General features: G+C 63.5%; 54 protein-coding genes, 1 tRNA gene and 1 riboswitch (1 of these 56 only partly in view). Of the genes, 34 read left to right on the top strand and 21 right to left on the bottom strand.

Annotation, left to right across the window (positions count from 1 at the left end; translation table 11 throughout):
• Positions 1-184: 184 nt before the first annotated feature.
• From thrB to argS, 5 genes are read right to left on the bottom strand one after another with little or no spacing between them, the layout of a single operon-like run.
• On the bottom strand, positions 185-1,159 hold the full coding sequence (gene thrB, locus OOZ51_RS02045; protein WP_265977218.1) for a homoserine kinase: 975 nt from the start codon (positions 1,157-1,159) through the stop codon (positions 185-187).
• Positions 1,160-1,161: 2 nt separating this feature from the next.
• On the bottom strand, positions 1,162-2,268 hold the full coding sequence (gene thrC, locus OOZ51_RS02040; protein ID WP_265977217.1) for a threonine synthase: 1,107 nt from the start codon (positions 2,266-2,268) through the stop codon (positions 1,162-1,164).
• Positions 2,269-3,591, bottom strand: coding sequence for a homoserine dehydrogenase (locus OOZ51_RS02035; RefSeq protein WP_265977216.1), 1,323 nt, complete (start codon positions 3,589-3,591; stop codon positions 2,269-2,271). It abuts the gene before it with no gap.
• On the bottom strand, positions 3,584-5,053 hold the full coding sequence (lysA, locus tag OOZ51_RS02030) for a diaminopimelate decarboxylase (protein ID WP_265977215.1): 1,470 nt from the start codon (positions 5,051-5,053) through the stop codon (positions 3,584-3,586). Before lysA ends, OOZ51_RS02035 begins: the two co-directional genes overlap by 8 nt.
• A 6-nt stretch (positions 5,054-5,059) precedes the next feature.
• Complete coding sequence (gene argS / locus OOZ51_RS02025) at positions 5,060-6,709, bottom strand: arginine--tRNA ligase (RefSeq protein ID WP_265977214.1); 1,650 nt, start codon at positions 6,707-6,709, stop codon at positions 5,060-5,062.
• Between the two features lie 228 nt (positions 6,710-6,937).
• On the opposite strand from argS, the gene OOZ51_RS02020 reads away from it, so the two are divergent.
• The 8 genes from OOZ51_RS02020 to OOZ51_RS01985 all read left to right on the top strand — a co-directional run bounded on the left by OOZ51_RS02020 (position 6,938) and on the right by OOZ51_RS01985 (position 11,886).
• Positions 6,938-7,411 (top strand): FMN-binding protein, encoded by a 474-nt coding sequence (locus OOZ51_RS02020; protein ID WP_265977213.1) that lies wholly within the window; start codon positions 6,938-6,940, stop codon positions 7,409-7,411.
• Between the two features lie 5 nt (positions 7,412-7,416).
• Positions 7,417-8,289, top strand: coding sequence for an FAD:protein FMN transferase (locus tag OOZ51_RS02015; protein WP_265977212.1), 873 nt, complete (start codon positions 7,417-7,419; stop codon positions 8,287-8,289).
• Entirely contained in the window at positions 8,286-9,806 is a 1,521-nt protein-coding gene (locus OOZ51_RS02010) for an FAD-dependent oxidoreductase (protein ID WP_265977211.1), read from the top strand. The genes OOZ51_RS02015 and OOZ51_RS02010 overlap by 4 nt, the downstream gene beginning before the upstream one ends.
• 90 nt (positions 9,807-9,896) lie before the next feature.
• Positions 9,897-9,969 (top strand) — tRNA-Arg (locus tag OOZ51_RS02005).
• A 144-nt stretch (positions 9,970-10,113) separates the two neighbouring features.
• Positions 10,114-10,242 carry a hypothetical protein gene (locus OOZ51_RS02000; RefSeq protein ID WP_265977210.1) on the top strand — a complete coding sequence of 43 codons (129 nt, stop codon included), beginning with the start codon at positions 10,114-10,116 and terminating at the stop codon, positions 10,240-10,242.
• Entirely contained in the window at positions 10,235-10,408 is a 174-nt protein-coding gene (locus OOZ51_RS01995; protein ID WP_265977209.1) for a hypothetical protein, read from the top strand. The genes OOZ51_RS02000 and OOZ51_RS01995 overlap by 8 nt, the downstream gene beginning before the upstream one ends.
• A 119-nt stretch (positions 10,409-10,527) precedes the next feature.
• The gene (locus tag OOZ51_RS01990) at positions 10,528-11,544 is read left to right on the top strand and encodes a M4 family metallopeptidase (protein ID WP_265977308.1); all 1,017 of its coding nucleotides are present in this window, start codon (positions 10,528-10,530) and stop codon (positions 11,542-11,544) included.
• Between the two features lie 33 nt (positions 11,545-11,577).
• Positions 11,578-11,886: a protealysin inhibitor emfourin gene (locus OOZ51_RS01985; RefSeq protein WP_265977208.1), complete on the top strand. Its 309-nt coding sequence runs from the start codon at positions 11,578-11,580 to the stop codon at positions 11,884-11,886.
• On the opposite strand, the gene OOZ51_RS01980 is transcribed toward OOZ51_RS01985, so the two are convergent.
• Positions 11,883-12,851 (bottom strand): GlxA family transcriptional regulator, encoded by a 969-nt coding sequence (locus tag OOZ51_RS01980; RefSeq protein WP_265977207.1) that lies wholly within the window; start codon positions 12,849-12,851, stop codon positions 11,883-11,885. The genes OOZ51_RS01985 and OOZ51_RS01980 overlap by 4 nt on opposite strands.
• A gap of 81 nt (positions 12,852-12,932) precedes the next feature.
• On the opposite strand from OOZ51_RS01980, the gene OOZ51_RS01975 reads away from it, so the two are divergent.
• The 3 genes from OOZ51_RS01975 to hrpA all read left to right on the top strand — a co-directional run bounded on the left by OOZ51_RS01975 (position 12,933) and on the right by hrpA (position 18,230).
• Positions 12,933-13,103 (top strand): hypothetical protein, encoded by a 171-nt coding sequence (locus tag OOZ51_RS01975; protein ID WP_265977206.1) that lies wholly within the window; start codon positions 12,933-12,935, stop codon positions 13,101-13,103.
• Between the two features lie 113 nt (positions 13,104-13,216).
• A complete protein-coding gene (locus OOZ51_RS01970; protein WP_265977205.1) occupies positions 13,217-14,203 on the top strand; it encodes a helix-turn-helix transcriptional regulator in 987 nt (328 codons plus the stop codon).
• Positions 14,204-14,216: 13 nt separating this feature from the next.
• Positions 14,217-18,230 (top strand): ATP-dependent RNA helicase HrpA, encoded by a 4,014-nt coding sequence (hrpA, locus tag OOZ51_RS01965; RefSeq protein WP_265977204.1) that lies wholly within the window; start codon positions 14,217-14,219, stop codon positions 18,228-18,230.
• Positions 18,231-18,532: 302 nt separating this feature from the next.
• Here the strand turns inward: hrpA and OOZ51_RS01960 are convergent, their stop codons facing one another.
• The 3 genes from OOZ51_RS01960 to OOZ51_RS01950 all read right to left on the bottom strand — a co-directional run bounded on the left by OOZ51_RS01960 (position 18,533) and on the right by OOZ51_RS01950 (position 21,086).
• Positions 18,533-18,961, bottom strand: a complete 429-nt coding sequence (locus OOZ51_RS01960) for an HIT family protein (protein ID WP_265977203.1) — start codon at positions 18,959-18,961, stop codon at positions 18,533-18,535.
• Positions 18,958-20,151, bottom strand: coding sequence for an NAD(P)-dependent alcohol dehydrogenase (locus OOZ51_RS01955; protein ID WP_265977202.1), 1,194 nt, complete (start codon positions 20,149-20,151; stop codon positions 18,958-18,960). Before OOZ51_RS01955 ends, OOZ51_RS01960 begins: the two co-directional genes overlap by 4 nt.
• A gap of 80 nt (positions 20,152-20,231) precedes the next feature.
• Positions 20,232-21,086, bottom strand: coding sequence for a sulfurtransferase (locus OOZ51_RS01950; protein ID WP_265977201.1), 855 nt, complete (start codon positions 21,084-21,086; stop codon positions 20,232-20,234).
• Between the two features lie 93 nt (positions 21,087-21,179).
• Between OOZ51_RS01950 and OOZ51_RS01945 the strand changes: the two genes are divergently transcribed.
• On the top strand, positions 21,180-22,268 hold the full coding sequence (locus OOZ51_RS01945; protein ID WP_265977200.1) for a PLP-dependent cysteine synthase family protein: 1,089 nt from the start codon (positions 21,180-21,182) through the stop codon (positions 22,266-22,268).
• A 22-nt stretch (positions 22,269-22,290) separates the two neighbouring features.
• On the opposite strand, the gene OOZ51_RS01940 is transcribed toward OOZ51_RS01945, so the two are convergent.
• Positions 22,291-22,947, bottom strand: a complete 657-nt coding sequence (locus OOZ51_RS01940) for an MBL fold metallo-hydrolase (RefSeq protein WP_265977199.1) — start codon at positions 22,945-22,947, stop codon at positions 22,291-22,293.
• 123 nt (positions 22,948-23,070) lie between these two features.
• Between OOZ51_RS01940 and OOZ51_RS01935 the strand changes: the two genes are divergently transcribed.
• Positions 23,071-23,553, top strand: coding sequence for a Fur family transcriptional regulator (locus tag OOZ51_RS01935; protein ID WP_265977198.1), 483 nt, complete (start codon positions 23,071-23,073; stop codon positions 23,551-23,553).
• 13 nt (positions 23,554-23,566) lie between these two features.
• Here the strand turns inward: OOZ51_RS01935 and OOZ51_RS01930 are convergent, their stop codons facing one another.
• The 5 genes from OOZ51_RS01930 to OOZ51_RS01910 all read right to left on the bottom strand — a co-directional run bounded on the left by OOZ51_RS01930 (position 23,567) and on the right by OOZ51_RS01910 (position 29,078).
• A complete protein-coding gene (locus OOZ51_RS01930; protein WP_265977197.1) occupies positions 23,567-24,484 on the bottom strand; it encodes a metal ABC transporter permease in 918 nt (305 codons plus the stop codon).
• Complete coding sequence (locus tag OOZ51_RS01925) at positions 24,485-25,300, bottom strand: metal ABC transporter ATP-binding protein (protein WP_265977196.1); 816 nt, start codon at positions 25,298-25,300, stop codon at positions 24,485-24,487.
• 170 nt (positions 25,301-25,470) lie between these two features.
• Entirely contained in the window at positions 25,471-26,412 is a 942-nt protein-coding gene (locus OOZ51_RS01920; RefSeq protein ID WP_265977195.1) for a metal ABC transporter solute-binding protein, Zn/Mn family, read from the bottom strand.
• A 132-nt stretch (positions 26,413-26,544) separates the two neighbouring features.
• Positions 26,545-27,615 (bottom strand): hemolysin family protein, encoded by a 1,071-nt coding sequence (locus tag OOZ51_RS01915; protein WP_265977194.1) that lies wholly within the window; start codon positions 27,613-27,615, stop codon positions 26,545-26,547.
• Positions 27,612-29,078 (bottom strand): hemolysin family protein, encoded by a 1,467-nt coding sequence (locus OOZ51_RS01910; RefSeq protein ID WP_265977193.1) that lies wholly within the window; start codon positions 29,076-29,078, stop codon positions 27,612-27,614. The genes OOZ51_RS01915 and OOZ51_RS01910 overlap by 4 nt, the downstream gene beginning before the upstream one ends.
• Positions 29,079-29,620: 542 nt before the next feature.
• Here OOZ51_RS01910 and OOZ51_RS01905 point away from each other — a divergent pair.
• The 5 genes from OOZ51_RS01905 (at position 29,621) to OOZ51_RS22465 (ending at position 35,951) form a co-directional block, all read left to right on the top strand.
• A complete protein-coding gene (locus OOZ51_RS01905; protein ID WP_265977192.1) occupies positions 29,621-33,439 on the top strand; it encodes a multifunctional oxoglutarate decarboxylase/oxoglutarate dehydrogenase thiamine pyrophosphate-binding subunit/dihydrolipoyllysine-residue succinyltransferase subunit in 3,819 nt (1,272 codons plus the stop codon).
• Positions 33,440-33,583: 144 nt separating this feature from the next.
• Complete coding sequence (locus OOZ51_RS01900; protein WP_265977191.1) at positions 33,584-34,183, top strand: GDSL-type esterase/lipase family protein; 600 nt, start codon at positions 33,584-33,586, stop codon at positions 34,181-34,183.
• A gap of 102 nt (positions 34,184-34,285) precedes the next feature.
• Positions 34,286-35,134 (top strand): DUF4097 family beta strand repeat-containing protein, encoded by an 849-nt coding sequence (locus OOZ51_RS01895; RefSeq protein WP_265977190.1) that lies wholly within the window; start codon positions 34,286-34,288, stop codon positions 35,132-35,134.
• Positions 35,134-35,748: a PadR family transcriptional regulator gene (locus OOZ51_RS01890; RefSeq protein WP_265977189.1), complete on the top strand. Its 615-nt coding sequence runs from the start codon at positions 35,134-35,136 to the stop codon at positions 35,746-35,748. The genes OOZ51_RS01895 and OOZ51_RS01890 overlap by 1 nt, the downstream gene beginning before the upstream one ends.
• A gap of 128 nt (positions 35,749-35,876) precedes the next feature.
• Positions 35,877-35,951 (top strand): 50S ribosomal protein bL37, encoded by a 75-nt coding sequence (locus tag OOZ51_RS22465; RefSeq protein ID WP_369299106.1) that lies wholly within the window; start codon positions 35,877-35,879, stop codon positions 35,949-35,951.
• Between the two features lie 79 nt (positions 35,952-36,030).
• On the opposite strand, the gene rsrA is transcribed toward OOZ51_RS22465, so the two are convergent.
• Entirely contained in the window at positions 36,031-36,288 is a 258-nt protein-coding gene (gene rsrA / locus OOZ51_RS01885; RefSeq protein ID WP_265977188.1) for a mycothiol system anti-sigma-R factor, read from the bottom strand.
• Positions 36,285-37,124, bottom strand: coding sequence for a sigma-70 family RNA polymerase sigma factor (locus tag OOZ51_RS01880; RefSeq protein WP_416346332.1), 840 nt, complete (start codon positions 37,122-37,124; stop codon positions 36,285-36,287). Before OOZ51_RS01880 ends, rsrA begins: the two co-directional genes overlap by 4 nt.
• A gap of 219 nt (positions 37,125-37,343) precedes the next feature.
• Here OOZ51_RS01880 and OOZ51_RS01875 point away from each other — a divergent pair, with 219 nt between their 5' ends.
• The 7 genes from OOZ51_RS01875 to OOZ51_RS01845 all read left to right on the top strand — a co-directional run bounded on the left by OOZ51_RS01875 (position 37,344) and on the right by OOZ51_RS01845 (position 44,573).
• Entirely contained in the window at positions 37,344-37,859 is a 516-nt protein-coding gene (locus tag OOZ51_RS01875; protein ID WP_265977186.1) for a DoxX family protein, read from the top strand.
• Between the two features lie 6 nt (positions 37,860-37,865).
• The gene (gene aroA, locus OOZ51_RS01870; RefSeq protein ID WP_265977185.1) at positions 37,866-39,260 is read left to right on the top strand and encodes a 3-phosphoshikimate 1-carboxyvinyltransferase; all 1,395 of its coding nucleotides are present in this window, start codon (positions 37,866-37,868) and stop codon (positions 39,258-39,260) included.
• Between the two features lie 2 nt (positions 39,261-39,262).
• Positions 39,263-40,378, top strand: a complete 1,116-nt coding sequence (rsgA, locus tag OOZ51_RS01865; RefSeq protein WP_265977184.1) for a ribosome small subunit-dependent GTPase A — start codon at positions 39,263-39,265, stop codon at positions 40,376-40,378.
• Between the two features lie 78 nt (positions 40,379-40,456).
• A complete protein-coding gene (hisN, locus tag OOZ51_RS01860) occupies positions 40,457-41,269 on the top strand; it encodes a histidinol-phosphatase (RefSeq protein ID WP_265977183.1) in 813 nt (270 codons plus the stop codon).
• A gap of 161 nt (positions 41,270-41,430) precedes the next feature.
• Positions 41,431-41,543, top strand: a riboswitch (SAM riboswitch).
• Between the two features lie 35 nt (positions 41,544-41,578).
• A complete protein-coding gene (locus OOZ51_RS01855) occupies positions 41,579-43,003 on the top strand; it encodes an aminotransferase class V-fold PLP-dependent enzyme (protein WP_265977182.1) in 1,425 nt (474 codons plus the stop codon).
• A 50-nt stretch (positions 43,004-43,053) separates the two neighbouring features.
• Positions 43,054-43,830: a class I SAM-dependent methyltransferase gene (locus OOZ51_RS01850; RefSeq protein WP_265977181.1), complete on the top strand. Its 777-nt coding sequence runs from the start codon at positions 43,054-43,056 to the stop codon at positions 43,828-43,830.
• A 29-nt stretch (positions 43,831-43,859) separates the two neighbouring features.
• Positions 43,860-44,573 (top strand): metal-dependent transcriptional regulator, encoded by a 714-nt coding sequence (locus OOZ51_RS01845; protein WP_265977180.1) that lies wholly within the window; start codon positions 43,860-43,862, stop codon positions 44,571-44,573.
• A gap of 47 nt (positions 44,574-44,620) precedes the next feature.
• Here OOZ51_RS01845 and OOZ51_RS01840 read toward each other — a convergent pair whose 3' ends face one another.
• A complete protein-coding gene (locus tag OOZ51_RS01840) occupies positions 44,621-46,072 on the bottom strand; it encodes an MFS transporter (RefSeq protein ID WP_416346331.1) in 1,452 nt (483 codons plus the stop codon).
• A 63-nt stretch (positions 46,073-46,135) separates the two neighbouring features.
• Here OOZ51_RS01840 and OOZ51_RS01835 point away from each other — a divergent pair, with 63 nt between their 5' ends.
• Both OOZ51_RS01835 and OOZ51_RS01830 read left to right on the top strand, forming a co-directional pair.
• Positions 46,136-46,510 carry a hypothetical protein gene (locus tag OOZ51_RS01835; protein WP_265977178.1) on the top strand — a complete coding sequence of 125 codons (375 nt, stop codon included), beginning with the start codon at positions 46,136-46,138 and terminating at the stop codon, positions 46,508-46,510.
• 121 nt (positions 46,511-46,631) lie between these two features.
• Positions 46,632-46,772 carry a hypothetical protein gene (locus OOZ51_RS01830; protein ID WP_265977177.1) on the top strand — a complete coding sequence of 47 codons (141 nt, stop codon included), beginning with the start codon at positions 46,632-46,634 and terminating at the stop codon, positions 46,770-46,772.
• A gap of 80 nt (positions 46,773-46,852) precedes the next feature.
• Here OOZ51_RS01830 and OOZ51_RS01825 read toward each other — a convergent pair whose 3' ends face one another.
• Positions 46,853-47,851 carry a S1C family serine protease gene (locus tag OOZ51_RS01825; RefSeq protein ID WP_265977176.1) on the bottom strand — a complete coding sequence of 333 codons (999 nt, stop codon included), beginning with the start codon at positions 47,849-47,851 and terminating at the stop codon, positions 46,853-46,855.
• Positions 47,852-47,975: 124 nt separating this feature from the next.
• A complete protein-coding gene (locus OOZ51_RS01820; protein WP_265977175.1) occupies positions 47,976-48,446 on the bottom strand; it encodes a MarR family winged helix-turn-helix transcriptional regulator in 471 nt (156 codons plus the stop codon).
• Positions 48,447-48,569: 123 nt separating this feature from the next.
• Between OOZ51_RS01820 and OOZ51_RS01815 the strand changes: the two genes are divergently transcribed.
• From OOZ51_RS01815 to menE, 6 genes are read left to right on the top strand one after another with little or no spacing between them, the layout of a single operon-like run.
• Entirely contained in the window at positions 48,570-49,511 is a 942-nt protein-coding gene (locus OOZ51_RS01815; RefSeq protein ID WP_265977174.1) for an SDR family NAD(P)-dependent oxidoreductase, read from the top strand.
• A 1-nt stretch (position 49,512) separates the two neighbouring features.
• Positions 49,513-50,409 carry an amidohydrolase family protein gene (locus tag OOZ51_RS01810; protein ID WP_265977173.1) on the top strand — a complete coding sequence of 299 codons (897 nt, stop codon included), beginning with the start codon at positions 49,513-49,515 and terminating at the stop codon, positions 50,407-50,409.
• A gap of 1 nt (position 50,410) precedes the next feature.
• Positions 50,411-51,640: an acyl-CoA dehydrogenase family protein gene (locus OOZ51_RS01805; protein WP_265977172.1), complete on the top strand. Its 1,230-nt coding sequence runs from the start codon at positions 50,411-50,413 to the stop codon at positions 51,638-51,640.
• 41 nt (positions 51,641-51,681) lie between these two features.
• Positions 51,682-52,137 (top strand): MaoC family dehydratase, encoded by a 456-nt coding sequence (locus OOZ51_RS01800; protein WP_265977171.1) that lies wholly within the window; start codon positions 51,682-51,684, stop codon positions 52,135-52,137.
• 43 nt (positions 52,138-52,180) lie between these two features.
• Positions 52,181-53,548, top strand: coding sequence for an MFS transporter (locus tag OOZ51_RS01795; RefSeq protein WP_265977170.1), 1,368 nt, complete (start codon positions 52,181-52,183; stop codon positions 53,546-53,548).
• A 40-nt stretch (positions 53,549-53,588) separates the two neighbouring features.
• Positions 53,589-55,151: an o-succinylbenzoate--CoA ligase gene (gene menE, locus OOZ51_RS01790; RefSeq protein WP_265977168.1), complete on the top strand. Its 1,563-nt coding sequence runs from the start codon at positions 53,589-53,591 to the stop codon at positions 55,149-55,151.
• A 28-nt stretch (positions 55,152-55,179) separates the two neighbouring features.
• Here menE and OOZ51_RS01785 read toward each other — a convergent pair whose 3' ends face one another.
• Positions 55,180-56,106, bottom strand: coding sequence for a PaaX family transcriptional regulator (locus OOZ51_RS01785; protein ID WP_265977307.1), 927 nt, complete (start codon positions 56,104-56,106; stop codon positions 55,180-55,182).
• A 177-nt stretch (positions 56,107-56,283) separates the two neighbouring features.
• Here OOZ51_RS01785 and OOZ51_RS01780 point away from each other — a divergent pair, with 177 nt between their 5' ends.
• Positions 56,284-56,463, top strand: partial view of an MFS transporter gene (locus tag OOZ51_RS01780; protein ID WP_265977167.1) — the beginning only. It continues 1,191 nt past the right edge of the window; 180 of the gene's 1,371 nt are visible here — the first part of the coding sequence; its start codon is at positions 56,284-56,286; its stop codon lies off the right edge, out of view.

The raw sequence follows: 56,463 nt of genomic DNA, 5'->3' as shown, positions 1-56,463 counted from the left end.
GCCGGATACTGATACGTCTTCGATGCTCCGGCGGGCGGGGCGCGGGCTGACGGTCCGGGTAACAGAAAGGGTTCTGTGGCACCTGCGACAGGCCGATAAGGAGACGGCACCGGCAGACTTCGACACAGTAGGAGACGGGAACGGCGTTATGCCGGGATCCAATGTCAGGGAACTGCCCGCGGTTCTACCGCCGGTGCAAGTCCACTCTAGCACCTTCAACGTCCACTGCCAGTGTCATCACGCGCCAAGAAACGTCCGGTGTGTTGTCCGCAGTGAAAGAGGCAATGAAATCCGTAATCGCTTCTGCCTCGTCCGAGCCGTTTGCCAATGCCAGAACCGTAGGGCCTGCGCCGGAAACAACCGCCGCATGGCCCGAAGACCGCAGAGCCGCAATCAGCGCCGCGCTGGGCCGCATGGCCTCGGCGCGGTAGCTCTGGTGCAGGTAGTCCTCGGTGCCGGGAAGCAGGAAACGGGGCTGCGCAGTCAAGGCGTGGATCAAGAGCGCGGCGCGTCCTGAGTTCATGGCTGCGGCGTGATGGCCGATGGAAGCCGGAAGCAGGCCGCGGGCTGTCTCGGTGGACAGTTCGTAGTCGGGCACGGCGACGATGGGGATGACGGTCGGAACCACTTCCGCACGCGTGCTGCTGTACTGCTCGCTGTCCTGCCATGACAAGGCCAGTCCGCCGAAAATCGCCGGTGCGACGTTGTCCGGGTGGCCTTCCATCTCGCTCGTGAGTTGCAGGATCCACTCACGGTCACGTTGGGCGGATTCGGGTACCAGGGCATTGGCTGCCGTAACGGCCGCAACCACTGCCGACGCCGAGGAACCGAGTCCACGGCCATGCGGGTTGACGTTGTCCGCGGTGATCTTCAGGCCGTTGTGCCGGAAGCCGAGGCGTTCCAGGGCCGTGTTGATGGCGCGAACCACAAGGTGGGTGGCATCACGGGGAAGACTGTCTGCCCCCTCACCGGAGAGCTCGAACTCGAGCTCTCCGGTGGTGAGCGTTTCGACGGTCAGGGTGTCGTAGATCGACAATGCCAGGCCGAGGCTGTCGTAGCCGGGGCCCAGGTTGGCGCTGGTGCCCGGGACCTTGACGGTCAGCTGCTGGCCTGCCGCGACAAGCTCAAGTCCGGTCGCGGTGGGCTGCGTGGTTTCCACTCTTAGCTTTCTTCCAGTCCCAGTTCAGCTGCAACAGTCACGACGTCGTTCGGTACCTTGACGGGCTGGACTTCACTGCCGTCTTCGGTACGGAGGGCCCACTGCGGGTCCTTGAGTCCGTGTCCGGTGACCGTGATGACGATCGTCTTTCCGGAGGGAACTTCGCCTGCGGCGTGCTTTTTGATGAGGCCGGCGACGCCCGCCGCGGAGCCGGGTTCGACGAAGACCCCTTCCTTGGCGGAAAGCCAGCGGTGTGCGTCGAGGATCTCTTCGTCAGTCACGGCGTCGATGAAGCCACCGGATTCATCGCGTGCCGCGATCGCAGTGTCCCAGGACGCCGGGTTTCCGATGCGGATTGCCGTGGCGATGGTGTCCGGTTCGGTGATCGGGTGGCCCGCCACGAACGGTGCAGCACCTGCGGCCTGGAAGCCCCACATGGCCGGTGTTTTGGTGGAGACGGCGGGAAGGGTACCGGCGGTTGCGGACTCGAAGGGCGCGGAGTACTCCTTGTAGCCCTTCCAGTACGCGCTGATGTTGCCTGCGTTGCCTACCGGCAGGACGTGGATGTCCGGAGCGTCGCCGAGGGCGTCGACAATTTCGAAGGCACCGGTCTTTTGCCCCTGGATACGGGCGGGGTTGACCGAGTTCACGAGGAACACCGGATACGACTCACCGAGCTTGCGGGCGATGTCCAAGCAGTTGTCGAAGTTGCCATCCACCTGGAGGAGCGTGGCGCCATGTGCGATCGCTTGGCTGAGCTTGCCCATGGAGATCTTGCCTTCGGGAACCAGCACGGCGCACTTCAACCCGGCGGCAGTGGCGTACGCAGCGGCCGAAGCCGAGGTGTTGCCCGTGGATGCGCAGACAACTGCCTTGGCGCCTGCTTCGACAGCTGCCGTCATGGCCATGGTCATTCCGCGGTCCTTGAAGGACCCGGTGGGGTTCATGCCCTCCACCTTCAAGTACACGGTGGATCCAGTGAGCTCGGAGAGCTTCTGCGCGTGGACGAGCGGTGTTCCGCCCTCACCGAGGGTGATGACCTTCGTGGCTTCCGTTACAGGCAAACGATCAGCGTATTCGCGGATTACTCCGCGCCATTGGTGAGCCACTTAGACCCCTTCTACCCGCAGGACGGATGTCACAGAATTGATGACGTCCAGGCCCTTGATGGCCTCGACGGTTGCCGCGAGTGCGGCTTCGGATGCGCGGTGCGTGACGATCTTCAGCTCGGCCGACTCAACGTTCGAGGCTGCGTCACGGTGGATCGTCTGGCGCATGATTTCGATGGATACGCCGTGCTCCGCAAAGATATGGGTGATCCGGGCCAGCACACCGGCCTGGTCGGCAACGTCGAGGCCGATGTAGTAGCTGGTGTTCGAGGCATCAATCGACAACGCGGGCACGTGTCCGGTGGTGGTCTCGGTTCGACCGGGACCTCCGAGCACAACCCGCCGGGCAGCCGAGACGAGGTCGCCCAACACGGCAGACGCCGTCGGGGTTCCGCCGGCGCCTTGGCCGTAGAACATCAGCTCGCCGGCATTTTCGGCTTCGATGAAGACTGCGTTGAACGCACCGCGAACGGCCGCAAGCGGGTGTTCACGCGGCAGGAGGGTGGGGTGCACACGGACCGAGATGCCGCCGCCGTTACCGGGCTCCAAACTCTCGATCTTCTCGGCGATGGCGAGCAGCTTGATGACAAAGCCGGCTTCTTTCGCTGCCGCAATGTCGGCTGCGCTGACCTTGGTGATGCCTTCGCAGTAGACGTCTTCGAGCGCGAAACGCGTATGGAAGGACAAGGACGCGAGGATGGCAGCCTTGGCTGCGGCGTCGTGACCTTCGACGTCGGCGGTGGGGTCGGCTTCCGCGTAACCGAGGCGTTGGGCCTCAGCCAGGGCGTCGGCGAACTGTGCACCGGTGCTGTCCATTTGGTCGAGGATGAAGTTGGTGGTGCCGTTGACGATGCCCAGTACCCGGGTAATGCGGTCGCCGGAGAGGCTGTCGCGGATGGGGCGCAGGATCGGAATGGCTCCGGCGACGGCTGCTTCGTAGGAGAGCTGGACGCCGGCCTTGTCAGCCTCTTCGTAGAGCGTGGGACCGTCCTGTGCCAGCAGGGCCTTGTTGCCGGTGACGACGCAGGCGCCGTTCTGCATGGCAGCCAGGATGAGCGAACGGGCCGGCTCAATGCCGCCCATGAGCTCGATCACCAGATCCGCGTCCTTGACCAGGGTGTCGGCGTCGGTGGTGAAGAGTTCGCGCGGCAGCTCAACATCGCGCGGCGCGTCGACATTGCGCACGGCGATGCCGGACAACTCCAAGCGCGCACCACTGCGGGCCGCAAGGGCGTCGGCGTCGTCAAGGAGAATCCGCGCTACCTGGGCCCCAACATTGCCACAGCCCAGCAGGGCCACCTTCAGAGTTCGCACTTCAGACATTCGCCACTCCCATGTCGCGGTTCAAGAGATCTTCTTCGGTTTCCCCGCGGACGATCAGCCGGGCGGATCCATCGCGCACAGCGACAACGCCAGGCCTGGCCAGATAGTTGTAGTTGCTTGAGAGGGCCCAGCAGTAAGCGCCGGTCCCCGGTACAGCGAGAAGATCACCGGCTGCCACGTCTTCGGGCAGATATACATCTCTAACAACTATGTCGCCGCTCTCGCAATGTTTGCCCACCACTCGGGACAGTTGCGGGACGGCATCCGAGGCGCGCGAGGCGATAATGGCCGAATAATCCGCGTCGTACAGCACCGGACGGGCGTTGTCGCTCATGCCACCGTCCACCGACACATAGCGACGCGGGAACGTAACGTTTTCCTTGCCATCGGCATCTACAGGCGCATCCACGCGCACGGTCTTAAGCGTCCCGACCTCGTACAAGGTGAAGGTGCTGGTGCCCACGATCGCACGGCCGGGCTCAATCGAAATACGCGGCGACGTGATGCCCAGCTCAGCGCACTTTGAGCGTACGACGGCGGCCATCGCCTGCGCGATTTCGGCTGGCGGGCGCGGGGTGTCGGCCGGCGTATAGGCGATCCCGTAGCCACCGCCCAGGTCCAGTTCCGGCAAGACGATGGAGTACTTCTCCTGCATTGCGGCAAGGAATCCCAGGAGCTTTTCGGCCGCAACGGCGAACCCGTCCGGCTCGAAGATCTGCGAACCGATATGGCAGTGCAGGCCCAGGAGTTCCACGTTGGGGTAGGACGTAGCGGCCGCCACGGCTTCCTCCGCTGCCGAGAGGCCAACTGCCTCCGTGGAGTCTTCGGCCATGGAGAGCCCGAATTTTTGGTCCTCATGGGCCGTGGCAATGAATTCGTGGGTGTGGGCGTGGACACCTGGAGTCAGCCGCAGCATCACCTTCGCCGTTTCGCCGCGGCCGGAGGCTATCTTGGCCACCCGTTCGAGCTCGTCGAGGCTGTCCACCACAATGCGTCCGAGCTTCATGTCCAGTGCCCGGTTGATCTCGGCGTCGGACTTGTTGTTGCCATGCAGGCCCAAATTGGCGCCGCTGATGCCGGCGCGGGCCGCGACGGCGAGTTCTCCGCCGGAGCAGGTGTCCAGGCGCAGGCCTTCCTGGGCCACCCAGTTCGCCACGGCAGTGCACAGAAAGGACTTTCCGGCGTAGTAAACGTCCACTCCCCCGCAGATGTCGTCGAATGCTGCGTCGAAGGCATCCTTGAAGGAGCGGGCGCGGGCACGGAAATCGCCTTCGCTCATCACGAACAGCGGGGTGCCGAACTGCGCCTTGAGCTCGCTGACTGGAACGCCATCAATGGCGAGTTCGCCGTCGTCGGTCCTCTGGACGTCTTCGGCCCACATCGGCGCGTGAAGCGCGTTCACGTCCTCCGGTACTGCGAGCCACTCGGGGGCAAGGGGTGAGGCTGCGTCGCTATTCTGCACGCCAGATCACATCCGTTCCGGAGCTGAAACGCCGAGGAGCCCAAGTCCGTTGGCCAGCACTTGGCTCGTGGCGTCGTTGAGCCACAACCGGGTGCGGTTGACGTCCTGCACCGGCTCGTCCCCTAGCGGCGAAACGCGGCAGGCGTCGTACCAACGGTGGTATGCCCCGGCGATGACCTCAAGGTGGCGGGCCACCCGGTGCGGTTCGCGGAGCTCGGCGGCCTTGGCCACGATGGACGGGTAGCTGCCGAGGTAGGACAGCAGCTCGTTCTCGGTGGCGTGGTCCAGGAGGGAGGCGTCGAAAGCGCCGTGGTCCACGCCGGCCTCGATCGCGTTGCGGGCGGTTCCGCGGGAACGGGCATGCGCGTACTGCACATAGAACACCGGGTTTTCGTTGCTGTTCTTCTTCAGCAGTTCCGGATCCAGCGTGAGCGGCGAGTCTGCGGGGAAGCGCGCCAACGAGTAACGCACCGCGTCCTTCCCGAGCCATTCGATAAGGTCCTTGAGCTCGATGATGTTTCCGGCACGCTTGGACAGCTTGGCGCCGTTGACGGAGACCAGTTGCCCGATCAGGACCTCAATGTTGACCTCGGGGTCATCGCCGGCGCAGGCAGCAATGGCCTTGAGCCGGTTGATGTAGCCATGGTGGTCCGCGCCGAGCAGGTAGATCTTCTCCGTGAAGCCGCGGTCCTTCTTCGACAGGTAATAGGCTGCGTCGGCGGCGAAATACGTCGGTTCGCCGTTGGCGCGGATCATCACCCGGTCCTTGTCGTCCCCAAAGTCCGTGGTGCGCAACCAGACGGCGCCGCCGTCGTCGAACACATGACCCTGCTCCCGGAGGCGCGCAACAGCGGATTCGATCGCACCGACGTCGTGCAGTTCCTGTTCGGAGAAGAAGACATCGAAAGCTACGCCGAATTCGGCAAGGGTGTCCTTGATGTCTTTCATCTGGGCCTGGTAGGCGGCGGCGCGGATCACCGGTAGCGCTGCCACATCGGTGAGTTCACGGATTGCCGGATGGGCCTTGAGGACCTCGTCGCCGAGTTCCCGAATGTACTCTCCGGGGTAGCCGCCTTCCGGAACGCCGCGCCCGTGCAGGCGAGACAGCACCGAGTTCGCAAATACGTTCATCTGCGTGCCGGCGTCGTTGATGTAGTACTCGGCGGTGACCTCCGCGCCGGAGGCGCGGAGCACGCGGGCGATGGAATCGCCCAGGGCGGCCCAGCGGGTGTGTCCAATGTGCAGCGGTCCCGTGGGGTTGGCGGAGACGAACTCCATGTTGACCACATGGCCTGCGAGCGCCTGGTTGGTTCCGTAGGAGCTTCCCGCCTCGACGATGGCCTTGGCCAGTGCGCCGGCGGCGGCCGCGTCCACGGTGATGTTGAGGAAGCCCGGGCCGGCGATTTCCACGGCGGAGACGCCGTCGATCGCTTCCAGTCGCTTGCTGAGAATCGTGGCGAATTCGCGCGGGTTGGTCCCTGCTTGTTTGGCCAGCTGCAAAGCAATGTTGGTAGCCCAGTCGCCGTGCTCCCGGTTCTTGGGTCGCTCCACGCGTACGTCCTCGGGGAGGGCAGATTCGGAAAGCGCAAGCTCGCCAGCGGCGACAGCGTCTTTCAGGCAGGCGGATATGGCGGCGGAGAGTTCTTCGGGAGTCACCCGTCTAGCCTACCGGTGGGGCTTGCAAGTGGTGGAATTCTTTGCTTCGTGATCACGTGCACGTGGGCACCAGTTGGCGCACAGGCTACGCACAGTTTCACCACCTACAGCTCCCAGACTGAACCGCTAGGCTGATTTCAACGTTGAACATCGGAACGGCCTCGTGCCCGAACCGTGCGTCCGGTCCATGTGCCAGACCCTTTCTTGTCCAGTTGAAACGAGCAGAACATGACTACGCCACTCCACAAGAGCATTCTCGTCGGCGCCGCCGGCCTCACCCTCGCCGGCTCGGTGGCAGCTTGCGCGCCCTCCACCCAAGCCAGCGCAGCCCAGAGCAGCACACCGCAGGGTACGAGCACGCAGGCGGGCGCCGGCAAGCTGGCCACGACAGGCTCCTCATCATCGGGCTCGTACAAGGACGGCACCTACAGTGCCGACGGCTCCTACACTTCCCCCAACGGCCAGGAAACCGTAGGCGTCCAGTTGACCTTGTCCGGTGGCAGCATTTCCGGCGTCGACATCACCGTCCACCCCTCGAACCCGAACACCAAGAAGTTCCAGGGCGAGTTCAAGGACGGAATCGCTGCGCAGATCGTCGGCAAGAAGCTGGACGACATCAACGTGTCCAAGGTCGCAGGCTCTTCCCTGACCAGCGGCGGGTTCAACCAAGCCGTGGAAACCATCAAGTCCGAGGCCAAATAGCCGCCATGCCGCACGCGGGCTGGAGCGACTTCGCCTTCGACGGAATCGGAACCAGGTGGGAGATTTCGACGCCGAAGCCCCTTCCGAGTCCGGTCCGCCGCAGCTTGCTGGGTGTTGTGGAGGATTACGACCGAAGCTATTCACGGTTCCGCACCGATTCCCTCATTGCGCGGCTCGCGCGGGAACCCGGAACTGTGGTTCTCCCGGCAGGGGCGTCCGAGTTGGAAGTGTTGTTCAGGAAGTTGTACCGCCTCAGCAGGGGTGCCATGACGCCACTTATCGGCAGCAGCCTTGAGCAGCTGGGCTACGGGGCGGACTATGCCCTGCGGCCCCGCGGCCACCCGGTGCCGGCACCGCGCTGGGAAGATGTCCTGGAGTGGAACGGCTCAAAGATCTCCGCTTCCGCTCCCTTGGTACTGGACATTGGCGCTGCCGGAAAAGGCCAACTGGTGGACCTAGTGGCCGCGGTCCTGCGCTCAGCGCGGATCACAGAGTTCCTTGTGGACGCGAGCGGCGACATGCTCCACTCCGGCGCGGAACCACTGGGAGTGGCCCTCGAACACCCTTACGACCCCACGCAGGCGATCGGCGTCGTCGAACTCCACGACGGTGCCCTGTGCGCTTCTGCGGCCAACCGGCGCGCGTGGGGCGACGGCCTTCACCATGTCCTGGACGGCGCCACCGGGCGCCCGGTGGAGACGGTGGTGGCCACCTGGACCATGGCCCCCTCGGCGCTGGAAGCCGATGCGCTTGCCACGGCACTCTTCTTGGTGGATCCGAAGGTGCTCGACGAAGAATTCGATTTCTCCTGGCTCAAGGTCTATTCGGACGGACACGCCGCCTATTCGGCAGGTTTTGAAGGGACACTGTTCACATGATTGCCATCAAAGCGCGTGCGGACGCCTGGCTCGGCCGATTCACCATGTACCGGCTGATTCTGTGGATCCTCGCCATCCTTGCGGTGTACAGCATGGTGTTGAACGTCCTCGGCTGGCTGACGTTCGGCCTGCCGGAAATGCTCGTCCACCTCGTGCTTTGCCTGGGACTGACGTATGCGTCCAACCGGCTCGTGGCCGTGCTGTTCAAGGTCCGGCCCCATTCGGAGTCTTCGCTCATCACGGGCCTTCTCCTCTACTTCCTGTTCTGGCCCACCGAACTCCTGCCCACTGTTCAGGTTCCTGACATTGCCGGGGTGGTTGTGGCTTGTGTCCTGGCGTCTGCGTCCAAGTATGTGTTGGCTTTCCGTGGCCACCACATTTTCAACCCTGCTGCCGCCGGCGCCTTCATCGCCAGCCTCACGGGTTTGAACATTGCGACATGGTGGGCGGCGACACCGGCCATGTTGTGGCTCCTGGTGCCGGGCGTCCTGCTGGTGCTGTACAGGACGCGGAAGATGCTGATGGCCGGCACGTTCCTGGTGGTCACGGTATCCATCGTGTCCGCCGAACTCCTGCAAGCGGGCATGACATGGGGGTCGGCCCTCTGGCAGCCGCTTGCGCAACGGCCACTCCTGTTCTTCGTGGGCTTCATGCTCACGGAGCCGCTCACCTTGCCGCCTCGGCGCTTGCAGCAATTGGCGCTGGCGGTGGTCGTCGGCGTGTTGTTCGCAGTGCCGTACAACCTGGGTATCGTGGCCAATTCGCCGGAACTTGCGCTGCTCGTAGGCAACTTCCTCGCATTCCTCGCGGGACAACGCCGCGGGGTCATGCTGACCTTCAAGGGGTCGCGTCCCCTGACTCCGTCCACTACCGAATTCCGTTTTGAGCCGCGCCGTCCCGTTCGTTACCTTCCCGGGCAGTTCATGGAGCTCAACCTTCCGCACCCGCGCTCCGACGGGAAGGGACGGAGACGGGTCTTCAGCATCACCAGCGCGCCAGACTCGCCGGAGTTGACTTTCGGCGTCGGCACGGCGGAGCCGATCTCGGCCGCCAAGCGCGCGTTGCTCGCCCTTGAGGCCGGAGAATGCGTTCGTGGCACCGCAGTAGGCGGTGACTTTGTCCTACCGTCCGACGTCGGCAGGCCCGTGCTGCTCATCGCTGCGGGGATCGGGATCACGCCTTTCTTGTCCCAACTGGCGTCGCTCGACTCCGAGCGAAGGGACATCGTGGTGTTGTATCTCGCCCCCAGCGCGGCCGAACTTGCCGGGCGGGATGTCCTGGAGGCCTCCGGTGCGCGCGTCATTGCGCGCATGGCAGACGGTTCCCCACCGCCGTCGTTCATGCACGACGCCGGACAGGGCCGGATCGATGGCAACTCGCTGCGGGAACTCGTTCCCGATGTTGCCGGACGGGACGTGTACGTGTCCGGGTCCCCGACAAACGTGGACTCCCTCCGCGCCGCCGCACGCCGGGCAGGAGCCCGAAGAATCCATACCGACTCGTTCTCGGGCTACTGACGCGGCGCACAGCCTCACCGTTTTCCATTGCGGCGCGGTGACCTGCTAAGCTCGTGGACGTCCCTCCGGCAACGGACGGGAGCCCTGGATGCCCTCGTAGCTCAGGGGATAGAGCGTCTGCCTCCGGAGCAGAAGGCCGTAGGTTCGAATCCTATCGAGGGCACAACAGAAAATCCCGCCAGTCCAAGGACTGGCGGGGTTTTTCTTTGCCCCGGCGGGTTGCGGGGATGGCAATTCAAAAATAAGTGGAAAAACCGCGTCACGTTTTGCTCCCTCCCTACACATGGTTCTTGTGCAGATACCAAAAATGGAGCCGGGAACTGCGTTCCCGGAGCTGGAAGCCAAAGCGCCGGTCCTTGCCGGGAAACTCTCGCGGCTGCCAGCGGCACAACTCGCAACCGTCCTTCGCCCGGAACCAGAGGACACTGATGCCTGACTGTGAAGCCGCCCGCCGCAACAAACAAGCCCTCTACGAAATCGACTTGGCGTGGGGCAATGGCATCGTGGACCTCGGCAAGCTGCAACGGATCCTCAAGGGTTCCGAAAACGATGTGGACCCCTTGCCTCCATGCCCGATGGAGGCCTCCCACTTGACGCGATAACGGACATGCCGCACCGAGCCGGCCAAAATGTCGGTGGCCGCTTCTAAGCTGTTCGTACCCGGTCAAGTCCACCAGGTACGAAAGGGTTCGCTGTGATCTGTTCCATCATTCCGCCCTACATGCTGCGCAGGCTGGCAACCCAGAATGAGCCCCGCCTGCGGATCATTGCACGGGCGGCCAAGGAATCCCTGCTCCACATCAAGTCCCTTCAGGCGGTCCGCTCGCTTCCGGTGCCGGCCCCGGTACCCACAGCGCGCCAGGCCAGGCCCGGTCCGCCGAAACGGACCATCTACGACACCGGATCCACCGAGGTCCTGCCGGGAAAGCTCTTCCGCAAGGAGGGCGGTGCGGCTACCGGAGACGCGGCCGCCGATGAAGCCTACGACGGACTAGGCGAAACCCACAGGCTCTACGCAGAGGTGTTCAGCAGGAATTCGATCGACGGCGCCGGGCTGAAACTCGATGCCACCGTCCACTACGGCCAGCTATACGACAATGCGTTCTGGAATGGCAGCCAGATGGTCTTCGGTGACGGCGACGGTGAGATCTTCCAAAGGTTCACCAAGTCGCTCAGCGTGATCGGGCACGAACTTGCACACGGCGTCACCCAGTACACTGCAGCCCTCGCCTATCGGAACCAGGCGGGAGCCCTCAACGAGTCCATGTCCGACGTTTTCGGAGCGCTGGTGGAGCAGCATGCCAGAAAGCAATCCGCTGCCGAGGCCAGCTGGCTGATCGGCGAGGGCTTGTTCACCGATGCCGTTCAAGGCGCCGCGCTCCGCTCAATGAAGGCACCGGGTACCGCCTACGACGACGACGTGCTCGGGAAGGATCCGCAACCGGACTCCATGGATACGTATGTTCGCACCACCGCAGACAACGGCGGTGTCCACATCAACTCAGGCATTCCCAACAAGGCTTTCTCCATCGTTGCGCTGGAGTTGGGCGGCAACGCGTGGGAGGCGCCCGGCCAGATCTGGTACAACACCCTGACAGGCGGCTCCCTACCCGCCACGTGCACGTTCCGGCGGTTCGCCAAGGCAACCGCGACGTCTGCGGAGGAACTGTTTGGGGCTGGTTCTTCCGAGCATGACGCCGTCCTGAAGGCGTGGGAAACTGTGAAGGTAAAGCTCTAGCAACACTCACCAGAGCAGTGGAAGCCGTCGAACATGAAAATCACCGTCCAGCGCAGCGGCGGCGTCGCCGCGATCACGCGCGTCTGGACCGTGGATGCCGCCAGCTCCGAAGATAAGCAACGCTGGATGCCGATCGTGGAGGCCTGCCCTTGGGATCAGGTGCCGTCGCGCGGTCAGGTAGCCGGGCAAGTAGCCGGTCAGGTAGCCGGGCAAGCCGACCGGTTCATGTATTCGATCCGCGCGGGACAACACCGGGCGACGCTCCCGGAAACCGCTGTCACCGGGCCATGGCACACCCTCGTGGAGCACGCCAAGGTGGAAGGCCGGGAAACCCTCCGCTAGCCGACTTCGGCCAACTGGCCGCGGAAAGCCCTCCGGTAGGACTGCGGGCTCGTGTCCAGGACCTTGGCAAAGTGGTGCCTCAGGAGCACGGAATGCCCGAACCCGGCTTCGCGCGCAACTTCGTCAATATTCAGTTCGGTGGTTTCCAGGAGTTCCTGGGCTCGGAGCACTCGCTGCGAGTTGAGCCAGGCTGCAGGTGTGGCGCCCGTCTCGGCCCGGAAACGGCGTGCGAAGGTCCGGGCGGACATGTGAAGCCGGGACGCCAGTTCGTTGACACTGTGGTCGCGATCAAGGTTCTCCACCATCCAGCGCAGCAAGGCCTCCATGGGCGCGGAGCCGCACGTGGGCATGGGCCGATCGATGAACTGGGCCTGGCCGCCGTCCCGGTGCGGTGGAACCACCATGTCGCGCGCAATGGCTGCTGCGACATTGGCACCCAACTCCACACGGACCAGATGCAGGCAAGCGTCAATCCCTGCCGCCGTACCTGCGCTCGTAATAAGTGTTCCGTCCTGGACGTAGAGCACGTTCTCGTCCACATGGATCTTCGGATACCTGCTGGCCAGGTCCTGGGAGTAGTGCCAGTGCGTTGTGCAGCGGCGCCCGTCCAAGAGCCCAGCGCGCGCAAGTGCGTATGCTCCGGAACAAATGGACATGACCCATGCCCCGCGCGCGTGGGCTGCCCTCAGGGCATCCAGCACGGATTCCGGAACGTCCTCGTCCCTGCCGTAGGGGGCCATGATGACGAGGTCGGCATCATCCGCGGCCTCCAGCCCCAGGCCGACGTGCATCGACAGGCCGGACTTCATCTTCACATCGCCCGGGACAGGGGTGCAGACCCTGAAATCAAAGCTCGGAACGCCGCTCCCCCGGTCCCTGCGATCAATGCCAAAGACCTCGTAGGCGGTCCCGAACTCGAAGATCGAGAAGTTGGGAACCACAATGATTGCCACCGTTTTCAACATAACTCCAGTGTGGCAGAAAATTGCCTAAATGGGTCATTTCTGCCACTGTTTCTTGAACTGGATCAGGAACACGATGGAGACATGGAAATCGTCGGAATCTTGGTGTTCATCATCCTCGTCATCACTGCCGCTGCTACCGTCTCAGCAGTTCTTCGGGACGGCCGCGGCCACCTTCCCCCCGTCCGTTCCGAAGAGCCTTGGACCGCCCGGGAACTGCCCAGCACTCCTTACTGGACGCTTCGCGTCTTCTAACCACGCCCTATCCGAGCCTTCCTGCGCGGCCCGTCCGCTGCCGGAAGGCCCGGACACAGCCTAGAACTCAATGAGGACGGCTATTGTCCGCATTTTGGGCTAGATTCAATGCCATGATCCAGACGTCCGCCAGGCTGCTGCAATTGCTTTCCTTGCTGCAGGTCCGGCGCGAATGGACCGGTCCGGCATTGGCCAACCGGATGGGAGTCACCGAGCGGACCGTCCGCCGCGACATCGACAAGCTCCGCAACCTGGGCTATCCCATCCATGCTTCGCCCGGCATAGCCGGTGGCTACCAATTGGGCGCCGGAGCCCAACTCCCCCCACTACTGCTCGACGACAACGAGGCCTTGGCGGTCGCTTTGGGACTGAACTCCGTGGCGGCGGGCCCTGTGGCCGGTATCGGGGAGGCGTCCGTACGCGCACTCGCCAAACTCGAACAGGTGCTGCCCTCCCGTCTGCGCCCCAAGTTCGCCATGCTCAAGGCCGCGGTCACCACGCTGCCGAGCAACGCGGCGTCGGTGGACCCCCAGCAGCTCACTGTGGTCTCTGCCGCGATCGCAGACAAACGGCAACTCAGTTTCGACTACGTCAAGGCCGACGGCGACGCCGGCCGCCGCCTCGTGGAACCGTACCGCTTGGTGGACACCGGGCGCCGCTGGTATCTCGTGGCGTGGGACGTTGACCGGGAAGACTGGCGCACGTTCCGTGCGGACCGCATCGCTTCCTTGCCGGTTGAACGGAAGAGGTATGTGCCGCGCCCCTTGCCGGCCAAGGACCTCGCGGACTACGTCCAGCGATCCGTGACCCGCTCGCCGTACCGCTACGACGTCGTCGTCCGCCTCCATGCCCCCATTGGCGAGGTGGCCGCCGTCGTCGGCCCGCAGCTCGCCAGCTTGAGCGACGACGGCGGGAACGCCACCCTCCTCCGCGCGGGCTGGGACAGCCTGGCACAACCGGCCGCCCACCTCGCTGCCCTGGACATGGACTTTGAGATCATCTCCCCCGATGAGTTCAAGGACTACGCGCGCACCATGGCCGGGCGATTGGAAAAAGCCGCCGGGAACCACGCACTGCAAGGCGACGCGCCGCCACAGTAGACTGTCAGCAGCCATGACACTTCATATTTCCTACCCCGCAGAGCTGCCCGTCTCCGAGCGCCGCGAGGACTTGATGGCGGCCATCGCCGCAAACCAGGTGACTATCATCGCCGGCGAAACCGGCTCCGGAAAGACTACCCAGATCCCCAAGATGTGCCTGGAACTGGGCCTCGGGGACAAGGGGTTGATCGGCCACACCCAGCCCCGCCGCCTTGCCGCACGAACGGTTGCCGAACGTATCGCCTTCGAGATGGGCGTGGAGATCGGGCAGGAAGTGGGCTTTCAGGTCCGATTCACAGGGGAGGTCAGCAAGGCCACCAAGGTCAAGTTGATGACCGACGGAATCCTGCTCGCGGAAATCCAGCGCGACAAGCTGCTGCGGAAATACAGTGCCATCATCATTGACGAGGCACACGAGCGCAGCCTCAACATCGACTTCATCCTGGGCTACCTCAAGCGGATCCTGCCGCAGCGGCCGGACCTGAAGGTCATCATCACTTCGGCCACGATCGATCCCCAGCGTTTCGCCAAGCATTTCGGCAGCGAGGAAGAGCCCGCGCCAATCATTGAGGTCTCGGGCCGGACGTACCCCGTGGAAATCCGCTACCGGCCGCTGTCCCAGCCAGCCGGAGGTGGCGATGAAGACGCGTCCGACGACGAACTCGAGGAAGACCGCGATCCCCTCGATGCAGTGTGCGACGCCGTCGACGAACTTGCACTGGAAGCTCCCGGCGACATTCTGGTGTTCTTCTCCGGCGAGCGCGAGATCCGCGACGCAGCAGAGGCCCTGAACGGCCGGATCGCGTCCAACCGAAGGCTTGCGGGAACCGAAGTCCTGCCACTGTTTGCCCGCTTGAGCCTGCAGGAGCAGCACAGGGTCTTCAACCCCGGCGGTAAGAGGCGGATCATCCTGGCCACGAATGTCGCGGAAACGTCCCTGACGGTTCCCGGCATCAAGTACGTCATCGACACCGGTACGGCCCGTATCTCGCGTTACTCGCACCGGACCAAGGTGCAGCGGCTGCCGATTGAACGCGTATCGCAGGCCTCGGCAAGCCAGCGCTCCGGTCGTTGCGGCCGTGTCTCTGAAGGCATTGCGATCCGGCTCTATTCGGAGGAAGACTTTGAGTCCCGTCCCCAGTTCACCGATCCGGAGATCCTAAGGACCAACCTCGCGGCCGTCATCCTGCAGATGACTGCCATGGGAGTAGCCCGCGGCCCCAAAGACGTAGAGAACTTTCCGTTTGTTGAGCCGCCGGACTCCCGTGCCATCAACGACGGCGTCACGCTGTTGCGCGAACTCGGCGCCCTGAGCCCTGCCCGCACGGGCGACGGCAGCACTCCCCCCACGAGCGACGGCAGCACTCCCCACACGGGCGACGGCGGCAACGGGCGTGCGGGCAGCGGCCTGACCGCCGTCGGGCAGAAATTGGCGCAGCTGCCGGTCGACCCCCGGCTCGGCAGGATGATTGTGGAGGCCGGAAGACGCGGGTGCGTCAAGGAAGTCATGATCCTGGCGGCTGCTTTGACGATCCAGGATCCGCGCGAGCGCCCGACGGACAAGCAACAGCTTGCAGCGGAGAAGCACGCACGCTTCCGGGACGAGAACTCGGACTTCACCGGATTCCTGAATCTCTGGAACTACATCCAGGAAAAGCAGCAGGAGCTCTCCTCCACGCAATTCCGCCGGCTCTGCAGGACTGAGTTCATCAACTACCTGCGCGTCCGCGAATGGCAGGACCTCTTCCAGCAATTGCGCCAGCTCGCCAAGCCACTGGGCATCACTATCGACAACAAGCGCGAGGCAGACCCCGTAGGCAACAACGAGGCCATCCACATCAGCTTGCTCTCGGGGCTGCTGAGCCACATCGGCCTGCTGGATGAACGCAAGCGCGAATACGCCGGAGCACGCGGCAGCCGGTTCGCCATCTTCCCGGGCTCGGCCTTGTTCAAGAAGTCTCCGGCCTTTGTCATGGCCGCGGAATTGGTTGAAACAAGCCGGCTCTGGGCGCGGGTCGCGGCAAAGTTCGATCCGTTGTGGGCCGAGCAAGTTGCGCCGGACCTGGTGAAGCGCTCCTACAGCGAGCCCCACTGGTCCGCCCGGACAGGTTCGGTCATGGCGCACGAGAAGGTGATGCTCTACGGAGTTCCCATCATCCCGAACCGCCGCATCAATTACGGCCGGATCGACCCGGAGCTTTCCCGCGAACTCTTCATCCGGCACGCCCTCGTCGAAGGCGATTGGAAGACCCACCACAAGTTCTTCCACCGCAACCGCGCCCTACTCCACGAGATCGAGGAACTCGAGACCAGGATGCGCCGCCGGGACATCCTGGTGGATGACCACACGCTGTTCGAGTTCTACGACGCCAGGATCGGCAAGGACGTGGTCTCCGAACGGCACTTCGACAAATGGTGGAAGGAAGCCCGCCAGCAAGACCCCACCCTGCTGGACTTCGACCAATCGCTCCTCATCAGCGAGGATGCGGAGGCCTTGGATGATTCTGCTTATCCGAAAACGTGGCTGCACAAAGGCTTTGAGCTGCCGCTGAGCTACGAGTTCCACCCCGTGGCTCCCGGCTCGCCGCCTAATCCCTCGGACGGTGTCACAGCGGAAGTCCCCGTGCTGTTCCTTAACCAGCTCGACGACGCCGCCTTCCGATGGCAGATCCCCGGCCAACGGGTGGAGCTCGTCACGGCGTTGATCAAGTCGCTGCCTAAGCACATCCGGAAGAACTTCGTCCCGGCCCCGGATGTTGCCAGGCAAGCAGCTGCTGCCTTGGAGAATGACTTCGATCCTGCCTCGGACGACCTTGAGGCCTCGCTCGAACTCGTACTGCGCCGTATCCGCGGACACATCATCCCTCCGGGCTCCTGGAATTGGGACTTCGTGCCGGCGCACCTGCGTGTCAGTTTCAAGGTGGTGGACAGCCGCGGCAAGGTGCTGGACGAAGGTAAGGACCTCGCCGCCCTTCAGGAACAACTGGCCCCGGCGACCCGCCGGGCCATCGCCGAGTCCCTCGGGGCAACACCCGCGACGACGGCCCGCGCCAACGGGCCGAGGGGCACCGGAGCGCCCACCGCCGGGGTTACGGCTGCCGGAGTTCCCGCCTCGTCCGACGGTAACGGCCCGATCTCTCAGACCGCCGGTTTCCTGTCCGAGCAATCTGGGCTCACCGGGTGGACCTTCGGCGCAATTGAACGCCAAGTGACCCGCACGGTGAAGGGGCACGACGTCACGGGTTTCCCGGCCCTGCTAGATGAGGGCAAGTCCGTCGCGCTGCGGGTATTCCAGACCCGGGCAGAGCAAGAGTCCGCCATGCGTGGCGGTGTCATCCGTTTGCTCTCGTTGCGGGTTCCCGCCCCGGACCGCTACGTCCTGGAACACTTGAACAACACCGAGAAACTGACGTTCAGCCAGAACCCGCACGGCTCAGTGAGCGCTTTGATCGCGGACTGTGCCCTCGCGGCTATCGACAAGCTGACTCCGGCCGAACTCCCCTGGGACAAGGCAGCGTTCGATGCCCTTTACGAAGTGGTCCGAGCAGAACTGATCGACACCGTCTTCACGGTGACAGCCGTCGTCGAACGCGTTTTGGCCAGCACCCGGCGGATCGAGAAGCAACTCAAGGGCAGCACGAGCCTCGCCTTGATCAGTGCGCTCAATGACATGAAGAGCCAACTGGAGCAACTCGTGTTCGCTGGTTTTGTGGCACGGACGGGCTACGCACAGCTCAGCCAGCTGCCGCGGTATCTGGCCGGAATTGAGAAGCGCCTCGAAAAGCTTCCGAACAATGTCCAGCGGGACGGGTTGAACATGTCCGTCGTGCAGGCCTTGGAAGACGACTACGACGACGCCGTGTCTGCGCTGCTCCCAGGCCGACGCGCGGGTGCCGAGTTAACACGGGTGCGCTGGATGATCGAGGAACTCCGTGTGAGCCTCTTCGCCGTGGAGCTCGGCACAGCCTACTCAGTCTCGGAAAAACGTATCCGGACGGTGCTCAACCAGGCGCTGGCACCCGCGTAGCCGAGGCGCCGGGAGGATACCGATCCTCGCTCACATATCACGGCCATTCTTTCATCCCTCTTGCACTTATAAGGGTCAAAACCGAAACCCTCCTGCAGTTCATAGAACTGATCCCCGGAAAATCGGAACTGAATTTCTCAGTCCAACCTCCGGGGAGCAGTTCACATCTTGTGCAGGAGGGTTTCGGGTTTCTCCAACAAAGGTGAGCGAGCGTCGCCCGAAAGCAGCCTATATCCGCAGGAGGATCGGGAAAAGGCGCCAAAGGTGAGCGAGCGTCTGGGAGAGTTCCGCGGCGCCCAACCTCAGTCCGCCGGAACGAACTCTCCGTGCCCGGCTGCGCGGAGGCCGGCACGAAGCTTGACCCCGCTCGTGTCCATGGTTGTGGGATCCGGGTGACGGTCAACGTTGTGGACCTCGAAATCGGCCATGGAGTAGGCCGGCCACACGTGGACGTGCAGGTGCTCGATCTCAAAACCCTCCACGAGAACTCCGATGCGTTTGGCCGCGAACACATCCTCCTGCACTTTGCCGATCTTCTGGGCCACATCCATGACCTTGCCCAACAATTCCGGCGAAGCGTCGGTCCAGGAATCAACCTCGTCTCGAGGGACCACCAAAGTGTGGCCCTGGGTGATGGGGGCGATGGTCAGGAAAGCCACGACGTGGTCGTCCTTCCAGACAAAACGTCCGGGAATCTCGCCGTTGATGATCTTTGTAAACAGGGTGCTCATACGTCTGCCTCTTCCGAAGGGGGCTGAAGGGTCTTGGTGTCCAGGACGAAACGGTATTTTACGTCGCCGGCAACCATGCGATCGAAGGCCTCATTGAGTTGCCGAGCGGTGACGACTTCGACATCGCTGACCAGGCCGTGCTCGGCACAGAAATCCAGCATTTCCTGGGTCTCGGCAATCCCGCCGATCAGCGAGCCCGCGTAGGAGAGCCGGCGTCGGATCAGCGCGCCGGGACTGAGCGGAGGCATGTCTGTGGAAGGCAGTCCCAATTGGAAGAGTGCGCCGTTCAGCCGCAGGGTGCGGAAGTACGGGTTCAGGTCATGGGGCGCCGCAACGGTGTCGATAATCACGTCAATAGTGCGGTTGGCGCCCGCCATGGCTTCGGGGTCCTTTGAGAGGATCACGTCGTCCGCACCAAGCTCGATTGCCGCCTCAACCTTGGCATCCGAGGAGGTGAAGACCACCACCTGCGCGCCCATCGCCTTGGCGATCTTGACGGCCATGTGGCCCAATCCGCCGAGTCCGACGACGCCCACCACGTCCCCTTCCTCGACGTCGAAGTAACGCAGCGGCGAGTAGGTAGTGATGCCCGCACACAGCAATGGCGCCACCGCGGCAGGGTCAAGGCCCTCGGGCACGCGCAGCACGAAGCGGCGGTCAACCACCACCGAAGTTGAGTAACCGCCCTGGGTGATGGCGTCGCCGTTCCGGCCGTCCCTCACGCCGTAGGTTCCCACGTTTCCGCGTTCGCAATACTGTTCAAGGCCTTCGAGGCAACTGTCGCACTCCCGGCAGGAGTCCACCAAGCAGCCGACGCCCACCAGGTCACCGGCCGCGAAGTCGTCAACGGCCGAGCCCACGCTGCGGACCCGGCCCACGATTTCGTGGCCTGGAACCAGCGGATAGCTTTGGGCCCCCCATTCGCCCCGTGTCGCGTGGACATCTGAGTGGCACAGGCCGCAGAAATCGATCTCGATCTCGACGTCGTCTTCCTTGGGTGCGCGGCGGGCCACAGTCAGGGGGACAAGACCGCTCACCGCAGAAGTCGCACCGTAGGCTGCCGCGAGAGTTGGCGACGCGATAGGCGCGGCCACGGGGTTTGATGGGGTGGCGGGCGCGGCGAACGCTGTCTCGTCACTCACGACGAGCGGTTTGCCGAGGGGCGGGGGAACGGGGCGTCCGGGAGTCATGCCTCGACGCTACCCCTGCGAACTGAATTATTGCCACCCAGTGCCGCCAGGTCCTCCGGCGTCATTGACCGAAGCAAATTTCACCGGCCGGGCGCGCCCAGGGGCTCGGCACCCGTCACCACCCGGTTGGAGTCAAACGAGGACCACTGCGAAAAGGACCCCGGGAACAGCGCGGCCTTGAATCCGGCAATTTCAAGGGCGGCGATTTCATGGGCTGCAGTCACACCTGAACCGCAGTAGACAGCCACTTTGCTGCCATCGTCGATGCCCAGGGCAGCAAATCTATAGCGGAGCTCGGCTGCACGGAGAAATGTGCCGTCCGTGCCGAGGTTTCCGGCGGTGGGGGCGCTCAACGCGCCGGGGATGTGTCCGGCGCGGGGATCAATAGGTTCGATTTCACCGCGGTAGCGTTCTCCCGCGCGGGCATCGAGAAGGATTCCGCGATTGTGCCAGTCTGCCGCTTCCTCCATGCTGATCGCTTCCATGTGGCCGTGTCCAAGAACGACGTCGCCGGGGACCGGTGGTTGCTCATCCTGGGCCAACGGGTAGCCGGCCGCGCGCCAGGCGCCCAATCCGCCGTCGAGCAGGAACACGGAATGGAAACCGGCGTCCCGGAGCAGCCACCATGATCGCGCCGCCGCGGTGCTGCCGCTGTCGTCATACGCAACCACGGTGTCGCCGTCGTTGATGCCCCAAGCACGGGCGCTTTGCTGCAGCGCAGCGGTGCGCGGCAACGGGTGCCTACCCTGGCCCTCGGCGGAGGGATCCGCGAGCTCATTGTGCAAGTCCACGTAGACTGCGCCGGGGATGTGGGCCTGGCGGAAATGCGAGTGGCCGTGCGGATCGCCCAGCACCCAGCGGACATCGAGCAATACCGTCCGTTTGCCCGCGTCCATGCGGTCCTTGAGCGCGGCTACGTCAATGAGGGTGGCCATCAAATCTCCTTCGTTTTGCAGCGACTACCTATCAGCTGCCAACCGGTCACCAGCCTATCCTTGCGCGGCAGGCACCGCCGGTAGGCTGGATCGGTGAGCACTCTACGCAATCAGGACCGGGCATGGGCCAGCGAGGCAATCCGCCGCATCGAGGCCGAGAACAACCGCTCGGCGGACACGCACCTCTACGCGGTGCCACTCCCCGAACACTGGGGCGTCCAGCTCTACCTCAAGGACGAGTCCACGCACCGTTCCGGCAGCCTCAAGCATCGTTTAGCCCGGTCGCTCTTCCTCTACGGCCTGGTCAACGGCTGGATCACCGACGGGACCACCATCGTCGAGGCTTCGAGCGGCAGCACAGCGGTATCGGAGGCATACTTCGCCAGGCTGATCGGGCTTCCGTTCATCGCCGTGATGACCCGGACCACCAGCCCGGAAAAGATCGCGCTCATCGAAGAGTTCGGTGGCGCCTGCCTGCTGGTGGACCATGCTTCCGAGGTCTATGCGGTAGCCGAGGACGTTGCCCGAACGTCCGGCGGTTACTACATGGACCAATTCACCTTCGCCGAGCGCGCCACCGACTGGCGGGGGAACAACAACATCGCCGAGTCGATCTTTGAGCAACTCGCCCTCGAAGAGCACCCCGTACCCGAGTGGATCGTGGTGGGCGCGGGCACAGGGGGAACCAGTGCCACCATCGGCCGGTACCTGCGGTACCACTGCCACTCCACCCGGCTGGCCGTTGTCGATCCGGAGAACTCAGCGTTCTATCCGGGTTGGCGCGACGGCGTTTCGGACTATTCCACGGGGATGCCGTCCCGCATCGAAGGCATTGGGCGGCCCCGGATGGAGCCCAGCTTCGTCCCGGCCGTCATCGACTCCATGATCCAGGTTCCCGACGCAGCTTCTGTGGCGGCCATGCGGCAACTGCAGCGGCTTGCCGGGCTTCATGCGGGGCCATCCACCGGAACCAACCTTTGGGGCGTCTGCCAATTGATTGCCGACATGGTGGCCCAGGGGAAGCGCGGCAGCATTGTGTCCCTCATGTGCGACGCCGGCGATCGCTACGCGGGAAGCTATTACAACCCGGCCTGGATCGCCGAGCGCGGCCTGGATCCCGCGCCGTACGAGGCAATCCTGATCGACTTCTTCGAGACGGGCACGTGGCCAAGCACTATGTAGACGGCGCGGCCAGCGGACCTGGCTAGACCTCCACAGACTCCCGCGGGGACAGCCTGGCGTAGCTGGTGCCGTACTTCGCGCCGATCCGGGTCACATGGGCTTCAACCAACCCGCGTCCCAGTTCGTTGAGCAGGCCATCGTGGACCGGGTAGGCCTTGGGTGCCCGGACGGAGATCACGAAGTCCACCACTTCGCCCACCTTTGACCACGGTGCGTGAATCGGCACCAGGAGCGTCTTGACGTCAATGCCATCAGGGACAACGAACGAGTCGCCTGGGTGGAAGACGTTTTCGTCCACGAGGTAGCCGATGTTGGCCACCACGGGAATCTGCGGGTGGATGAGGGCATGCTGCCCTCCGAAGGAGCGTATCGCGAAGCCACCGGCTTCGAAGGAGGAGCCGGGTTCGACGGCGTGCACCCGGCCGCCGTCGTCGCCCGCTTTGACAGCGAGCTGGGAGGCGACACCTGCAGGTGCATGCACCTGCAGTCCGGGGTTTCCCTTGAGCGCCTCGACCACTGCGTCGGCGTCCACATGGTCAGCGTGCTCGTGGGTGATCAGCACCGCGTGGGCCCCGGCAAGGGCTTCCTCGGACTCGGAGAAGGTGCCCGGGTCAATCACGAGGACCTGGCTGTCCTTTTGCAGGCGGACACAAGCGTGGGTGAACTTGGTGAGCTTCATGCTGCCAGCCTAGGGGCGGGCCTCCGGCGGTGTCCACGAGCCGGCGCCCAAGGACCGGTGTCCACGGGTGGCCGGCTGGTAACCTTGGTGTTTGCGAACATCCACATCGAAATGAGTTCACGAATGTCACACGGCGCGAATGCCGCCACGTCCGGGCCCGCAGCCCAGCCGCTCCCGGCTGCGAAGGATCCCGCTGTCAGGGAGCAGCGCGTCACCAAGCAGCGCCTGGCTGTCAGTGCCGCCCTGGACGAACTGGACGATTTCGTGAGCACCCAGGAACTGTACAGGTTGCTCCAGAACCAGGGCGTCTCTGTGTCCTTGGCCACGGCTTACCGCATTCTGCAGTCCCTAGCCGACGATGGCCTCATAGATGTCCTTCGCAATGCCGACGGTGAAGCCGTCTACCGCCGCTGCGCCGTAACGGGTCACCACCATCACTTGCTATGCCGCAATTGCGGCAAGGCCGTCGAGGTGGAGGCACCGGCCGTCGAGACATGGGCGGCCCGGGTGGCAGCCGAGAACGGCTACACCGAAGTGGCCCACACCGTAGAGATTTTCGGACTCTGCCTCGAGTGCACGGCCAAGAAGGCCGCCGGACTGCTCTAGCCAGCCACCGCGTCTAGCCAGCCACCGCGCGGTCCTCGGCTGCTCGGTCCATGACAGCGTGCGGACGGACTACCCGGCCGTTGATCCCCCGTTTGGCGCGTACGTTGCCGATGATCCGGCACACCACGTAGATCAGGAACGACAATGTGGTGACGTACGGGCTGATGGGAATCCTGCTGCCGAGCGCCAGGAGGATTCCGCCCACCGTGGCTGTGATGGCAAAGAGCACGCTCAACAGGACCACAAGCCGCGGCGAAGTGGTCACCCGCAGGGCAGCTGCCGCGGGAGTGATCAGCAGGGCCAGTACCAGCAATGCGCCGACTATCTGGATGGACAGTGCAACGCTGACGCCGAGCAACACCATGAAGGAAATCGCCAACCCGCGGACGGGCACTCCCCTGGCTTCCGCCATCTCGGGATCAACGCTAGCGAAACTCAGCGGACGCCACATTGCGGTGAGCGCGATCATGACCACCACGGCCGTGCCTGCCAGAACCTGGAGCTGCACGGTGTCCACCGAGACGATCTGGCCGGTCAGGAGTCCGAACTTGTTGGCAGCCCGGCCTTGGTAAAGGGCCAGGAACAAAATGCCAAGGCCCAGTCCGAACGGCATGATGACGCCAATGATCGAGTTCTTGTCCCGTGCCCGGACGCCCATGAGTCCCAGCAGCAGTGCGGCCGCAACAGAACCCGCCAGCGAGCCAAGAATGATGTCCGTTCCGATGAGCAACGCGAATGAGGCCCCGGCGAAGGACAATTCCGAAATGCCGTGCACGGCGAAAGCGAGGTCCCGTTTCATCACGAAAGTGCCCACGAGCCCGCCGAGCAAGCCTAGGACGGCACCAGCCCAGATGGAATTCTGCACCAACGCCAGCAGTTCGCCGTAGTTTTCAAAGTTGAAGATGGTGTGCAGGATGCTGCCAAAGTCCATTTAGTGGCTCTCCTCCACGCCGGCGTGCGCGTCATCATGGTAGTGGGTGGTGGCGTCCGGAAGCCCGACGACGACGATCCGGCCGTTCGCGCGGATAACCTCCACATGGCTGTTGTACAGCTCGGAGAGAACCTCTGTGGTCATGACCTCTTCGGGTGTTCCCACCCTGAACCTGCCGCCTGCGAGGTAGAGGACACGGTCTACGTAGTCGATGACCGGGTTGATCTCGTGGGTCACAAACACCACGGCGCTGTTCCGTTCGTGGCATTGCCGGTCAATGAGGGCGCTCACGGCCCGTTGGTGGTGCAAATCCAGGGAGAGCAGCGGTTCGTCACAGAGCAGGAGTTCAGGCTCAGTGGCCAACGCCTGCGCAACGCGGAGCCTCTGCTGCTCCCCTCCCGACAATTGGCCAACTGGAACGCGGGCGTAATCGCTTGCACCTACCAGTTCCAAAAGACTGTCAACGCGGTCATTGACAGCCTTGGGGTTAATCCGCAAACCCCAGCGGTGGCCGTCGACGCCGAGGGCAACCAGGTCCCGGGCGCGCAGCGGTGTGTCCGGGGTAAAGGACTTCTGCTGCGGGACATAGCCGATCCTTCGGCTGCCTCGTTCAACGGGGTGTCCGCCCACGGTCACCGTCCCTGAGTGGAGTTGCTGCAGGCCGAGGAGGACTTTGAGGAAACTGGTCTTGCCGCTGCCGTTGGGACCAAGCACAGCGAAGAACTCACCCGCCCTGATGTCCACATCGAGGTCCTTCCAGAGGGCCCGCTGGCCAAACTGGAGACCCGCGCCGCGAAGGCTCACTACCGGTGTCAAAAAGAAATCCTCGATCCATGGGGTTCGCGAAGCTGTGTTGCTGTTGCATGCGCCTGGAATGCCCCTGTTTTGGAAAGCACCCTATGTTCGGAACACAAACGCCCCGCAGCCGCCCTGTACATCTTAGGACGATTGCTGGGCCCGTCAGCTTCCTGTCTAGCCTATGATCGCTACTTGTTCAGCGCAGCGGCGATGTTGCCCACGTTGTCCGTCATCCAGGCGATGTAGTCCTTGCCCTCCGGAAGTGTCTCCGTGAATCCGACAACCGGAACTCCGGCCGTGGTTGCTGCGGCCTTCAGCTTCTCCGTCTCGGCGCCCGCGGTCTGTTCGTTGTACGCCAGGAACCGCACCGACTTCGAAGTAATCAGATCGCTCGTTTCCTTGACTGCCGCGGGAGGAACGTCCGAGCCGGCCTCGATCGCGTGGCTGAATTCCTCAGGCGTCTTGTTTTCCAGGCCCGCAGCTTCCAGCAAATAGCCCGGGACCGGCTCGGTGATGGCTACCGGAGCGGAGCCCTTGGAAGCCTTGATTTCAGCGACTTTGGCGCTGAGCACGCTCAGGGACGACTTGAACTTATCGGCATTTGCGGTGAACGTCTTGGCTTCCGCGGAGTTCAGGCTTCCGAGCTTCGCAGCAACGGCATCGGCCACCTTGCCCATGGCGTCGAAGTTGTACCAGACATGCTCGTTGAACCCTTCCGGCACCTTGGAGGTAGCGCCGGCCGATGCAGCGGGAAGGAGCGCGGACGCGTTGACGGCTGTGATGACCTTGTCAGCCGGGACTTTGCTGTCGTCGCTCAGCTTGGTGAAGAAGTCGTCGTAGCCCGCACCGTTGTCGATCACAAGCCGGGCTTTCGAGATGGTCAGTTTGTCCTGGGTGCTGGCCTCGTAGGAGTGCGGATCCTGGCTGGTCTTGGTGATGATGGAGGTCACCACCACTTTGTCGCCACCGACGCTCTTGACGATATCGCCATAGACACTGGTAGAGGCGACCACATCGATCACGCCGGAGGACGACGACGGCGCAGTCGCAGCGGGTGCCGCGCATGCGGCAAGCAGGACGGCAAGGCCGGCGGACGCGGCAAGGGAAAGACGGGCGGCGGTGCGACGCACGGGGAAACCTCGGATCTACTCAAATGAGAATCAAACACAATAGCTGGCTCAATGAGTGTATCCATAAATGGGAATGATTCCTATTTATGGATTCATGAGAGGTTCTTGCCGGCCCCTCAGGGCCGGCAAGAACTATGTTGACGCAGGTCCGCCCAAGCGCCGGATCCCCGTGGCCTGGGTGGCATCCCGGATCTCGCCCACCAACTGTTCGATAACATCTTCCAGGAACAGCACGCCCAGCGTCGCGCCGCCCGCCCCGACAACCCGGCCAAGGTGCGAGCCGGTCCGCTGCATCACCGACATGGCATCTTCAATCTCGTCCTCGGGCGCGAGGTTCACGAGGGAACGAATCCGGCTTTCCACAATCGGATAGCGCCGTCCCTCTTCCGGAATGGAGAGCACATCTTTGATGTGCAGATAACCGGTCAGCTCGCCGTCGTCGTCCAACACCGGGAAACGCGAGAAGCCGGTGCGGCTTACGGCTTTCTCCAGTTGGCGCGGCGTGGATCCAGGCTTAAGCATCACGAGCTTGTCGAGCGGCACCATGATGTGCGCGGCGGTGTGCTCTGAAAACTCAAGCGCGCCGCTCAGCAGGCCAGCGTCGTCGTCCACCAGTCCGTGGCGAGTCGATTCCTGGACGATCGACTGCACCTCCTCAAGCGTGAAGGAGGAGGTCACCTCGCCCTTCGGCTCGATCTTCATCAGGCGCAGAATGCGATTTGCCAGAAAGTTCAGCGTCCAGATAACGGGCTTCACGAAGCGGGCTATGTGGACCAAAGGAGGCGCCAACAGCAATGCTGCCTTGTCCGCCACAGAAACAGAGATGTTCTTGGGGACCATCTCGCCAAAGGTGACATGCAAGAACGTGACCGCCAGCAAGGCAACCGCAAAAGCGATAACATCGGCCAATTCGACGGGGACGCCCACTGATTCCAGTGACGCTCCCAGCAAATGATGGATGGCTGGCTCGGCCACGAGAAGAATCAGCAACGAACAGACGGTGATGCCAAGCTGAGCACACGCAAGCATTAGCGAGACGTGTTCCATCGCGTAAAGGGTGGTCTGTGCGCTCTTGGAACCGCGTTTGGCCAAAGGTTCAATCTGGCTGCGGCGCGCGGACATCACGGCAAACTCGGCGCCGACAAAGAACGCGTTGCCGATCAACAGCACTACGAGCCACAGGATTCCTGCCCAGTCGCTCATGCAGCACGTCCTTTGCGGGCGGTCCTGCCCGCGGGGTTGCCAATGGCATTGCCTGCCGAGCTGCCGGAGCTCTTACCTAGCCGCTTGCTGGCTTGCTTCCTGCTTTGCCATCCCTTCGCTTCACGTTCCGCTGTGTCTTTAACGCCAGTGCCTTCATCGTCAGGCTCGGGTGCTGTGGGGTGGAAGCAAATACGATCGATCCGGCGGCCATCCATTCGAGTGACGGCGAGGGTGCCGCCGCCCGCCTCGACGACGTCGCCGACAATCGCGATCCTTCCCAGTTGGCTCATGACGTAGCCGCCTACGGTCTCGTACGCGGGGTCGTCCGGGACGGTCAGGCCCGGGATCTGTTCGCTGACCTCGTCCGGGCGCAATAGTCCGGGGAAGTACCAGTCCCCCGAGGCGCTTTGCAGCAATCCAGGCCGGACTTTGTCGTGTTCATCTGCCACTTCGCCGACGATTTCCTCCACCAGGTCCTCGAGCGTTGCGATTCCTGCAGTTCCGCCGTACTCATCAAGCACGACGGCGAGTTGCAGGTTGCCCTCGCGGAGTTCCAAGAGCAAAGAGTCGAGGTGGATGGTTTCGGGAACGCTGAGGACCTCGGACATGATGGCGCCGGCCTCGACCCTGCTCCTGCGTTCAGACGGGACGGAGACGGCCTTCTTGATGTGCACCACGCCGCGGATGTCATCGGCGGACTCGCCGATGACAGGAAAGCGGGAGTATCCGGTGCGCCGGGCGGCCTCGATGATGTCCGATACCGGCTGATCGGCGTCAATGGTTTCCATACGGATGCGCGGCGTCATGACATCCGCCGCGGTCCGGGCGGAGAAGTTCAGCGTGCGCGCAACGAAGTTGGCCGTCCCGGCGTCGAGGGTTCCCAGCTCCGCCGAACGGCGCACCAACGAGGCCAGTTCGGAAGGCGAGCGGGCGCCGGAGATCTCTTCTTTGGCCTCAAGCCCAACAAGGTTGAGCATCTTGTTGGAGAAGCCATTGAGCACCACGATTGCGGGCTTGAACACCGCCGTGAACATCAATTGCGGGCGGGCCAACCCCCGGCCCAGCGGAAAAGCCAAGGCTAAGGCCATGTTCTTGGGGACCAGCTCGCCGATCAGCATCGACAACACGGTGGCGAAGGTCATGGCCATGATGAGCGACACGGACTGCGCAGCAGCCTCAGGTAGCCCGGCCCAGAGCAGCGGTCCGTGCAACAGGGAGCCAACCGAAGGCTCCATGACGAAACCGGTCAGCAAGGTAGTGAGGGTAATCCCCAATTGGCAGCTTGACAGCTGGGTGGAAAGGGATTTCAAGCATTTCAGCAACGCCACAGCGGCGTGGTCGCCGCCGTCGATCGCTCTTTGGACAGTCGCCTGGTCGAGTGTCACGAGGGAGAATTCCACGGCGACAAAGAAGCCCGTGCCCAGAATCAGGAGCACACCGGCGAGAAGGAAAAGCCACTCCATTAGAGGCCACCGCCGGCTGGTGCGGAAGGCTGGAGCAGGAGCAGGAGCCTAGGCAGACTAATGGCTGATTGACCCGGCGGGGGTTGGTCGGACGCAGCGGAAGAACGATCCGCTGCGTTGCCGGCCTGAAGCTCCGGGGTGCGATGGGCATGTGTACGGGTGTTGCCGGCTCGACGGGTGCGCTGCGCGGAGATTGCCAGACGGCTTCCCCCGCAGGTCCCAGGCCGGCACCTAGAATTACTGTCCATAAGAATCCCAGTCTACAGTCCGGCCGCGAAGCGAATTCACCGGCCGTGACAAGGCCTGCGCCCTGATAATCCGCGAAAAAACACGCGAAAACACGGCCCCTTCAGGGCGCTTCATCCAACGCACATCGGGATTGGCATGATTTAGGTCACCACTATTGGCAGATAGCCGTCGCTCGTCACTAGACTGGCTAGGGTCTGAGTTCGCGGGACCCAGACCCTGGCTCGCCTTTGCACCCCCCTGCAGTTCCCCCGGGCCAGCTGGAAATCAACACTCACGGAAGAGGCGTATTTCAAGTGCCAGAGCAGCCAAGCCACCGTCTACCCGAGGAATTTGGCGGAAACGAGTGGCTCGTTGACGAACTGTACGAGCGGTACCAGCAGGACAAGAATTCGGTCGACGCCAAGTGGTGGCCGCTTTTCGAATCCTTCGATACCGCTGACGGAACTTCTTCCAACGGAACATCCGCAACCCCTGCAAACCCTCCCACTCGTGAAATTCCTGTCGTGGCACAGGCCGCAGCAACGGCAATGACGCCGATTGCGCCCGTGGTTGCTCCGGCGGCCGCTCCTGCCGCCGCCACGCCTGCCCCTGCGGCTTCCGCCGTAGCGGCACCAGCCAAGAAGGCTCCGGCCACTGTCGCCAAGGACGGCGCGCAGAAGCCGTCCGACGGCAGCCAGGCCCAGCCGATCCCGGCACAGCTTCCCAAGAGCACCAAGGCCCCCACTCCGCCGGAAGAAGACGTCGTCTCCGTCCTCCGTGGTCCGGCCAAGGCCATCGCTTCCAACATGGTCATGAGCCTTGAGGTTCCCACCGCCACAAGCGTCAGGGCCGTTCCGGCGAAGCTGCTGATCGACAACCGCGTTGTCATCAATTCCAACCTTGCCCGTGCCCGCGGCGGCAAGGTCTCCTTCACCCACCTCATTGGCTACGCTGTGGTCCGCGCCCTCTCCCAGTTCCCGTCAATGAACGTGTACTACGACGAAATTGACGGCAAGCCCGTTGCAGTGCAGCCCGCGCACGTCAACTTCGGCATCGCCATTGACATGCCAAAGCCCGACGGTACCCGTCTCCTGATGGTCCCAAACATCAAGAAGGCCGAGACCATGAACTTCGCGGAGTTCTGGCACACCTATGAGGACCTGATCAAGCGCGCCCGCAACGGCAAGCTCACGGCGGACGACCACGCGGGCACAACGGTCTCCCTCACAAATCCGGGCGGCATCGGCACCGTGCACTCCGTGCCCCGGCTCTCCAAGGGCCAGGCTGCCATCATCGGCGTCGGAGCCCTCGACTACCCGGCTGAATGGCAGGGCGCCAGCGAGAAGATCATCGCCCAGAACGCCATCAGCAAGATCCTCACGCTGACGTCCACGTACGATCACCGCGTCATCCAGGGCGCCGGCAGCGGCGAATTCCTCAAGCTCGTCCACCAGTTGCTCCTCGGTGCACAGAACTTCTACGACGAGATCTTCGAAGCCCTGCGCATTCCCTACGAGCCCGTCCGTTGGAGCCCCGACCTTCAGGTGGACCCCGCTGACGAGATCAACAAGGTCGCCCGCATCCAGCAGCTGATCCACTCCTACCGGGTCCGCGGCCACCTCATGGCAGACACGAACCCGCTTGAGTACGTCCAGCGCAAGCACCCGGACCTCGACGTCCTCACCTACGGGCTCACCCTGTGGGACTTGGACCGAGAATGGCCCACCGGCGGTTTCGGCGGCAAGCCGATGCTCAAGTTCCGCGACATCCTCGGTGTCCTTCGCGATGCCTACTGCCGCACCACGGGCATTGAATACATGCACATCCAGGAGCCTGAAGAACGCAAGTGGTTCCAGGACCAGGTGGAGCACCCGTACTCCAAGCCGAGCCGCGAAGAGCAACTTCGTATCGTTTCCAAGCTCAACGCAGCGGAGGCCTTCGAAACCTTCCTGCAGACCAAGTTCGTGGGCCAGAAGCGATTCTCCCTCGAAGGCGGAGAATCGCTGATTCCGCTGTTGGACACCATCATTTCCGACGCTGCCGACGACGGCCTCGACGAAGTTGCGATCGGCATGGCCCACCGTGGCCGCCTCAACGTGTTGACCAACATCGCAGGCAAGACCTACGCCCAGGTGTTCCGTGAATTCGAAGGCACCCAGGACCCCCGTTCGGTGCAGGGCTCAGGCGACGTCAAGTACCACCTCGGCACCGAGGGCACGTTCACCTCGGACAACGGCAATGAGACCAAGGTCTATCTCGCGGCCAATCCGTCCCACCTTGAAGCGGTTGACTCCGTGCTTGAAGGCATCGTCCGTGCCAAGCAGGACCGGCTGGACCAAGGCGAGGCGTTCCCGGTGCTGCCCATCATGGTTCACGGCGATGCCGCGTTTGCCGGCCAGGGCGTTGTGGCGGAAACGCTCAACCTGTCCCAGTTGCGTGGCTACCGTACCGGTGGAACCATCCACATCATCGTGAACAACCAGGTCGGCTTCACCACGGCACCTTCGTCGTCGCGTTCCTCGACGTATTCCACCGACGTGGCCAAGATGATCCAGGCCCCGGTATTCCACGTGAACGGTGACGACCCGGAAGCTGTGGTGCGCATCGCGCAGTTGGCTTACGAATTCCGCCAGCGCTTCCACAAGGACGTCATTGTCGACATGGTGTGCTACCGCCGCCGTGGACACAACGAGGGCGACGACCCCTCGATGACGCAGCCCCTCATGTACAACCTGATCGAAGCCAAGCGTTCCGTCCGCAAGCTGTACACCGAGTCGCTCATTGGCCGTGGCGACATCACCGAGGACGAAGCCGAGCAGTTGCTGCGCGACTACCAGGAACGTCTGGAACGCGTCTTCGCTGAGACCCACGCTGCACAGACTTCGCCTATCCCGATCATCACGGCTGATTCCGCCGCGGTCTCGGACATTGAGCGTCCCATCGCCCAGCAGGCGGACTCCGGGACCAACGCGCCGGCCACCACCGCTATTTCAGCCGAGATGCTCCAACGGATCGGCCAGGCGCACCTGGACGTTCCCGAGGACTTCACGGTCCACTCCAAGCTCAAGCAGCTCCTGGAGAAGCGCGAGCAGATGTCCCGCGAAGGCGGCATCGACTGGGGCTTCGGTGAGATCGCAGCCTTTGGTTCGCTCGTCATGGAGGGCGTTCCCGTCCGTCTGGCCGGCCAGGACTCACGCCGCGGCACCTTCGTGCAACGCCACGCCGTCTTCCACGACCGCGCAAACGGCAGCGAATGGATGCCGCTGGGCAACCTGAGCGACAAGCAGGCCAAGCTGTGGATCTACGACTCCTTGTTGTCCGAATACGCAGCCATGGGATTCGAATACGGCTACTCCGTGGAACGCCCCGATGCCTTGGTCTTGTGGGAAGCCCAGTTCGGTGACTTCGTCAACGGTGCGCAGACCATCATCGACGAATTCATCTCCTCGGCCGAGCAGAAATGGGGCCAGCGCTCCTCGCTCGTCCTCATGCTGCCGCACGGCTACGAAGGCCAGGGACCGGACCACTCGTCCGCCCGTATCGAACGCTTCCTGCAGCTGTGCGCCGAGGACAATATGATTGTGGCCAACCCCACGACGGCTGCTTCGCACTTCCACTTGCTGCGCCGGCAAGCATACAGCCGGCCACGCAAGCCGCTCATCGTCTTCACCCCGAAGCAGCTTTTGCGCCTCAAGGGGGCGGCTTCTGCGGTGGAGGACTTCACCACAGGCGGCTTCAAGCCGGTCATCGGCGAGCACGAGCCACTGCAGGCTCAGAGCGTGGACCGCGTGATCCTGGTTTCCGGCCGTCTCTACTACGATCTGCTGTCGAACCGCCAAAAGACCGGTGACACCTCGACGGCAATCATCCGCCTGGAGCAGCTGTACCCGTTGCCCCAGGCCCAGATCGAAGCGGAACTGGCCAAATACCCGAACGCCGACATCGTTTGGGCGCAGGACGAACCCGCCAACCAGGGTCCGTGGCCGTTCATCGGCTTGAACCTGCCGCAGGCACTGGACCGGAAGGTCCGCCTCGTTTCGCGTCCGGCGTCCGCCTCCACGGCAGCCGGTTCCATGAAGCGCCACAGCGCCGAGCAGGCTACCTTGCTCAAGCAGGCATTCGAACGCAAGTAGACCCTAATAAAAGAAGGCTGCCCGGCTGGAGGTTCAATACCCGCTTCCAGCTGGGCAGTTCTGTTTAATGGAACAAGTGTCCAGTGATCCTGCCGCCCCGCCGGGCACGATGCAAGGACCGCAACGTTTGGTGAAGAGGTAACTGTGGAAGACAGGAAGCTGCGCATAGCAGCTGTTGGTGATGAACTACTCGCCGGGCTCGGTGACCCCAGAGCCCTGGGCTGGCTCGGAAGGGTTCTTGCACGAACTCCCCAGGACGGCGTTCTTGTGGAGAGCTACTCTCTTCCCTGCCCCATGGAGGGTACAGAGGGCCTCGCGGGCCGCTGGCTCGACGAAGCCGGGCGACGCTTCAGCAACGTCCATGAGAACCGCCTCGTGATCGGCCTGTCCAGCCGTGACATCGAATTCGGCGTTTCCACAGCGCGTAGCCGCCTCAATCTGGCCAATATCCTGGACGGGGCATCCCAAAGCAACATCGAAGTATTCGTCGTCGGTCCGCCACCTACGCTGGACCCGGCCAAGAACCGCCGGATCGCGGAACTCAACGCCGCATTTGCAGACGTCACTACCCGCCGCAACCACCAGTACGTGGACACTTTCTCCCCGTTGCTCAGCCACGAACAATGGCGTACTGACCTCGCAGCCAACGGTGGCACCCCGGGCCAGGCGGGCTATGGCCTCATGGCCTGGCTCGTGTTGCACCGCGGCTGGTTCCAATGGCTGAGGATCGCCCAGCCGGAATAACCGGGACACGAGCCCCCCTCCGACGATGGACCCATTGCCAAGTTGCAATTCGCGATATATCGTAAGTTTCATACGCGATATATCGCATCCTTTGGAGGGGTCATGTCAGAAGAAAACTGGACCGTTACCGGGCCGCAGACCATCGACGTCGACGGCGTCCGCTCACTTAAGCTGGGGATCGTCAAGGGCCGCTTCGACGTGGTCACGCACGATGAACCGATCGCCAGGATCGAAGTATCGGAAATCAACGGTGATCCACTGAGCGTCAGCCTCATTGATGGCCGGCTCGAGGTCCGCCATCAGTTGCACGGCCCGCAGGGTTGGTTCCGCAACCTTATGGGGACTGTCAACAACACCAGTACGAACACCGTCGTCATCAGCATTGCATTGCCCGAGGGTGTCGACGTCGAAGCAGGAACCGTGGGCGGTGACGGCATGGTGTCGGGCGTCACCGGTCATATCCGCCTCAACACGGTTTCCGGGTCCGTCCTCGCAGACGGCACGCGCGGCGAGCTTCAAGTCAACACCGTCAGTGGCGAAGTCATCGCCCGCAACCACGACGGCATCATGACCGCCAAGAGCGTCTCAGGCGAGGTCACGGCTTCGGGCCGCTTCAAGAACATACGGGCCAACACTGTCAGCGGCGACCTCAGCTTCGATCTCCACGGCTTCACCCAGGATTTCGGAGCCAATTCCGTATCGGGCGACCTCACGATCCGCCTGCCGCATGACGTCGGAGTGGACATCGTTGCCAAGACGGCCAGCGGCATCGTGATGATCGATGACCAGCTTTACGCCCAAGGAGGCGGCAGGGTCCAGACCATCGTTGGCCCCGACGAGCGCCTCATGGTGGCGCGCACCAATTCCGTGTCCGGAAAAACCTCTATCATCCATGGCAGCGCGCCAGCCCCCGGAACAGCACACTCAGTCCCCGGAGAAGAGGAAGTCTAATGCCGCCCGTCTTTGCCCACGGAGCCCTCCGGCTCTATCTGCTGGCACTCCTGGAATCAGGCCCCAAGCACGGCTACGAGCTCATCAAGGCCCTCGGCGAACGCTTCGGAGGGACCTACTCCCCCAGCGCCGGAACCATCTACCCGCGCCTTGGCAAACTCGAGGAAGAAGGACTGGTAGCCACCAGCAGTGATGGGCGCCGCACCAACTACTCCATCACCACTGCCGGACTAACGGAACTCAACAGCCGGCGGCAGGAACTGGCCGACGTCGAGGACAACATCTCTGCGTCCGTGCGGCGGTTGGCCGATAATCTCCGCGAGGACATCCGCAGCAACATGCGCGGCTTGCGGGCAGACCTGGCGGCAACCGCCGAAGCCGCACGCGCCAATGCGAAGTCGCCGGAGTTCCAATCGTGGGCGGGAAGCTACTCGCCGGAGGGACACCGGATCCTCAAGGAGGCCGAGATGATGGTCCAGTCCTTCCGCGATGACATCCGCGTGGAACTGCGCCAGCATGCGGGGTCGAAGGCCCTGACTCCCATCGCCCTTGAAACCGTGCGCACCGTCCTGGACCAGGCAAGGATCTCCATCCGAAATTCTCTGCGGAGCTGAGTCCGGAATCCACTAAGGGGCTGGCACAGCGCCCTCCACCCTTGATCTTCCGGTTCGCGGGGCGGCCCCCGGATGTGGGAGACTGGAGGGCAGCTTTATTGAGTATCAAGAATCTAAGGAGGCCAGCTATGAGCAAGCGTGCACGTAAGCGTCGTGACCGTAAGCGCGGCGGCGCAAACCACGGCAAGCGTCCCAACACCTAAGCCAGCGGCTTAGCGTAAGACTTAATGCGGAGGGCCCCGGAAACCATCAGGTTTCCGGGGCCCTTGCCGTTCCAGGCGCCTAAACGTCCACCGACTTCATCGAGTGGATCCTGTCCAGGATCGAGTTCTTGAGGTTCTCAGGAGCCGCCTCCGTGCAGGAGCGCTTCACCACGGTGCGAATGACGCACTCAAGGTCGTACTGCTCGGTGCACTCCGGGCAGTCTTCCAGGTGCACTTTGATCTCTGCGATGTCTTCACGGGTCAACGCACCATCGAGGTACTCGTAGATACGCTGCATCCGAGCATCGTCGCAGTCGCCCAATCCTTGGCAGCTCATTTCCTTTTCTCCTGTTTTTTGCTTGCGGCCGCGCCCACGGCCAAGACCTTTTCTTCCGCGCCGGCGCTGATTCCCCGTTCCGCGGCGTAGTCCGCCAGCAGATCGCGCAACATTTTCCTGCCGCGATGAAGCCGGGACATGACCGTCCCGATCGGGGTATTCATGATGTCTGATATTTCCTTGTATGCGAAGCCTTCGACGTCAGCGAAGTACACCGCGAGCCGGAATTCCTCCGGAATGGATTGCAAAGCGCTCTTCACGTCCGAGTCCGGCAAATGATCCAATGCCTCCGCTTCCGCGGAGCGCAGCCCCGAAGACGTGTGCGATTCCGCCCGCGCCAGCTGCCAGTCTTCGATGGTGTCCGAATTCGACTGCAGCGGTTCGCGCTGCCGCTTCCGGTAGAGGTTGATGTACGTGTTGGTCAGGATGCGGTACAGCCATGCCTTGAGGTTGGTGCCCGGCTTGTACTGGTGGAAGGCCGAGAAAGCCTTGGTATAGGCCTCCTGGACCAGGTCCTCGGCGTCGGACGGATTTCTGGCCATGCGCATGGCAGCCGAATAGAGCTGGTCGACATACTGCATGGCGTCGCGTTCGAAGCGCGCCCTCCGTTGTTCAGGAGTCTCGGACGCGAAGTCCACTGCAATCTCGACGTCGGCCTCAACAGCTGCGCCGTCATCGGACGTTGCGTCCGCGACTTCCGTCGCTGCTTTGTACATGGCCGCTGCGGCCGGATCCATGGTGCTCATTGCATCCAAGTCTACTGTCACCCTCCGGGAGTCCCCTGGCAGCTCCCGCCCAAGCGCCAAGTGTTCCTCGCGGTCCTTAACCAAGGCCAAAAAACCATCTCCGCTCAACGACGTTGACACAGGCGCAGCACAACACACACGCCTAAACCCGAGGTCCAGCCCATACCGCACCTTCTTTTGACAACGGCAGGCTCCGGGCAAATATTCCACAAAGATGCAAGACTAGATCCGACTGCACCCCGTGAACACCGCACCACTCGAACGCAGCACCACCTGACCATTGTGGCAAGCCATCCAGGAGGCAAAAACATGTCCCTCGTCCGTTTTCTCGCCAGGCCAATGTTGGCGTCCAGCTTTGTTGTCGCAGGGCTGGACAAGCTCAAGAACGCGGATGACACTGCCGAGCAGCTTTCCCCGCTGCTCCGCCGTGCTTCGGAGTCGCTGCCCTTCCCGGCGGACGAAAAAATGCTGGCGCGCGTTATCGGCGGCACGCAGGTAGGCGCGGGCGCCTTGCTCGCCCTCGGCAAGTGTTCCCGGTTCTCGGCTACGCTGCTTGCAGGTATTTCGGTGCTCAACACATTTGTCGAATGGCGTTCCGCGGACATCAGCACGAAGGAAGGCCGGCTTGCCCGCCGTGCCCAGTTGCTCAAGAACATATCCCTGACCGGCGGCGTGCTGCTCGCTGCCGTGGACACGGCCGGCCGGCCCAGTCTCGCGTGGCGCGCCGAACACCTCGCCATGGACGCCAAGAAGGTCACTGGCAAGCAGCTCAAGAAGACAGACCGCGCCGTTCGCAAGGCCGTAGACAACGCAGTTGGAGCATAAGGAAGCATGCCAGGAACCCCCGCCACGCAGACAAACGAATCAGGCAGCCCTACCGCTTCCGCACTCCCCCTGTGGCCGGCGCCTTTCGCCGGCCACCCCGTGGATGCCACGGTCACGGTTCCTGGTTCCAAGTCGCTGACCAACCGCTATCTCGTTCTGGCGGCATTGGCCGACGGCACGTCCCGGTTGCGGGCACCCCTGCACTCGCGGGACTCCGCCCTGATGGTCGAAGCCCTGCGCCAGCTTGGCGCAACCGTTGCGGAAGTTCCCGGCGACGGACAGTACGGCCCGGACCTTGAAGTCACCCCGATGGGCGCGGCTGCAGCTGTTCCTGAGTCCGCCATCGACTGCGGACTTGCCGGCACAGTCATGCGCTTCGTGCCGCCCCTCGCTGCCCTCCGTAACGGCCCCTCGGTATTCGACGGCGATCCACACGCGCGCCAACGGCCCATGGGCACCATCATCGAAGCCCTCCGAACACTCGGTGTAGAAGTCAGCGCCCTGGACGGGCAACCGGCCGCTTCCTTGCCATTCAAAGTTTCCGGTACCGGTTCGGTACGCGGTGGCCACTTGGTGATCGACGCAAGCGCCTCCTCGCAGTTCGTCTCCGCCTTGCTGCTGGTCGGTGCCCGCTTCGAAGAAGGCCTGCACCTGGAACATGTGGGCAAGCCCGTGCCGAGCCTCGACCACATCAACATGACAGTTTCGGTCTTGCGCGGCGTGGGAGTCCAGGTGGATGACTCCGTGCCGAACCATTGGCGTGTGGCCCCCGGGCCCATCCAGGCCTTCGACGAGAGGATCGAGCAGGATCTCTCCAACGCGGGACCGTTCCTCGCTGCGGCGCTGGCCACCAAGGGAACCATCCGAATCCCCAACTGGCCTGCAAATACCACACAGGTCGGCGACCTCTGGCGGGACATTCTTGCCACCATGGGCGCCACAGTCTCACTGGACAAGGGCACGCTGACTGTCACGGGCGGCTCCGAAATCCTCGGTGCGGACTTCGACGAAACCAGCGAGCTCGCCCCCACCGTGGCGGCATTGTGCGCCCTGGCCTCAGGCCCTTCCCGGCTCACGGGCATCGCGCATTTGCGCGGCCACGAAACGGACAGACTCGCCGCGCTGGTCGCCGAAATCAACCGTCTCGGCGGAGACGCCGAGGAAACCGGCGACGGCTTGGTGATCCGCCCCGCAATACTGCATGCCGGCGTCGTGCACAGTTACGCCGATCACCGCATGGCGACCGCGGGCGCCATCCTGGGGCTCGCCGTGGAGGGCATCCAGGTCGAAGACATCGCGACTACCTCCAAGACCATGCCCGAATTTCCGCAAATCTGGGCATCGATGCTCAGCGGCGGCCCAGCGGCCGCGGACACCGGTTCAACGGAGACAAGCAACTAACGATGGCTCGCGACGCAAGCTCCTGGGACGAATCCGATGTCCGGATCCGCCCCAACAAGAAGGGCACACGCCCCCGCACGAAGGACCGCCCCAGCCACGACGACGCCGTGATCGGGCGCATCATCACGGTCGACCGCGGCCGCTACACCGCGATAGTGGGCGAAAGCTCCGATAACGAGCGCATCGTCATTGCGGCCCGTGCCCGGGAACTCCGGCGCTCCCCCGTGGTCCCCGGAGACTTCGTGGCCCTCGTCGGCGATGTGTCCGGAGCCCCGGATACCCTCGCCCGCCTCGTGCGCGTCGAGGAGCGAAAGACCCTCCTGCGGCGAAGCGCCGACGACACGGATCCCATCGAACGGGCCGTGGTGGCCAACGCCGACCAGCTCGTGGTGGTGGTTGCGTCTGCCAACCCGGAGCCCCGGACAGGATTTATCGACCGTGCCTTGGTGGCAGCGTACGACGCCGGGATCGAACCGCTGCTGCTCGTCACCAAAGCGGATGTCAAGGATCCCACGGAACTGCTCGCCAACTATGTGAGCCTCGGCTTCCCCATCATCATCAGCCGGACGGCCGATGCAGGCGCCTCCGGCATCGACGCCCGCTCCGACGATGGCTTGTCCGCCCGGCTTGATGGCGACGCCGTCGGCCAACTGCGGGACTACCTCGACGGCAAGGTCACCGTTCTCTTGGGCCACTCCGGCGTCGGGAAGTCCACCATGGTGAATGCCCTTACTGGCGCCGAGCGCGCCACCGGCGGGGTCAACGCTGTCACGGGCCGGGGCCGTCATACCTCGTCCTCAGCCCTTGCATTGAAGCTCAGCGACGCCCCCGGCGGCAGCTGGATCATCGATACGCCCGGGATCCGTTCTTTCGGCCTGGCCCACGTGAACCCGGATCGCATCCTGCGCGCCTTCCCGGATCTGGAACCAGGAACGGAGTCGTGCGAGCGGGGTTGCAAGCACGATGCCTCTGCGGTCCGTTGTGGCTTGGATTCGTGGGTCGCTGATGGCCATGCCGGCGAGGCCGGCCCCGCCCGCCTGGCGTCGTTGCGTCGGCTCCTTGGCGCGGACCCGCGCATGGAAGTCCAAGAGGCCAAGGAATTGGGCACGGTCAATTAACAGCGGGGTCAACTGACCGTGCGGTGATTGCCGTCCTACCTCCCCGGTTCGCCGGCGAATAGACGGTAGCTTGGAACCATGACCCAACCCGATTCGAGCTACAACGACGACCTGCGGCTGGCCCATGTCCTGGCCGACTCCGTCGATTCCCTGACAATGGAGCGGTTCAAGGCACTGGACCTTCAGGTGGAGACCAAACCCGACCTGAGCCCCGTGACCGACGCCGACAAGGCTGCCGAGGAAGCAATCCGCGGGCAGCTCTCCCGCTCCCGCCCCCGCGACGCAGTTCTGGGGGAAGAATTCGGCAGCACCGGCCACGGCTCAAGGCGCTGGATCATCGATCCCATCGACGGGACCAAGAACTTTGTCCGTGGCGTACCCGTCTGGGCAACGCTGATCGCCCTCGTGGACGAGGGCGAAGTTGTGGTGGGACTTGTCAGCGCTCCAGCCCTCGGCAAGCGCTGGTGGGCTGCAAAGGGCTCGGGCGCCTACATGGGCCGGTCACTGGCCGCTGCCACCCGGCTGAAGGTCTCCAACGTGTCACGGCTTGAGGATGCCTCGCTCTCCTACTCCGAGCTTTCCGAGTGGAAGCAGCACGGCTCCCTCGACAACTTCCTGGGCCTTGAGAACGATGTCTGGCGCAGCCGCGCGTACGGCGATTTCTGGTCCTATTGCCTGGTGGCCGAGGGCGCCGTGGACATCGCCGCTGAACCGGAACTCCAGGTCTACGACATGGCTGCCTTGGTGCCGATCGTGACTGAAGCCGGCGGACGCTTCACGTCCCTGGACGGCGCGGATGGTCCCTTCGGCGGAAACGCCGTCGCTACCAACTCGATCCTGCACTCCGAGGTCCTCAAGAGGCTCAACCCCGAGCTCGACGACCTCCTCTAATCCACTCTATTCACTGAACAATCGACGGCGGGCGCCCCCTTTTCGGGGGCGTCCGCCACTTTTTCTTCGGCAGAAGGCATATTTTCCGGTGATCGTAACAATCCGCTTAACAATCGGGGTCACATTGGAACCCGCCTTGCGGGTGTCCTAGTCTCTTTACAGGTCACGAGTGCCAGCGCGAAACCCCGGTTTGCTGGCCGGCAACCCTCCATCGCGGCGGGGTGCCCCGGGTGACGACCCGGCCGGTCCGGAATGGATGCGGCAAGCGCGGACCCCCTGCACGCAGGGGTCCCTCTTGAGTGAGGTCCCATGAGCACAGCCACGTTTACTTCTCCCGCTCTCTCGCAGCACAACGAATCCGCGCAGCAGCGCGGTGATTCCCGATCTCCGGCATCTCGTCCCTTGGCCGCGGTTACTGGCGCAGAGTTGCAAGCGCCCCTGATCCAGGGCGGCCACGTCCGCTACGCCAACCTTGACTACGGCGCCTCGGCGCCCGCCTTGACCGTAGTTTCTGCATACCTCAACGAGATCCTCCCGTACTACGCGAGTGTCCATCGCGGCGCAGGCTATGCCTCACAGATCAGCACCTCCGTCTATGAAAACGCCCGCAATATCGTCCGCGATTTCGTTGGCGGCCGGGCAGACGATTCCGTGATTTTCACTCGCAACACCACCGATTCACTCAACCTCCTGGCCGGATGCCTGCCTATCGAGGACGGGCGCCACGTTGGCGAAGTCCTCTATCTGGACATCGAACACCACGCCAATCTCCTGCCGTGGCAAAGGGTCCCGCACCGCAGCATTGTGGCCGCGGGAACTTTGGCCGACACTGTAGCCAATGTCCGCACGGCGCTCTCCCACGGGGGCGTCAGCCTCCTGGCAGTCACGGGTGCTTCGAACGTGACGGGCGAGATCCTGCCCATCAAGGAACTCGCTGCTTTGGCCCACGAATTCGGTGCGCGGATTGTGGTGGACGCGGCCCAGCTCGCTCCGCACCGCCGCATCGATATCGCCGCGGCGGATGTCGACTACTTGGTTTTCTCCGGGCATAAGCTCTATGCGCCGTTCGGCGCAGGCGTCCTTGTGGGGCGCCCCGACTGGCTCGATGCCGGCACACCCCACCTTGCTGGAGGCGGAGCAGTCCGCGAGGCACGCCTTGACTCCGTGAGCTGGGCTACCGGACCGGCCAGGCACGAAGGCGGCTCGCCGAACGTGCTCGGCGCGGCCACCCTCGCACGGGCCACGCAGGTCATCGCCAGCCTCGACCACGAGGAATGGCACGCCCACGAAGCCGCCATCCGCACGCATTTGGTTGATGGCCTCAACGCGATCGACGGCGTGACCGTCCACCAGATCTTCAGCGACACCGATCCCCAAGACACCATCGGCGTCGTGAACTTCTCGCTCCATGGCTATGACGCAGGCCTCGTGGCGGCCTATCTTGCGGCCGAACACGGCATTGGCCTGCGCGACGGACGCTTTTGCGCCCACCCGCTGCTCAAGCGCCTCGGCCTGCCCTCTGGATCCCTGCGAGCCAGTTTCGGCGTGGGGTCCAGGTTGGAAGACGCCACCCGGCTCATCGCGGGCATCCAGGCGCTCAAGAGCAATGGTCTCGGCTGGGACTACGTGGTGGATGCCGGCCGGTGGGTGCCGGCGAACGACCACCGCAGCTACCCGGAGTGGGCTCCCAACACCCCCGGGACCGCGGGCGCAGCTCCCTGCAGTATCGACTGATTGCGGTAGATTCGTAGGGTATTTTTCCTGTCCTACGAAGGAGTTCCTGCGTGGCCCCGCGACCCAAAGGCACGTCAGCCGGCCCCAAGCTCTATGAGGAACGGCGCCTTGAACTCGGCCAGAGTTTCCAGGACGGCGGAGAGCACTATGACCGTGTCCGGCCCGGCTACCCCGCGGATTCGGCTGACTGGCTGCTGCCTGAAGGAGCCCGGGACGCGGCAGACATCGGTGCCGGCACCGGAAAGTTCGCCGCTCTTCTCGTCGAGCGCGGGCTGGCCGTGTCCGCAGTGGACCCCTCCACGGACATGCTTACCCAGCTGCGCAAAACGCATCCACAAGTGATCGCCTTGGAGGGCACTGCAGAGGCAACTGGGCTGGCGGACTCAGCATTCGACGTCGTCAGCGTTGCCCAAGCCTGGCACTGGTGCGATCCCCTCGCAGCCAGCACCGAGATCGCCCGGATCCTGCGCCCGGGGGGCGTTATCGGCTTGATCTGGAACCAGTTGGACACGTCCGTGCCCTGGGTCCACCGCTTGTCCCGCATCATGCATGCCGGCGATGTCCACAAACCGGACTTCCGGCCTGTGGTGGGACCGGAGTTTGCGGGCCTCGAAAGTCACGTGACGCATTGGGAGGATCCCGTGACTCCGGCTGACATCCTCGAACTGGTGAAGTCCCGCAGCTACTACCTGAGGGCGAATGACCCCACCCGGGCCAAGGTGATGGGGAACCTCCAGTGGTATCTCTTCGAGCATCTGGGCCACACGGAGGGCGAGGTGGTCCCGCTGCCGTACCTCACGCAGAGCTGGCGGGCGTGGAAGGCGTGAGGCCGCCGGTTCAAGATAGGCTTGTACCCGTGAAGACCAGTGCGCCCTCCTCCTCGATCGAGGACTACGTCAAGGTCATCTACTCCTTCACGGAGTGGCAGGACAAACCCATCACGTCCTCGCAGCTGGCGCAGCGGCTAGGCGTCGCCAATTCCTCCGTCTCGGAGATGGTCCGCAAGCTCAAGGACCAAGGCCTGGTGGACCATCAGCCCTACAGCGCCATTACCTTGACGCCCCAGGGAATGCAGCTTGCCCTGGGCATGGTCCGCAGGCATCGCCTGATCGAGACGTACCTCGTGAGGGAACTGGGCTACAGCTGGGACGAAGTCCATGACGAGGCCGAGATGCTTGAGCACGCCGTCTCGGACACCTTCATCGATCGTATGGCAGCCAAGCTGGGCAATCCCGGACGCGATCCGCACGGTGACCCCATACCCGCCGCGGACGGTTCGGTGACCCTGCCGCATGCGTACCGGATGATCGAGCTCGACGACGGCCACTCCGGGAAGATCACCCGGATCAGCGACGAGAACCCGGAGTTGCTACGCTACCTGTCTGCCGAGGAAATCGACCTTGATGCCACCATCCAGGTAATTGGCCGCAAGCCGTTCGGCGGCGCTCTGGTGGTCCGGATCGGAAAAGGCCCGGGCAGCCGCGACTACGATCTCGCCGACGAAGTCACGTCGGCGCTTTGGGTAGCCACCGACACCGCGCACGAAGGTTGCGTCCTCGCGGAACGCTGACGAAACGGCCGCTGGACCGCACTGTGTTTCCGGGACCGCGCCGTGTTTCAGGCGCGCTGGGTTGCCGTCCCGCCGTCGTCGGGGGCTGGACCCTCCGGAGATTCCTTCACCGCAGGGGCCAAGACCGGGTTCCGGATCCCGACGGCGGATGCTGCCGCCCCGAGGAAGAACAGCACCGCGGTGACCACCACCGCATTGATGAGACCCTCGCGGCTGAAGACAGGGCCGATGATAAGCCCGGCGAACGCGATGCAGATCAGGCCTGCAATACGGGCTACGGCGTTGTTCACGGCCGAGCCGATCCCTGCCTCTTCGGTGGGAACGGCACCCAGGATAGCCGCGGTGAGGGGGGCCACGAGGGTGCTGAGGCCGATTCCAAAGACAATCTGCCCTGGTAGCACCTGCGTCCAGTAGTTCAGGGGCTCCTGGACGGCCATGGTCATGAGGAACCCTATTCCACAGATGAAAGGTCCCGCCGTCATGAACCACCGAGGACCGTACTTGCCGGCCAGGCCGCCAAAGAACGAGGCCGTGAGCATCAGGATCACGGTCGCGGGAAGCAGAGCGATTCCCGCAGTGGTCGCTTTCATTCCTCCGACTTGCTGCAAATAGATGCCCACGGAGAAGAAGCCGAGCGACAGGGCGCCGTAAATGGCGAGCGTGGCCAGGTTTCCCCAACCGAAGTTGCGGATGGCGAAGAGCCGGAGGGGCAGCATTGGCTCCGGGGTTCTGGCTTCGTGGATCAGGAACAGGGTCATGCCGACCACCCCGACGGCGAGCGGCATCCAGACCAGCATGTTCCCCCAGCCCATCCGTCCCTGTTCAATGAAGGCGTAGACCGGGCCACCCAGTCCCACCATGGCCAGGAACGCGCCGAGGTAGTCGATCTTCTTGCTCCTGTCCGTAGCGGCGTCGGACTTCCGCAACCCTGCCAGAATCGGCCAGATGGCGACGGCCGGAATCACATTGATAAAGAAGATGACGCGCCAAGACAACAGATCCACCGAGGCGCCACCGATGAGCGGAGCCACGATGGCCGCCGCGCTGGTCCAGCCGGACCACTGGCCGATCGCCTTGGACTGCGCCGGCCCCGAAAAGAACGTGACAATCATGGCGAGCGAACTCGGGACCAGAAGTGCACCGGCGATCCCCTGCAAGGCCCGAGACACTACCAGCACCTCCCCGTTCCAGGCGAGTCCGCAGATGACGGACGTGATGGTGAAACCGGCGAGTCCCCATTCCAGGATCCGCGCACGTCCGAAATGGTCGGACAGGGATCCGGCAACCAGGATCAGCGCACCCAGGGTCAAAAGGTAGGCATCCACCACCCACTGCTGGATGACAAGTCCACCACCCAATTCGCGCCCAATCGCCGGGAGCGCGAGGTTCACTACGAAGCCATCCAAAATAGCGATGAAGGAAGCCACAATAGCCACAACAAGGATCCGCTTTTGCAGCGGAGTGCTTGGCAGCAGGGCCGCTGCGTCGGTCATGAGCACAGCCTACGCCTGCTTGTCCGCGGGCGCCGGGATTCCTCCGCGCCTGAAGTCCCGTATCGTTGAATGGTGATTAGCAGACGTGATGCCGCACTGGCCCTTGATATTTCGATGGAAATGGCCCAACGCCACGGCATCCCGCCCAGGCTTTCAAAAGCCGAGCTGACCGAGCTGCAGGACAATCCACCGCAGTGGCTCGTCCAATCGCGCGCCAACCGCACCGGCAAGCGCCCCGTCTGGGTTCACCTGAGCTGTGTGGTGTGCGGTTACACCGAGGCTGCCCGTCCCAAGAAGTGGTGGCCCGAGTTCACCTATGTTTTCTGCGGGCACCACCGCAACAGCGAGGTTCCCGGAATCCTGCCCGGCGAGGTCCGCAGCGAGTACGAAGGAATCGGCTCGCGGTTCGTGGGCATTGTGGACGTTCCGGCGTCCGAAGCCTAGTTACTAGAACGCTTAAGGGCCGGTTGCTTTCGGCCGAAACAGGCGTAGCTTACAAAGAGAGGGCCTTTCAGGACCCTCTTTGCAGGATCTTCAGGGAAGATCCGTAGTTAGGGAGCATGACATGCCTGACAAAGCACCGCACCAGCACGAGGCGAAGAAGAGTATCAAGACCATCAAGGAGAAACGGGCCGTGAAGCGTGCCAAGCACGAATCCGACGCTGCCGTGGATCCCGTGGCCCATTTGAGAATGAGGAAGAAATAGCAAAAAGCCGGGGCCATCGGGCCCCGGCTTTTTAGCCAGCCGGCTTTTTAGCGAATTGGCTCCATCATGGCCCCGGCTCCTCATGAATCCGCGTCGGTCATTTCGCTGGGCACAGCCACAATTGCGTGGACTTTGCCGTCGCGCAGGACCGTCAGCAGGAACGGCTCCCCTATGGCCTGCGAAAACAAGAGTTTCTGAAGGCTTTCAGCACTGGATACGGCCCGCGACTGTGCGCTGAGGACAAGATCGCCCGCAAGCAGTCCCGCCCGCTCAGCCGGAGATCCAGCGATGACTTCCACCACCCGGAGTGCTTCTTTCTGGCCTGTCCGGATCACCGCACTCGCATCCAACGGAATAGGGGTGCTCACCAAGCCAAGGTACGCCCTGCGGACCCGTCCGTCCCTGAGCAGGGCGGCGATGATCCGTTGAGTGGTGGGGTTGATGGGCACGGCAAGCCCGAGGCCCAAGCCAGCCACAGCGGTGTTGATTCCAACTATCCGCCCCCTGGTGTCGGCAAGGGCTCCCCCGGAATTGCCCGGGTTCAATGCTGCGTCGGTCTGGATGACGTCCTCGATGACCCTGCTGTGCCGGCCGGACCTGACCGGGATGGAACGTCCGAGGCCGCTGACGACGCCCGCGGTCACTGATCCTGCGAGCCCTAGCGGGTTGCCCACAGCGATCACCAATTGGCCTACGTGCAGTGACTCAGCGTTGCCCAATGTGGCGGGCGGCGGGGTGTGGTGCCCGCGGACAATGGCGAGATCGGACAGGGGGTCCGCACCGACGAGTTCGACGACGGTATGGGTTCCGTCGGCGAAGATTGCCCGCCCGGATCGGAGACCCGAGACCACGTGGGCGTTCGTCAGCAGGTAGCCGTCCCCCGTGAACACGACAGCCGATCCACTTCCGATCCTGACTTGCCCGTTTCTGCGGGCGCTGCTCATCTCCAAAGCTGCAACATGCGGCGTGACCGTCTCTGCGACGTGCATCACTGTCCGCGAGTAGGCGTCCAAGGCTTCGTCATCCGACGGGGCGTCAGGGATGTCCTCGGGAAAAGTTTGTTCCGGCAACGTACTCATCGTGCACCTCCTGTAACCGGTGGTGTCTATATCAACGAATACTCTGCTGCGGTTAGTCCGTTCCGTCCTACGCCGTGGGTGAACGAGAGTTGGCCTAACCCCGCGAGACTTAACCCCACGGCGCCTAACCCCAGAGCGCCTTGCGCAGCAACGCCTTGAGCTGGGCGGCTTCCCCGTCGTCCAGCGCGGCCAGCACTTCAGATTCCGCGCGGCGGGCAGCGATGGCTGCTTGGGCGAGCAACCGGCTCCCCTTCGACGTCGCCGTCACCGTCTTGGCCCTGCGGTCCTGCTTGCCTGGTGCCCTGGCCACAAGCTTCCGTTTTTCGAGTTCGTCCACCAACGCGACGATCTGGCTGGGGTCAAGGCTGAGGAGGTCCGCCAATTCCCGCTGGGTAGGCTCCAGGCCACTGTTGGCCAGGATCAGCACCGAGTACGAGCGTTCCTTGAGGTCGAACTCTGCAAGCGCCCGGTTGTTGACGACCGATCCGCCTGCATGGAGCTTGGCCAGCAGGAAACCAACGTCCTGGCTGATCGGAGCAGCGACCAGCCGGTCCTTCGTGGCAGTCTGCTGCTCGTCCTGCGCCTCGATGGTCATAACAAACTCCAATAATCTCTAAAATAAATCGTTGACATTTTCAACTATACGTATTTTCATGGATACAGAACAGCATCCCACGCCGAAGGCTTGGGTGCACGGGGATCGAGCAAAGGAGCAGCGATGAGCCTGTCAGGAAAAGTAGCGATTGTCACCGGAAGCGGCCGTGGCCTAGGGCTGGCGTACGCCCGGGAACTTGCCCGCCAAGGCGCCGCGGTGGTCATCAACGACGTCGACGCCGAGGTGGCCGGCGAAGCGGTCCGGACCATCGAGGCCGACGGCGGCCGGGCCGTCGCCGTCGTCGCTCCCGTAGGCAGCACCGAAGCAGCAAAAGAGCTGTTGGCGGCGGCCGTCACAGAATTTGGCCGCCTTGACATTCTGGTCACCAACGCCGGTATCCTGCGCGACAAGAGCCTGCTGAAGATGACAGACGAGGACTTCGACCTGGTCATCAACGTCCACCTCCGCGGCACCTTCACGTGCGCCCGGGAAGCCTTCGGCTACTTCAAGGAGAACGGCATCGCCGGCCGCATCATCGCCATCGGTTCCCCGACCGGGCAGCGCGGCAACTTCGGCCAGAGCAACTACGCCGCCGCGAAGGCCGGAGTCGTGGGAATGGTCCGGACCTGGGCGCTGGAAATGAAGAAGGCCGGTGTCACTGCCAACGCCGTCATCCCCGTGGCCGCGACGGCCATGACCAAGACCATCCCGTACTTCCGGAAAGCGGTGGAGGCGGACGAACGCGGCGAGGCCATGCCGCACTTCTTCCGACACGAGCTTGGCTTTGGAACGGCCGACGACGTCTCCGGGCTCATTGCCTTCCTCGCCTCCGACGAGGCGGCCGGCATTACCGGCCAGGCCATCGGCGCCGGCGGAGACCGCCTCCAGCTATGGACCCACCCCGAAGCCGCCGCCACCGAATACCGTGAAGGCGGTTGGGGTTACCGGGACCTCGTGGAGAACTTCGGCCAGCTGTTCGGAGACAAGCTTCAGAGCGTCGGCGAGGAATTCCTACCGCTCCCGGCGGAACTGCAGCCCGAAGCCGCCGCCGCACAGGTCCGCTGAAATGACCGCACCCGGGCGCTACGAACTCGGCATCGACGCCGCAAAACTTGACGCTATCGACATGCACGTCCACCTCGAAGTGGACGGCCACGGCCACGAATCCCTGCCACCGGCCCTGACGGAAGCTTCCGCGAAGTACTTCAAGGCCGAGAACCGCACGCCCACGCTGGACCGGATCGCCGAGGTCTACCGCGAACTGAACATGGCCGCCGTCGTCTTCACCGTGGACGCCCGCACGCAACTCAAGCACGAGCCCAACAGCATCCCTGACCTGATCGCGGGAGCCGCCAGGAACAACGACGTGCTGATCCCCTTCGGCAGCGTGGATCCGCGCACCGGCACCGAGGCCATCCAGGGCGCCAAGCACCAGGCGATCGACCTTGGCGCCCGTGGCTTCAAGTTCCACCCGAGCCTGCAGGGCTTCGACCCCTCCAACGAGCAGTTCTACCCACTCTGGGGAACATTGCAGGAACTCGGCCTGCCGGCGATCTTCCACACCGGCCAGAACGGCATGGGCGCAGGCCTGCCCGGGGGCTACGGCATCAAGCTGGCCTACTCCAACCCGCTCCTGCTCGACGCCGTCGCCGCAGACTTTCCCGCGTTGCAGATCATCATGGCCCACCCCTCGGTCCCCTGGCAGGATGAAGCAAACTCCATCGCCACGCACAAATCCAACGTGTTCATTGATCTCTCCGGCTGGTCCCCCAAGTACTTCCCGGAGTCACTGGTGCGCATGTCCAACTCCGTGCTGCAGGACAAGGTCCTCTTCGGCACGGACTTCCCGCTCATCACCCCGCAGAAGTGGTTGGCCGCCTTCGCCGACCTTCCGCTCAAGGACGATGTCCGGCCCAAGATCCTCAAGCACAACGCAGTGCGCCTGCTCGGATTGGACAGCTGACATGAGCCTTGAAACCCGCGTGGAGACAGCGCCGGCGGAGCGCCTCTACGGCGTCTGCGACTACTACGACGCCGAGTCCCTCCTCACGGAGGACGAGCGCCGGGTTCTGGGCCGTTTGCGCGATTTCCTGGACCGAGAAGCGAAGCCACTGTTGGCCGACTACTGGGAGCGGGGCGAATTCCCCGCCCAGTTGGCCCGGCCGCTCATCGATCTGGACATTATGGAACCTGCCGAGCTCAGGGGCCCTGGCGCAGGGAACGGTCCCGCACGAGGCATCTACCAAGGCTTCAGGATCTTCGAACTCGCCCGCACGGATGCTTCGCTGGCCACCTGGTACACGGCGCAGGCCGGCCTCTTCCGCACCGCGATCCGGGTGGGCGCCTCGGCGCAACAGCAGGCCCAGTGGATGCCGAAAGTCATCGATTTCTCGCTCAAGGGCGTGTTTTCCCTGACGGAACCGGAGTCCGGCTCGGACATTGCGGGCGGACTCTCCACCACCGCGCGCCGCGATCCCAACGGCGATACGTGGGTGCTCCATGGTGCCAAACGCTGGATCGGGGGCGCTGCGACAGCGGATGTCCTCGCAGTTTTCGCCCGGGACGTCGTTGACGGACAGGTCAAAGCGTTCCTCGTGGATCGCGAGGCCGCCGGGGTGACTTTGGAGAAGATCCAACGGAAAACGTCCTTGCGGATGATGCAAAACGCCCACATCACGCTCGACGGCGTCCGGGTCCCCGAATCCATGCGCCTGCACAACGTGAACTCATTCAAGGACGTGGCGGCGATGCTCCGGGCCATGCGCTCGGACGTCGCCTGGATCGCCACCGGCATCCAGGCCGGTGCCTTCGAAGCAGCCCTCCGCTACGTCCGCGAGCGCCACCAGTTCGGCCGCCCGCTGGGATCCTTCCAGCTGGTCCAGGAGAAGCTGGCCCGCATGCTCGGCAACCTCACGGCAAGCTTGTCGCTCGTGGTCAGGCTGACCGAACAGCAGTCCCGCGGCGTCTACCGCGACCAGGACTCCGCACTGGCCAAGATGCAAAGCTGCCTGGCCATGCGGGAAACAGTCGCTCTGGCCCGCGAACTGGCAGGCGGCAACGGCATCACGCTTGAGAGTGATGTTGCCCGGTTCCACGCCGACGCTGAAGCCGTCTACTCCTATGAAGGAACCCACGAAATCAACGCCCTGATCGTCGGTCGCGCCCTTACGGGCGAAAGCGCCTTTACCCGCTAACCCCACGCTCTCTTAATCCAAAACCACCACAGGAGGCAACAATGCCCAATCTCGTCGTCGACTTCGACAAATTGCTCACCCTCGCCGGAACCGACCTGGGCGTCACCGAATACCGCGAAATCACCCAGGAACAAATCAACAAGTTCGCGGACGCAACCGGAGACGACCAATGGATCCACGTGGATCCGGAACGGGCGAAGGACGGGCCGTTCGGGGCCCCGATCGCCCACGGCTTCCTCACCCTCTCGCTCATCATCCCGTTCTGGGGGGAACTGTTCGACGTCGAGGGTGTCACCACCAAGGTGAACTACGGCCTGGACAAGGTCCGCTTCACCTCCCCGGTCAAAGTGGGCGCGCGCATCCGCATGCAAGCCACCATCGCCGAAATCACCGAGGTCAAGGGCGGCGCCCAGATCAAGGTGGCCAGCACCATCGAAATCGAAGGCCAGGAACGCCCCGCCGTCGTCGCCGAATTCCTCGCCCGCTTCTACAAATAGCCGCCACAAGCAGCTCCCCCCACCCCTGCTTTAAGGAACAACGATGTCCCAAATATCGCAGCTTCAATCCATGGACGTAGCCACCAAGCGCAAGGAAGCACGCACTGTCATTGCTTCCAGCTACCTGGGCAGCACCATCGAGTACTACGACTTCCTGCTCTATGCCACTGCCGCGGCTGTGGTTTTCCCCAAGGTCTTCTTCTCGGGAATGGACGACTGGGTGGGTGTCGTGGCCGCCTACGGCACCTTCGCCGCGGGATACGTAGCCCGCCCGTTGGGTGGCGTCATCTTCGGCCACTTCGGCGACAAGCTGGGACGCAAGGGAATGCTCATCGTCTCCATGTTGGTCATGGGATTGGCATCCGCTCTGATCGGCCTGGTCCCGGGCGCCTCAGTGGCGGGTCCGTGGAGCGCCGTGATGCTTGTTGTGCTTCGCGTTTTCCAGGGCATCGCCGTGGGCGGAGAATGGGGCGGGGCCGCCTTGATGGCGCTGGAGCATTCGGAATCGGGGAATCGCGGCTTTGCGGCCTCGTTCGTCAATGCCGGAGCGCCGTCGGGCGCCGTGCTGGGCACCCTCATCATGGGCGTCTTCTCGGCACTGCCCAACTCCGAGTTCCTCGCTTGGGGCTGGCGCGTTCCCTTCCTGCTCTCGTTTGTCTTGCTCGCAGTGGGCATGTTCGTCCGGCTCAAGGTTTCGGAGAGCCCCATCTTCCAAGCCGCCATCGAACAGGAAAGGGTGGCAGAACAGGAAAGAGCGGCCCGCAACGCGGACAACGGCGGCGCCATTAAGCCCGTCATCCCACTCCTCCAGGTGCTGCGCCGGCCCAAGACCCTGATCTTCACCATGCTCGCCGGGGCGGCGGGTTTTGCACTCCAGGTGGTCCTCGCAACGTTTGCCGTCACCTTCGCCGTCTCCAAAGGCGCCGATCGCCAGGGCGTGCTGTACGCCTTCGCCGCTGCTTCTTTCATTTCCATTTCCTTCGTGATCCTTGGCGGCAGGCTCTCCGACAAGCTTGGCAGGCGGCCCGTGATGATCGGCGGACTCGTACTCTTCATCGCCTATCTGGTCCCGATGTTCCAGATGTTGTCCTCGAACAACATCCTGCTGATCTTCGTCGCCTTCACCGTCGGCCTGATGATCCACTCGACGCTCTTCGGGCCCCTGGCGGCCTTCGTTTCGGAGCAGTTCGGCACCACATCCCGCTATACGGGGGCCTCGCTCGGTTACCAGCTCGCGACGCTCCTCGGGGCTGGTTTCACGCCGGGGATCGTGGCCCAGATTTTCAAGGACTCCGGCCAGAACACGGGCTCGGTGGTCTTCTACCTGGCCGCGATGTCGGTCGTCTCCATCATCTTCATCCTGTTGACCCGGGAACCGAAGAACAACGATTTGCAGACCGTCCGGCCGTGAGGCGGCGAAAGGTCTAGCTTGGAAAGAAGAAAGGACCGTCATGGAGAATTTTGGCATTGGTTCGTGGCTGCAGCGTCGCCGCCCGAAGTCCGGGAGCAAGATTGCGCTGATCGCCGGAGACCGGCAACTCAGCTATGAGGAATTTGCGGAACGATCGGACAGGCTCGCCAACGCCCTCAAAGCCGGGGGCGTTGCCAAGGGCGACAGGGTGGCCTACCTCGGTGAAAACCATCCCGCGTTCCTTGAAACGCTTTTTGCTTGTGGGCAGCTCGGGGCGATCTTCGTACCCCTCAACACTCGATTGGCGCCGCCTGAGATCACCTTCCAGCTCGACGACTGCGGTGCCGTTGCGCTGATTCACTCCGGGAGCCTCGGCAACCTTGCGGCCAGCGGCGCGGAAGGCACCCACGTGAGCCGGCGCATCGCCGTCGGCGACTCCTTCACGGGCGGCCCGGCCTTCGGCGACAGCGGACGTGAGAGCACGACGCCGGCGGAAGACTATGAGGACGTCGTCGCCTCGGGGGCTGCGCAGCATCTGGACGAAGAAGTAGGGCTGGACGACGGGGCCATGATCCTTTACACGTCCGGTACGACAGGTCGACCAAAGGGTGCGCTGCTGACCCACGGCAACATCACCTGGAACTGCATCAACGTGGTCGTCGACTTCGATTTCTCCTCCACCGACGTGGCCCTGATGATCTCCCCGATGTTCCACGTCGCGTCGCTCGACATGGGAGTGCTGCCGACGCTGCTCAAGGGCGGGACCGTGGTCCTCGAGTCGAGGTTCGATCCCCAGCGCACCCTGGAGCTCATCGAGCGGCACCGGGCGACCACCATCAGCGGGGTGCCCACCACCTACCAGATGCTCTGCGAGCACCCGGCCTGGCCGACGTCGGACCTTAGCTCCCTCAACAAGCTGACCTGCGGCGGATCAGCAGTTCCGATGCGCGTCCTGGAAGCGTACGAGACGCGCGGGCTGCGCTTCTCCAACGGCTACGGAATGACGGAGACGGCGCCGGGGGCCACCACGCTGCCCGCCGCCAGGTCCCGGGACAAGGCAGGCTCCTCCGGGTTGCCGCATTTCTTCAGCGATGTCCGGATCGCCGACGTCGCAGGAGGCCTTGCCGAGCAGGGCGCGGTGGGGGAAATCCAGATCAAGGGCCCCAACGTCATCCACGAATACTGGAATCGGCCCGATGCCACGGCTGAATCATATGAGCACGGCGGCTGGTTCAAGTCCGGGGACATGGGTTACAAGGATGCGGACGGATTCGTCTTCGTCTCGGACAGGCTCAAGGACATGATCATTTCGGGCGGCGAGAACATCTACCCTGCCGAGGTGGAACAAGCGATCGGTGAACTCGACGCCGTGGGCAGCGTGGCAGTCATCGGTGTCCCGGATGAGAAATGGGGAGAGGTCCCACGCGCCGTGGTGGTGCTGCGCGAGGGAGCCTTGTTGACCGAGGACGAACTCAAGGAGCACCTGGCCGGCAGACTGGCCCGCTACAAAATCCCGAAGACTGTGGTGTTCGTGGACGACATGCCACGAACGGCCAGCGGAAAGATCCGAAAAAGCGAACTCCGGCGGAGCACTGTTTCCTGAGGGATTCGCTTCCGAGAGCAGTAGCGTATCAGCGTCCGGTCTCTATAGGGATGCATGACGCGGATCCACCGAGGGGTGGTGAGTCGTCGGCAACGATCGCATCGACGTGGGCCAGTGCCGAAGCCGCCAGACCGTCGTACACCCGTACGAAGATCTTGCGGGCTTCGGCCAATGGCCATTTCTCGGGGAGCAGCTCTGCGGGCAGATCGGGGTCGTTCCAGGGAAAGGCGCGCCAGGCGTCCATGGCCATCGTGCGGACGCGGAAGGCCTCCGCGGCGGTAACAAGGCCAGCATCCGCCTTCTCCACCCAAGGACTGTAGCTCTCAATGAAGGGCGCGTACTGCTCCGCCAGCTCCTCGGGAGACCACGCCGTGATCAGGCTTTTTCCGCGCAGGGTCTGATCCGCCGTCCGAAAGATGACGTAGTCCTCGACGCCAAAGGACGCACAGTTTTCTTCCAGCTCCTCGGCATGGTCCCGCGGCGATACCCACAGCGCCCCGTAGAGCGGGGCGAATCCCCGCCATCGAAGCCGGGAACGGAACATGTCCCGGATTTCCCTGGAGGACTCGGGAACCGAGAATGCGATCACCGTCCAGGAGCCGTCCCAAGCGTTGCTTTGGCTACCGAACAAGCGCACCTGTTCAAATCCGATGCGCAGCCGCACTCGGGCCCGCTGAGTGAACCGGTACCGCGACGTTCTTCCGGCGCTGGACTGTTCAAACACTCCCCTGCTTGCCAAGCGGCTGAGACCCGTCGCGCAGGCGGAGGGCGACACGCCAAGCGGGGATGCGAGTGCCGAGATCAGTTTGGCGGGAATCCACTCGTCCGTGTTTTGCCAGAAATCGCCGAGCATCGTGGTGAGCAGGTGCTGGGTAGACGAGCCCTTCAAGGGGCGGGGAAAGTCCACAGGGGCCTCGGGGACCAAGCCGGAAGCGGAGGAAGCAGTCGCTGGCATCACCTACCCATTCTGTCAGCCCTTGCGCCGCAATAATTTATTATGCACTTATATTGACGGACGTGGACGAAGTCGCATACTATTTTTCTACGAGTGATGCAGACCACAATTCTTAGCGGAACTCAGCCCCTGCCGCACTGCGAGCCCCAAGCCCCTTTCACACTCAGGAGATCCGCAATGACCGCTGGTCCCATCGTTCCGCCGACGGCACTGACGCCGCCCGCTGACATCACCCCTTCAACCACCCACGCCGGCACCGGACATGCCCGCCGGGCTGCCGCCGCGAGCTTCATCGGCAGCACGCTCGAGTACTACGACTTCTTCATCTACGGCTCGGCGTCGGCCCTGATCTTCAAC

Source organism: Arthrobacter rhizophilus, assembly GCF_026241105.1.
In the GTDB taxonomy this organism is placed as follows: domain Bacteria; phylum Actinomycetota; class Actinomycetes; order Actinomycetales; family Micrococcaceae; genus Arthrobacter.
Note: the sequence above shows the minus strand (reverse complement) of the source record. Positions and strands in the feature narration are given on the sequence as shown.

Excerpts from the sequence above, each read along its gene's own strand:
- OOZ51_RS01815 (WP_265977174.1), top strand. The coding sequence starts at position 48,570 with ATGAGCCTGTCAGGAAAAGTAGCGATTGTCACCGGAAGCGGCCGTGGC.
- OOZ51_RS01910 (WP_265977193.1), bottom strand. The coding sequence starts at position 29,078 with ATGGAGTGGCTTTTCCTTCTCGCCGGTGTGCTCCTGATTCTGGGCACG.
- OOZ51_RS01935 (WP_265977198.1), top strand. The coding sequence starts at position 23,071 with ATGTCACACGGCGCGAATGCCGCCACGTCCGGGCCCGCAGCCCAGCCG.
- OOZ51_RS01795 (WP_265977170.1), top strand. The coding sequence starts at position 52,181 with ATGTCCCAAATATCGCAGCTTCAATCCATGGACGTAGCCACCAAGCGC.
- OOZ51_RS01810 (WP_265977173.1), top strand. The coding sequence starts at position 49,513 with ATGACCGCACCCGGGCGCTACGAACTCGGCATCGACGCCGCAAAACTT.
- OOZ51_RS01825 (WP_265977176.1), bottom strand. The coding sequence starts at position 47,851 with ATGAGTACGTTGCCGGAACAAACTTTTCCCGAGGACATCCCTGACGCC.
- aroA (WP_265977185.1), top strand. The coding sequence starts at position 37,866 with ATGCCAGGAACCCCCGCCACGCAGACAAACGAATCAGGCAGCCCTACC.
- OOZ51_RS01915 (WP_265977194.1), bottom strand. The coding sequence starts at position 27,615 with ATGAGCGACTGGGCAGGAATCCTGTGGCTCGTAGTGCTGTTGATCGGC.
- OOZ51_RS02000 (WP_265977210.1), top strand. The coding sequence starts at position 10,114 with ATGGAGCCGGGAACTGCGTTCCCGGAGCTGGAAGCCAAAGCGCCGGTC.
- rsgA (WP_265977184.1), top strand. The coding sequence starts at position 39,263 with ATGGCTCGCGACGCAAGCTCCTGGGACGAATCCGATGTCCGGATCCGC.
- OOZ51_RS01990 (WP_265977308.1), top strand. The coding sequence starts at position 10,528 with ATGCTGCGCAGGCTGGCAACCCAGAATGAGCCCCGCCTGCGGATCATT.
- OOZ51_RS01975 (WP_265977206.1), top strand. The coding sequence starts at position 12,933 with ATGGAAATCGTCGGAATCTTGGTGTTCATCATCCTCGTCATCACTGCC.
- OOZ51_RS01875 (WP_265977186.1), top strand. The coding sequence starts at position 37,344 with ATGTCCCTCGTCCGTTTTCTCGCCAGGCCAATGTTGGCGTCCAGCTTT.
- OOZ51_RS02015 (WP_265977212.1), top strand. The coding sequence starts at position 7,417 with ATGCCGCACGCGGGCTGGAGCGACTTCGCCTTCGACGGAATCGGAACC.
- OOZ51_RS01995 (WP_265977209.1), top strand. The coding sequence starts at position 10,235 with ATGCCTGACTGTGAAGCCGCCCGCCGCAACAAACAAGCCCTCTACGAA.
- OOZ51_RS01835 (WP_265977178.1), top strand. The coding sequence starts at position 46,136 with ATGGTGATTAGCAGACGTGATGCCGCACTGGCCCTTGATATTTCGATG.
- hrpA (WP_265977204.1), top strand. The coding sequence starts at position 14,217 with ATGACACTTCATATTTCCTACCCCGCAGAGCTGCCCGTCTCCGAGCGC.
- OOZ51_RS01805 (WP_265977172.1), top strand. The coding sequence starts at position 50,411 with ATGAGCCTTGAAACCCGCGTGGAGACAGCGCCGGCGGAGCGCCTCTAC.
- OOZ51_RS02020 (WP_265977213.1), top strand. The coding sequence starts at position 6,938 with ATGACTACGCCACTCCACAAGAGCATTCTCGTCGGCGCCGCCGGCCTC.
- menE (WP_265977168.1), top strand. The coding sequence starts at position 53,589 with ATGGAGAATTTTGGCATTGGTTCGTGGCTGCAGCGTCGCCGCCCGAAG.
- OOZ51_RS01930 (WP_265977197.1), bottom strand. The coding sequence starts at position 24,484 with ATGGACTTTGGCAGCATCCTGCACACCATCTTCAACTTTGAAAACTAC.
- OOZ51_RS01800 (WP_265977171.1), top strand. The coding sequence starts at position 51,682 with ATGCCCAATCTCGTCGTCGACTTCGACAAATTGCTCACCCTCGCCGGA.
- OOZ51_RS01820 (WP_265977175.1), bottom strand. The coding sequence starts at position 48,446 with ATGACCATCGAGGCGCAGGACGAGCAGCAGACTGCCACGAAGGACCGG.
- OOZ51_RS01785 (WP_265977307.1), bottom strand. The coding sequence starts at position 56,106 with ATGCCAGCGACTGCTTCCTCCGCTTCCGGCTTGGTCCCCGAGGCCCCT.
- OOZ51_RS01955 (WP_265977202.1), bottom strand. The coding sequence starts at position 20,151 with ATGACTCCCGGACGCCCCGTTCCCCCGCCCCTCGGCAAACCGCTCGTC.
- rsrA (WP_265977188.1), bottom strand. The coding sequence starts at position 36,288 with ATGAGCTGCCAAGGATTGGGCGACTGCGACGATGCTCGGATGCAGCGT.
- OOZ51_RS01960 (WP_265977203.1), bottom strand. The coding sequence starts at position 18,961 with ATGAGCACCCTGTTTACAAAGATCATCAACGGCGAGATTCCCGGACGT.
- OOZ51_RS01830 (WP_265977177.1), top strand. The coding sequence starts at position 46,632 with ATGCCTGACAAAGCACCGCACCAGCACGAGGCGAAGAAGAGTATCAAG.
- OOZ51_RS02010 (WP_265977211.1), top strand. The coding sequence starts at position 8,286 with ATGATTGCCATCAAAGCGCGTGCGGACGCCTGGCTCGGCCGATTCACC.
- OOZ51_RS01895 (WP_265977190.1), top strand. The coding sequence starts at position 34,286 with ATGTCAGAAGAAAACTGGACCGTTACCGGGCCGCAGACCATCGACGTC.
- OOZ51_RS01940 (WP_265977199.1), bottom strand. The coding sequence starts at position 22,947 with ATGAAGCTCACCAAGTTCACCCACGCTTGTGTCCGCCTGCAAAAGGAC.
- hisN (WP_265977183.1), top strand. The coding sequence starts at position 40,457 with ATGACCCAACCCGATTCGAGCTACAACGACGACCTGCGGCTGGCCCAT.
- OOZ51_RS02035 (WP_265977216.1), bottom strand. The coding sequence starts at position 3,591 with ATGTCTGAAGTGCGAACTCTGAAGGTGGCCCTGCTGGGCTGTGGCAAT.
- OOZ51_RS01980 (WP_265977207.1), bottom strand. The coding sequence starts at position 12,851 with ATGTTGAAAACGGTGGCAATCATTGTGGTTCCCAACTTCTCGATCTTC.
- OOZ51_RS01855 (WP_265977182.1), top strand. The coding sequence starts at position 41,579 with ATGAGCACAGCCACGTTTACTTCTCCCGCTCTCTCGCAGCACAACGAA.
- OOZ51_RS01890 (WP_265977189.1), top strand. The coding sequence starts at position 35,134 with ATGCCGCCCGTCTTTGCCCACGGAGCCCTCCGGCTCTATCTGCTGGCA.
- OOZ51_RS01985 (WP_265977208.1), top strand. The coding sequence starts at position 11,578 with ATGAAAATCACCGTCCAGCGCAGCGGCGGCGTCGCCGCGATCACGCGC.
- OOZ51_RS01970 (WP_265977205.1), top strand. The coding sequence starts at position 13,217 with ATGATCCAGACGTCCGCCAGGCTGCTGCAATTGCTTTCCTTGCTGCAG.
- OOZ51_RS01950 (WP_265977201.1), bottom strand. The coding sequence starts at position 21,086 with ATGGCCACCCTCATTGACGTAGCCGCGCTCAAGGACCGCATGGACGCG.